The organism is Curtobacterium sp. MCLR17_051, from assembly GCF_003234395.1.
Lineage (GTDB): Bacteria > Actinomycetota > Actinomycetes > Actinomycetales > Microbacteriaceae > Curtobacterium > Curtobacterium flaccumfaciens.
In genome coordinates this window covers 1-54,456 of the sequence record NZ_QKTA01000017.1, presented here as the reverse complement: position 1 = coordinate 54,456, position 54,456 = coordinate 1, and the positions used below count along the sequence as shown (strand labels likewise).

The window sequence follows — 54,456 nt, the reverse complement described above, 5'->3', positions numbered from 1 at the left end:
CATCGGGGCGACGGCCCACTTGCCCGAGGTCGACGGCGCACCGCTCGAGATGGTGTTCGCACCCCAGACCGCGGAGACCCAGGTCCAGTCCTTGCCGCTGTCGTAGGCGTTGTTCCACTGGTCGGTGAAGCTCGGCAGGGTGTTGACGAGCTTCTTGTCGATCAGGTCCTGCCAGTAGTCGGCGACCTTCTTCGACGCGGCGTCGTCCAGGTTGACCTTCCAGTCCTGGCCCGAGTTCTCGAACCACTGGCCACCGGCCTGCGAGACGAGCCCGGCGAACTGGTTGACGTCACCCTTGGCGAAGTTGGTGATGTTGCCGCCGAGCTTCTTGATCTTCACGGCGTCCTCGGCGTACTCCTCCCACGTCTTCGGGGCGTCGAGGCCTGCCTTCTCGAACAGGTCCTTGCGGTAGTACAGCGCCATCGGACCGGAGTCCTGCGGCACCGCGTAGACCGACTTCGACTCACCGAAGGTGACCTGGTTCCACAGGCCGTCGGAGAAGTCCTTCTTCGCGTCGCTGATGCCGGCGCACGCGCCGATGTCCTCGAGGCCGCCCTGCACGCGGAACGCCGGCAGGGTGTCGTACTCGACCTGGCCGATGTCCGGCGCCTGCTTGGCCTTCAGCTGGTTGAAGAAGTTCTGGTAGGTGCCGCTGTTGCCGTTCGCGACGATCGAGACCTTGACCTGGATGTCCGGGTTGGCCTTGTTCCAGATCGCGACGACCTTGTCCATGTTCGGCACCCAGGTCGTGAAGTCGAGGGTGACCTTGCCGTCCGAGGGCTTGCAGCTCGCGGCCGCGGTGTCGGATCCACCGCCGCTGCTGCTGCCACCGGTGCTGCAGCCGGCGAGGGCCACGGTGGCGGCCACGGCGATCGCGGCGACGCTGAGGAACTTCGTTGTCTTCATGCTGTTTCCGTTCGGATGTGGTGTGGGGAGAGCTGGTGCGGGAAGGGGTGCGGGTCGAGGGGCTACTTCAGGCCGCCGGAGCCGAGGCCGGAGCGCCAGAAGCGCTGCAGGCTCAGGAAGGCGATGAGCAGCGGGATGATCGAGACGAACGACCCGATGAGCACGAGGGTGCGCAGGTCCGGGTACTGGTTCACGCTCGAGTTCCACGTGTAGAGGCCGAGGGTGACGGGGAACAGCGACGAGTCGCGGAGCATCACGAGCGGCAGGAAGAAGTTGTTCCACACGGCGACGAACTGGAACAGGAAGATCGTCACGAGCGCGGGCGACATGAGCCGCACGGCCACGGTGAAGAACGTCCGGACCTCGCCGGAGCCGTCGATGCGGGCCGCTTCGATGATCTCGTCCGGCACGCTCGACGCCGCGAACAGCCGTGACAGGTAGACGCCGAACGGGCTGACGATGCTCGGCAGGAACACCGACCAGAACGTGTCGGTCAGGTCGACCTGGCTGAAGATGAGGAACAGCGGCAGGGCCAGGGCGGTCGCCGGCACGAGCACGCCGCCGAGGAACACGTTGAACAGGACCTCGCGGCCGCGGAACCGGTACTTGGCCAGGGCGTACCCGCACATCGCGGAGAGCACGGTGCCGAGCAGGCCGGCGACCCCGGCGTAGGCGATGCTGTTCAGCAGCCAGCGCAGGTAGATGCCGTCCTGCCGCGTGAACAGCTCGACGAGGTTGCCGAAGAAGTCCTGCACCGAGGTGGCGCTGAACCACAGCGAGAACGTCGAGTTGAAGTTCGCGGCGGTCTTGGTGGACGAGACCAGCAGCCAGAAGATCGGCAGCAGGAAGTAAAGGGTGAAGACCCCCATCACGATCATCGCGGCGCTGCGCGAGATGACGCTCTCACGGGGACCGCGCGCTCCGCGCTGGTGCGGACGGGAGGCCCGGTTCGGCTCGAGCGGTCGGCCGACGTCGCGGACGAGGTCACCTTGGGACGGGGCGTTGACGGTCATTCGGCGGCCTTCCGCTGGGTCAGTCGGAGGAACCCGATCGACAGGACGAACGTGGCGACGGCGAGGACGACCGAGAACGCCGCGGCGAGGTTGAAGTTCGGCACCGACGACGTCGAGTAGACGAGCATGTTCGGCGTGAACGTCGACGAGATGGTCGAGGTGAACTGGCGGAACACGGTCGGCTCGGTCAGCAGCTGCAGCGTGCCGATGACGGAGAACACGGCGGTGAGGACGATGGCCGGCACCACGAGCGGGATCTTGATCGACAGGGCGATCCGGAGCTGGGACGCCCCGTCGAGCTTCGCCGCCTCGTACACCTCGGCGGGGATCGCGAGGAGCGACGAGTAGATGATGAGCATGTTGTAGCCGACGTAGACCCAGGTCACGACGTTGGCCACGGCCCACAGCACGGTGCTGCCGCCGAGCAGGTCGACCCGCGAGGTCACCGCGGAGAACGGCGACAGGTCGGGGGCGTAGAGGTAGCCCCACATGATCGCGGCGATGACGCCGGGCACCGCGTACGGCGCGAAGAACGCCAGGCGGAAGAACCGCTTGCCGCGCAGCAGCGGGGAGTCGAGCAGCAGGGCGAACAGGAGCGCGAGCCCGAGCATCACCGGCACCTGCACGACACCGAACAGCAGCACGCGGAGCACGGAGCTCCAGAACTCGCCGTCCTGGAACACCAGGGCGTACTGGCTCAGGCCGCCGAAGACCTGCGTCGGGGCGCCGAACGTGCCCTGCCGCTCGATCTTCTGCAGCGACTCCCACACGGCGTAGAGGATGGGGACCAGGTAGAACGCCGTGAACAGGACGGCGAACGGCAGGACGAAGATCGCGATCGCGCGGCGGTAGCGGAACCCGCCGCCCCGGCGTCGTCGGGTCGCGCTGGGCGACTGTGCGGTGGTGGTCATGAGCGGTTCCTGTCGGTGCGGATGATCTGGGTCCCGCCGGGGGCGATGGCGGTGGTCCCGGTGACGGGGCGGTCGGCGACGAGCTCGTGGCCGACCTCGTGGTGCTCGACGGTGCGGTCGGAGTGGTTCAGCAGGAAGACCCACTCGTGGGTGTCGTCCCGGCGTCGCACGACCTCGAGTCCGGGGCGGACGGCGGGGTCGGCGCGCACCCCGGCCTCGTCGAGGACGCGGTGGACGAACCCGCCCAGCGCACCGGCGTCGAGCACCGTGGACGTGTACCAGGCGGTCCCGGCGCCGTGCTCGTTGCGGGTGACGGCCGGGCGGCCGGCGAGCGAGCCCTCGGCGTAGTCGACGACGCTCGTCGCACCGCGCAGCTCGACCGGCTCCGACCAGACGCTGCCGGTCGTGCCGTCGGACAGCGCGATCGTGGCGTCGGCGGCGAGCGGGAGGAACTCGTCCACGCGCACGCCGAGCAGGTCACGGAAGGCGCCGGGGTAGCCGCCGGTGCGGACCCGGTCGCGCTCGTCGACGATGCCGCTGAAGCAGCTGACGATCGCGTGCCCGCCGCCGGCGACGTGGTCGGCGATGACGGCCGCGTGCTCGTCGCGGACCAGGTACAGCTCGGGGACGACGACGAGCGCGTACCCGTCGAGCGGTGCCCCGGGGGCCACGACGTCGACGGTCACGCCGAGGTCCCAGAGCGCGGCGTGGAAGGCGTGGACCTGCTCCAGGTAGCGGAGCGCGGTGCTGGGGTGGGCCTCCAGGTCGGCCGCCCACTGGTTCTCCCAGCTGAAGACGAGCGCCACGTCGGCGACCACGCGCGACCCGCGCAGTTCGCCGAGCCGCTCGACCAGGGCGCCGAGCGCGACCACGTCGTGCCAGGTCGTCGACTCGGTGCCGGCGTGCGGCAGCAGCGCGGAGTGGAACTTCTCGCTGCCCTGCACGGACGCGCGCCACTGGAAGAAGCAGACCCCGTCGGCGCCGCGGGCGATGTGCGCCGCGGTGTTCCGGAGCATCTCCCCCGGGGCCTTCGCGACGTTGTGCGGCTGCCAGTTGACGGCACCCGTCGAGTGCTCCATGAGCAGCCAGGGGGCGCCGCCGGCCAGGCCACGCGTGGTGTCGGCGGCGAAGGCGAGCTCGACGTGCGGCCGGGGCAGGCGGTGGTCGAGGTAGTGGTCGTTCGCGATGACGTCCATGTCGCCGGCCCACGACCAGTAGTCGAGCGCCGTGATGTGCGCGGCGACCATGAAGTTCGTCGTGACGGGCTTGTCGCTCAGCTCGCGCAGGACGGCGGCCTCGGCGCGGTGGTGGCCGAGGAGCTCGTCGGACGAGAACCGGTCGAAGTCGATGGTCTGCGCCGGGTTCGTGAACGACAGCGTCGCGCGGGGCGGCAGCACCTGCTCCCACGCCGAGTAACGCTGGCTCCAGAACGAGGTGCCCCAGGCGGCGTTGAGTGCGTCGACCGTGCCGTACCGGGCCTGCAGCCAGCCGCGGAACGCCTGGGCGGAGACGTCGCAGTAGCAGTGTGCGTTGTGGCAGCCGAGCTCGTTCGACACGTGCCAGAGCCGCACGGCGGGGTGGTCGCCGTAGCGCTCGGCGGTGGCGCGGACCAGGGCGAGGGCGTGCTCGCGGTAGATCGGCGAACTCGGGCAGAACGCCTGGCGGCCACCGGGCCAGCGGGTGGTGCCGTCGGCGACGACGGGCAGGACCTCGGGGTACCGGGTGGTGAGCCACGGCGGTGTCGAGGCGGTGCCGGTGCCCAGGTCGACCCCGATGCCCGCACCGTGCAGCAGGTCGATGACGGTGTCGAGCGCGGCGAAGTCGTACTCGCCCTGGCGGGGTTCGACGTGCGACCAGCCGAAGACGTTGATCGCGACGAGGTTCACGCCGGCCTCACGCATGAGCCGGACGTCCTCGACCCACACCTCGGGGTCCCACTGCTCGGGGTTGTAGTCGCATCCGAACGCGAGGCCCGTCGAGCCGAGGCCGAGCGCGCCGGTGGCGGTCGTCGGCAGGGTGGTGGTCGTCACGGGGATCCTCGCTGATCGGGGCGACCCCGGCCGCCTCGGTCGCGTGCGACCCCTTCGACGGCGAAGGCCACCCAGTGTTCTGGGAGCGCTCCCAGTTTGCACCGGCCGATCGGGGCCGGATGTTTCTGGGAGCGCTCCCAGATCAAACACCAGCGGCTGCACCCTGTCAACTGCGAGGCGTTCCGAGGGCTCCTCAGCGGCGGATATGGTTGCCCCATGTCCGAGGTCCGATCCGCTCGTCAGCGCGCCACGATCCAGGACGTCGCCGACGAAGCGGGGATGTCCCGCGGCACCGTCTCACGGGTGCTCAACGACGAGCCGTACGTGTCCCCGAAGGCGCGCGAGGCCGTGCAGGACGCCGTCCGACGTGTCGGCTACGTGCGCAGCGCCGCCGCCCGCAGCCTGGTCACCCGGCGGTCCGGGGCGATCGCGCTCATCGTCCACGAACCCTCGGTCGTGGTGCTCGACGACCCCAACATCGGCAACATCCTGATCGGCACGAACGCCGTGCTGTCCGACGCCGACCAGCAGCTCGTCACGATCATGGTCGACTCCGCCCGCGACAGCGAGCGCGTGGTCGAGTACCTGCGCGGCGGCTTCGTCGACGGCGCCATCGTGCTGTCCGCCCGTGACGGCGACCCGATCACCGGCGCGATCGAGGAGATCGGCATGCCCGCGTGCTTCGTCGGGCACCCGTCCGACGCCGCGAACATCTCGTACATCGGCATCGACAACCGCGCCGCCGCCGAGCAGATCACCCGACGGCTGGTCGACACCGGTCGACGCCGGATCGGGATGCTGGCGTCGGGACTCGACCGTGACTCCGGGCAGGACCGCCTGGCGGGGTTCACCGCGGCACTCGGCGAGCGCTTCGACCCCGACCTCGTCGCCCGGAACCCCCTGTTCAGCTACACCGCCGGCGCCGAGGGCATGCGCGAGCTGCTCGAGCGGGCCCCGGACATCGACGGGGTGTTCGCCGCGTCGGACGCGGTCGCCGCCGGCGCGATGGACGTCCTGCAGCGCAGCGGCCGGAGCGTGCCGGGTGACGTCGGCGTGGTCGGGTTCGACGACAGCGCCTGGGCACTGCGGTGCGACCCGCAGCTGTCGACGGTGCGGCAGCCGGCGCGCCTGCTCGGCGAGCAGGCGGCGCACCAGGTGCTCGAGCAGATCGGCGGCACGGACGACGGTCCACGCGGTCTGCTGTTGCCGACGGAGGTCGTCTGGCGCGGGTCCGCGTAGCCGGCCGCAGAACGGACTGGAGGCCCGTGGCGGCGTCGCCACGGGCCTCCAGTCCGTCCGTGGGTGCGTCCCGCACCCGCTGGGTCAGCCCTGCGGCGGCGAGTAGAGCTGCAGGTCGTTGCCCTCGCTGTCCTTGAAGGGGATGATCTTGCCCCACGGGTGCTCACTGATCTCGCCCTGGATGTCCGCACCGCGCTCCTTGAGCGCGGCGACCTCGTCCTCGATGCTGCCGTCCGGCTGGAACGACACGACGGCGCCGCCCTCGCTCGCCTGGCTGGCGGACTCGCGCCCGTTCAGGCCGATCATCAGGCCGCCGGCGTCGATCTCGCTCCAGTCGTCGGACTGGTCCTTGACGGTGAGACCGAGCGTGTCGCGGTAGAACGCGACGGCGCGCTCCATGTCGCTGACCGGGACCCAGACTGCTGCGACTCCACTTGCCATGGTGTTTCCTCTCGTCGTGGTGTGCCGTGGACGGTAGGCAGCGCTCGTGCACGCCGGTACAGGGTCGGTGTCCCCCGGGGTCGGGTCAGCCGGCCGCCGGACGCCACATGCTGATCGGGGTCGCCGCGCGGAACCCCGCGATCGGCGCGCCGTCCGTGAACCCGTGCCGTCGGTACAGCCGACGGTTCACGGGGGTGGAGGACTCCAGGTACGCGCCGTCCGCGGTCCGGTCAGCGCGCTCGAGTGCGTGGCCGAGCAGCAGTCCGCCGATGCCCCGACCACGTGCTGACGCCGACACCCCGATCTCGGCGAGGTACCAGTGCGGGGTGATCGGTCGGGCGCGCTCCATGCGGCGCAGGTGGGCCACCGCGCGGAGCGCCCCGCCGATCCCCAGGGTCCGGAGGAACGCCGGCACCTGCCGCACGAAGGCGCGGACGCCACCGGGCTGCCGACCGGGTGCCTGCCAGAAGGCGGCGCCGACCACGCGGTCACCGATCGTGGCGACGTCCACCCGCCGCGCGGGCATCGGCACCGACCGGATGAGCGCGGCGAACAGCCCGGTCAGCACGGCGGAGCGGTCCTCACCGGATCGCGGCGGCCGGAACTCGGCGAGGACCGGGTCGTCGGCGAAGGCCTCGGCGAGGACGGCCGCGGCCGCCTCGAGCTCGGCGGGTCCTGCTGCTCGGACGACGGTCTCCATGCTGACTCCTCGGGTGCTCGATGATTTGGCCGCCTGGCCGACTTCATCTTCGCGGCCGGTCCTGCACGCGCCCCGTACGCTTCCTGTGATGACCGAGGACCAGCAGTCGCGCGGGTACCGCAGCCGACAGGACCGCCGTGCGGAACTGCTCGACGCCGCCGCCCTGGTCGTGCGGGACGACGGCCTGCGCGGCCTCACCACCCGGGCCGTCGCCGCTCGCGCCGGCGTCGCCCACGGTGTCGTGCACTACGTCTTCGGTGCTCGACGCAACCTGGTCGTCGCGCTGCTCGAACGGCAGGCACGTGCGGTCCTGCCGCCGGTGCTCGCGGCCGCCGACGAGCACGACGACCTCGCCGCCGCGCTCGAGGCGGGGATCTCGGCGTACCTCGACCTGGTGCGGCGCGAGCCCGAGCGGTTCCGGGTGCTCGAAGCCCTGAGCGCGACGGCCCTCGCCCCGGACGGCGACGGGGACCTGCTCGACGCCGAACGACGGCTCTGGCGCAACGGCGTGGTCGCCGGGATCGAGCGCTGGACCGCACGGCACGGGGCGACGCCGTCCGAGCCGATGCCCGTCGTCGCCGACGCCGTGATCACCCTGGTGGACGGGCTCGCCCGCGCCGCGTGGAGCGATCCGGACGGCACCGCGACCGCCCGATCGCGGGCATTGCTGGTGCGCGGATTGACCACCGCGGTGACCGCCGCCGTGATCGCTGAGCACTGACCTGCAAACCGACCGGGGAAGCGCTCCGAATGTCATGTGTGCCGCACACTGCGGCGCGTACAGAAAAGAGGGCTGATCATGACCAGCAGCGCAGCAACCGCACGCACCACCTCCGGTTCGACGTGGACCCAGCGGGGCGCGTTCGTCTTCGGTGTCGTCTTCCTGATCGTCGGCATCGCCGGGTTCATCCCCGGACTCACCATGGACATGGGCTCGATGTCCATGGCCGGCCACGGCTCCATGGCCCTGCTCCTGGGCCTGTTCCAGGTGTCCGTCCTGCACAACATCGTGCACCTGCTCTTCGGCATCGTCGGGCTGCTCGCCGCCCGCCGTGCAGCCTCCGCACGCCTGTACCTCGTCGCCGGCGGCATCGTGTACGCGGTGCTCTTCGTCTACGGGCTCTTCACCGCGGGCATGGCCGGTGGCGCGAACTTCGTGCCGCTGAACAGCGCGGACAACGTGCTGCACGCCTTCCTGGCCGTCGCGATGATCGTGCTCGGCTTCGTCCTGCCGCGGATCGGGACGCGCACCGCGCGCTGAACCGCACCACATGACGGACGGGAGGCCCGTGGCGACACCGCCACGGGCCTCCCGTCCGTCGTCAGGGGCGTCCGTCGTCCGCGTCGACGACGCCCGGGGTCGGGGTCGTGCCCGTGAAGGCGTCGCGCATCGTGCCGACACCGCGCTGCGGGTGGGCGCGGTCCAGGTACTTCGCCCTCGACTCCTTGCGCGGTTCCGGATCGGTGCGCATCGCCTGGTTCCGGTCGTGCTGCAGCGCGCTGTCCACCTCGCCCTCGCGGTTGAAGGACCACATCAGCATCGGATCACCGATCGGCAGGTCGTGTGCGGGCTGCGAGCCCATCGGGGTGCTGTGCCAGGTGTGCCAGGTCTTGCCGTACGAGTTCACCAGGTGCCCCATCAGCTCGGTCTCGACCGCGATCGGCAGGCCCGGAGCGACGAGTTCACCGGAGAACACCTCGTGGTTGTGCGGGTGCCACGACGCCTGCTCGGCCTCGGGCAGGGAGTCGAAGAGCCGCTCGGACACGATGTACTCGATGCCGATCAGGTTCGCGTCGGCGGTGTTGCCGTCGAAGAGCACGCACTGCAGCATCTCGGCGTTCACCACCTTGCAGAAGTGGTGCGCCTCCATCTGCACGTCGGGCTCGCCCTTCACGCAGTGGAACCCGACCACGTAGACGTCGAAGCCCCGCAGCGGCGCTGAGGTCTGCAGCACGTCGGCACCGCGGTCGAGCAGGGCGAGCTCGAAGCCGCCGGGCTCTCCTGGCGGGGTGACACCGGTCTTCCGGTCGTGCACGGTGGGGTTCAGGGGCATGGGGGCGTCCTTCCGTCCGTTCGAGGTGGGCGCCATGCAACCCGGCAGCCCCTCGGAACGCTGTGCGGTTGCGGCGTACTGTCCGCTGCATGCCCGCACTCATCGACACGTTCACCCTGTCCAACGGTCTGCACATCCCGAAGATCGGCTTCGGCACCTGGCAGATCCCGTCCGGCTCCGACGCGTACGACGCCACGAAGACCGCCCTCGACCTCGGCTACCGCCACATCGACACCGCCCTGGCCTACGGCAACGAGGCGAGCGTCGGCGAGGCCGTCCGCGACAGCGGCATCCCCCGCGACGAACTCTTCATCACCACGAAGCTGCCGGCCGAGATCAAGACGGCCTCGGGCGCCCGCGACGCCTTCGAGGAGTCGAGCCGCAACCTCGACCTCGGACACGTCGACCTGTACCTGATCCACGCGCCGTGGCCCTGGAGTGACATGGGCTCCAACCACCGCGACGGCAACGTCGAGGTCTGGAAGGTCTTCGAGGAGCTCTACGACGCCGGCCGCACCAAGAGCATCGGCGTCTCGAACTTCGCCGTCACCGACCTCGAGGACCTGCTCGGCCGCACGGACGTCGTCCCGCACGCCAACCAGATCCGCTGGTTCATCGGCAACACCCAGGACGAGACGACCGCCTTCGACCGCGAGCACGACATCCTGACCGAGGGCTACTCCCCGCTCGCCACCGGAGGCCTGCTCGAGAACGAGCAGATCGCCGAGATCGCGGCGAAGTACGACAAGACCGTCGCCCAGGTCGCGATCCGCTACCTGCTCGAGAAGGACGTCCTGCCCCTGCCGAAGTCCACGACCCCGTCACGCATCGCCGAGAACGCCGACGTCGACTTCGTGCTCGCCGCCGAGGACGTGGCCGCACTCGACGCGCTCGAGGACACCGCGAGCTGACGCGGCCCCACCCCGGACGGGAGGCGCGGTGCCAGCTGGCACCGCGCCTCCGGTCGGTACACGGCCGAGTCACGGGCGAGGCTCAGCCACCGTCCGGACGCACCGTGATCTCGGCTACGGAGTTCCGGTCCTCGTGCTCGAGGTTGTCGTCGGGGGCGTCCGTGACCGTCACGGCGATGCCGGTGTCGAGAAGGATGCCGGCGCGGGTTCCTTGGCCTTCGTCGCCCGGGGTGGCGTGGAGCGTTTGGCACCCCTTCACCGGGCATTTTTGCGGGACAGGTATACGGGAATACCCCTGGTCAGACGGCAGTAGGCAACGGAAGGCGTCGAAGGTGACAACTGGGGAGTAGCTGTGATCCACCGGCTATCGGACAGCGTTTCGCCTCCTGTGCGATCCTGCGGGTATGCGCTACCGGCTGATGAATGAGTACAGCGTCGACTGGCCGCTGTGGCACGACGACGGCCTTTGCGACGCTGGCACGCCGTCGTTCTCGCCCCAACTTGAGCGCGAGATCCTCGAATGGGCTCGCGACTTCAACGAGAACTACGGCATCGAAACTGGCTGGCCGACTGAGGCGGCCGCGCGCTCCCACGAACGCCAAGGACGTCGTCTGCTGCTGCTCGTCGAACGAGAGCTGCCGGAGGAAGACGACGTGGTGCTCGGCTACTGGGAGACCAACAAGCGCAAGGGGTTCCAGACCCCAGAGCGGTCCGGTCAGGCATCGGCTAGTGGGCGCCTTCCTGCACCATTTTCGGTGGTATCCGCGTAGTTGGGGCACACGCTCGCGAATACGGGTATGGCTCCACGATCCTCAGTGATAAGCAGGCGCCAATTGACCTGTACCGTGCTTCTCTCAGTAAACAAGAGCGGAAGCGTTTCGATGCGGTCGAGTATGGCGATCGATCCAAAGTTGTGAAGGTGCGCCTCTCGAACGGTGCAGTAGCATCGAAGACCACGGGCGGGTGTGCGGGATCAGCGCTTGCTGCGATCTACGGTTCCGTGCGAGATGAACTCGAGGTAGAGGTTTTGCAGAACGAGGTGCTCACGATCGCGGCAGAGTCATCCGTGAGAAGCACAATTGAGGCACATCTGCCTGAATACCGGAAGTGCATGGCAGGTGCGGGGATTGGTGTGAGTGGACTGGATGCGGCGGCAACGGTCGAGGGTCGGTACGGTGCCTATAGGCGGCTCGGGGACCCGCCGAGCGCCGCGGAAGCACGAATTGCGGTTGCCGATGCGACGTGTCAGTCCACGGCGGGACTTGAGAAGAGCGGACTCGACGCCCTGTACCGATCCGGCGGGCAGTGGTTCAAGAAACACCGTGTGTCGATTACGAGAGTGTCCGGAACCGTTCGAGAAGCAACCGCTCGGGCGGACGCGGTCCGTGCTGGTCTTCACTAGATGAGCGACGCACGTTCCGGGGCGCTCGAGGCTGTCCACCCACAGCCTCTGAGAGCAAGCGTCGATGTCGAGTCACTGGCGGCCACGGTTCGGCGGTATGCGGCGGCCCGGTCGTGGCCGAGTGCCGGACTTGTGGGAGCTGTCGCGCCGTGTACGCCTTATTCATGCATGAGTGGATTCGCCTGTTCGGCGAGAGCGAGTTGTCGACGCGGCTGCCATCTGCGCTGGCGGTCGGCTTTGGCTGTGCTGCTGTCTTCCTGCTTGCTCGCTCCCTTGACTACGCGCGTGCTGCGTGGCCTGCTGCCGTTGTCATGCTGCTGCTTCCCCGGGTGATGAGTAACGGCGTCGAGGCGCGCTCCTACGCGATCGCGACGGCGCTGATCGCATGGTCAGCCGTCTGGGCTGTGAGCGCTGGTCGTTTCGGCCGCTGGTGGCGCTGGTCGTTCTTTTCGCTGCTGATGGCACTGTCGATCGTGGTGTTCCTGTATGCGGCATTGGTTGTTCCCGCGCTTGCGTTCCCTCTCCTCCTCCGCCGTGGCAGCAGACGTCGCGGGCTGGCTGCCTTCGCCATCGCAGCGGGGTGCGCGGGCCTCGTCGCAAGCCCGATAGCTGTGCTGGCAGCGGGTCAAGGCGGGCAAATCGCGTGGCTCGATGCCCAACCGGTGAATGTCTACACAGTCGGCGTCGAGAGCTTCTATCTCAGTTCGTGGTGGGGAGCGCTGTTTGCGGTGGCACTCCTGGTTCTTTGGTTTGCGCGGCGGCGTCGAGAGGCTCAATCCGTAGCAGCGCGGATGGCGGCTGCGTGGCTCGCCATACCAGCCCTAGCTCTCCTCGCCGCATCGGCCCTTTTCAGCCCAACCTTCACCCCTCGTTACCTCAGTATGTGTGCGCCCGCGTTTGCGCTCCTTGTCGGAATGGCGATCACCAGCTGGCGGCAGCGAACGAGTGCTGTCCTCCTTGCAGTGACGCTGCTCCTAGCTCTCCCGACCGCTGTCAGCATGCGAACGGAGGATGCGAAGCCAGGCGGGCAGAACTTTCGACAGGTAGCCAACATAATTCGGAACAACGCACGAGCGAACGATCGGTTCCTGCTGGCAAACACGGGTACCGTCACACTGCGGCCCCGTCTGGCTCTGGCGGCATATCCTGATGCATTCGATGGGCTCGATGATCTCGCCCTGTTAACGTCGTACCAGACAACGGGGACCTATTCGGATGCGCTCGTCGACTCAGTGGTGGTCGAACGCCGTGAACTCGAAAAAAGTCGTATCTGGATTGTGACTCGAAAGGATGAGGCACAGCCTGGCGGCGATTCGGAAAGCCTTCACCAGAACGGGTATGAGCGCGAGGCCGCATGGCACGTGACCGGTATGACGGTCGCACTCTGGGTGTCAAACAGTTAGCCAGCGGCAGAGGTACTCCATGCCGCGGTGACCGTCGGGGCTCTGTGTGGTGCTTTTCTGAACCTGCCGGAGCGGTCCACGACTCTCCAACCGGTGTGGTCCTCCCGGCGTCCTGGGAGCGCACCCGCTGGCATGTAAGGGGGGTGGTGAGGCCGAGCAGCCCGAGCGACCACGCCGTTGGGAGAACCACTGTCGGCGACGGATCGTTCTCCGGGCACTGATAGCGTCCCGAAATGACGCTTCCAACCCGGCCTGGTGAGAGTGCAGGTGTTTGACGGTGGTCACTCGATGCCGCTACAGGGCATGACCGCGGCGGTCCGACACCTGCTGCCGAATCCGGCGGCAGCCTGATCATGCCGTTTGTCCGGTGATCGATCCTCAACCGGGACAAGGGCCGGTAAGCCACTTTCGGTCAGGGTTCAGATCGGATCACGCTCATGCGACCGTTGTCCAAGAGCAGAGCCTGGTCATCGTTCAGTGGGGTCAGGGCGTAGGCGCCGCGGTATGTGTCGAGAGTCTTCTGGATGAGTTCCGGTGGGTACGGGGGCAGGAGGCCGTCCGCGTGTGGGATGACCGTCTGGTCAATCAGTGCGAGTCCGGAGTAGTCGGCGAGCGCGGGCCCGTCAGCGGGATCATCCATCAACGATGCTGGGGTCACGTCTGGTCCGGCGATGATCGAGCCGGCGCTCGCACCGATGTACGGCAGACCAGCCTGAACGCGCGCGACCAGCACGGCGGCGTTCCCACTCTCGCGCAGCGCTTCCAGGAGGGCAAAGGTGCTTCCGCTGGCGACGTACACGGCGTCGACGTCAGCGAGGATCTGGTCGAACCGGTGGGCCATGGTTCCTCGCGCGGTGACGGGGACGATGTGGCCTGCAAGCTCCTCGAGGGCTGCACGTTCCGCCGCGACGAACGCAGCGCCCGCGAACGATTGCTGCGCGTCGTCGATGTAGGCGATCCGGTACCCGTGGAGCGGCCCCTGCGCGCGGTTTGATCCGGTCAGGAAGGGCAGGATCGCCCCGGTGTTACGGGACAGCAGGAGGATCTTCACGCAACGTGACCCTACTGAGGCCCACCGACACCGTTGCCTGCTGCGGAAGAGGATCGCCCGTCTGCGAAGCGCCAGGTGCTGGCCGCCCCGTTTCGATAGCCGATCGGCTATAGGGCACCGAGACCAGCGCTCCTGTGTCCGTCGACGACGCCATCCACCCCGCAGTCGGCCCTGTCTCGTAACCGACCTGCAGTGAACGGCATCAGGTCCTCCGGAGCGCAGGGCGGCGAGTTCGCTTGACGACGGTCATCGGATCGACAGATCGATCGCGACGACGCCGAGCACGAAGACCAGGACGATGACCACGAGGCCGATCGCCGGCGTCAGCACCCGTCGCCGCAGCGTGGGAGCACCGGACGCCCCGATGACCCAGGTCGTGATCGCGACGACGAGTGCGACCAGCGGCACGAGGATCTGTGCGGTCTCCCCGACGGCGTACGAACACCGCATCGTCTCGTCGGAGCCACACGGGGTGTACTGCAGCTGCGCGGCGAGCATCCCCGGCAGCGAGCCGATCGCCACGAACACCTCGAGGAACACGAGGAAACAGAACGCGAGTCCGAGCAGCCACCAACCACGTGGACGGCGTTGGACCTCGTCGTGCATGGATGACCCCTTCATGTGGCCTGACCGTAGCGCAGGGGTGACACGGAGCACGGACTCGTAGGGTCGAGTCGTACCGACCGCACACCCGGGTGGGTCCGTGCCCCACAGCGGACCTGACGACGGGAACAGATCGTCCCTGTTGCCGGTTGCACCACACGGTGTCGCAGCCAGTGACACGAGAGCCCAGGAGGCCACCATGACCACCACCGAGACCGCCATCCTCGCCGGCGGATGCTTCTGGGGAGCGCAGCAGCTCCTCCGTCGTCGTCCCGGCATCGTCAGCACCCGCGTCGGCTACTCCGGCGGCGACGTGCCGAACGCCACGTACCGCAACCACGGCGACCACGCCGAGTCGGTCGAGATCGTCTTCGACCCGTCCCAGATCTCGTACCGGGACCTGCTGGAGTTCTTCTTCCAGATCCACGACCCGTCGACGAAGGACCGCCAGGGCAACGACATCGGTCGCAGCTACCGTTCGGCCATCTTCTACACCTCGGACGAGCAGAAGCAGGTCGCGCTCGACACCATCGCGGACGTCGACGCCTCGGGCATCTGGCCCGGCAAGGTCGTCACCGAGGTCACCGCGGCCGGCCCGTTCTGGGAGGCCGAGGACGAGCACCAGGACTACCTCGAGAAGAACCCGCACGGCTACACCTGCCACTTCGTGCGTCCGGGCTGGAAGCTCCCGCACCGCGACGAGGCGACCGCGGCCGTCTGACCTGACGACCGCTGCGGATCAGCGCGATCCGCCGAGCAGTTCCAACCAGTCCCCGGGAAGGCGATCCGCCGGCCCGGGGACTGCCTGCGTCACGGGGTGGCTGGTGGGGGCTGCGAGCTCGAGCCCCTCGGAGCGGGTGTCGTCGCGGTAGTCCCACGCCCAGGTCTCGCCGGGCTCGTAGCTCTGGATGACCGCGTGCCCGGTCTCCTCCCAGTGCCGCGTCGCGTGCGTGTTGAGGGAGTCGTCGCAGCAGCCGACGTGGCCGCACGCCGCGCAGCGGCGCAGGTGCACCCACCACGAACCGGTCGCGTCGCACTCGACGCACCCGTCTCCGCTCGGTGCGATCTCGGGGTGGATCATCTCGGCCTGGTCCGTCATGGCCCCATCATGCCTGTGAAGGGCCACATGCGGTCGGGAGGCACGGGGCGGGCCCGCACCGCGCCTCCAGGCCGTCATCGGGTCGCGTCCAGGGCGAGGCGTGGGGCGGTCGTGCGGGTGGTCGGGCCAGGATGGCCCTGGGGCCGACAGCCGATCGGCTCGCAGAGGGAGGACACCGTGGACACAGCGCCGTACTCGCAGCCGTTGCGGGAGTACATCGAACAGCTGCGGACCGAGGGGTACAGCGTCGCGGACGGTCAGACGGCCGACCCGGAGCTGATCGACCCGCACGGCAACCCGGTGCTCACCTGGCAGGACGATTACCCGTACTCCGAGCGCCTGCCGCGGGACGAGTACGAGTACCAGAAGTACCTGCTGCAGATCGAGCTGCTGAAGTGCCAGTACTGGCTCGAGGACACCGGCCAGAAGGTCGTGGTGCTCTTCGAGGGTCGTGACGCCGCGGGCAAGGGCGGCACGATCAAGCGGTTCACGGAGCACCTCAACCCCCGGACCTCGCGGGTCGTCGCGCTGAGCAAGCCGACCGAGCGCGAGCGCGGTGAGTGGTACTTCCAGCGGTACGTGCAGCACCTGCCGGCCGCCGGCGAGATGGTCCTGTTCGACCGCTCCTGGTACAACCGTGCCGGCGTCGAACGGGTGATGGGATTCTGCAGCGACGACGAGTACGAGTCGTTCATGACCCAGGTGCCGCAGTTCGAGCGGATGCTCGTCGACTCCGGCATCCACCTGACGAAGTTCTGGTTCTCGGTGACCCGGCGCGAGCAGCGGACCCGGTTCGCGATGCGCCAGCTCGACCCGGTGCGACGGTGGAAGCTGTCCGACATCGACCTGCTGTCGCTCGACCGGTGGGAGGACTACACCGAGGCGAAGACCGCGATGTTCACCCGGACGAGCAAGCGCTACGCACCGTGGACGATCGTGCGGTCGAACGACAAGAAGCGCGCGCGCCTCAACGCGATGCGGTACTTCCTGACGCAGTTCGACTACCCGGACAAGGCCGCCGACGTCATCGGCAAGCCGGACCCGCTCATCGTCCGCCGCGGCAAGCGGGACGTGGACGTCGAGTGACCCCCACGGGTGATCCCCCACCGGTGATCCCCCGCCGCTGATCCGCCCGCCGACTCGGAACGTTTACACGCCGGGGCCTGCCGTCACGCACTCGAAACAGACGGGCAACGGCGCCGACACAGGGCCGCAAGACACTTGTCGCACTACCTGTCACCCGACAGGTACTCCGCGAAAGGTCTGCAGTCATGCGTTCTCCGCAAGCACCGCTCCACGCACCGCGCGCCACGTCCGACGTCGACACCCAGGGGCTCGCCCGCCTCGGCTACGAGCAGGAACTCCACCGCGGGGTCGGCTCGTTCTCCTCCTTCGCGGCGGGCTTCTCCTTCGTCTCGATCCTCACCACGGTCTTCCAGCTGTTCGGACTCGGCTTCGGGCTGGGCGGTGCTGCGTTCTTCTGGGCGTGGCCGCTCGTCTTCGGCGGCCAGCTGCTCGTCGCGCTGAACTTCGCGCAGCTCGCGGCCCGCTGGCCCATCTCGGGCGCGATCTTCCAGTGGTCGAGCCGCCTGGCCGGAGCCCGGTTCGGGTGGTTCACCGGCTGGACGATGATCATCGGCCAGATCCTCACCGTCGCGGTGGCGGCCATCGCCGTGCAGGCCGTGCTCCCCGCGATCTGGGACGGGTTCCAGGTCGTCGGCGGTCCGGGCGCGGACCCGTCCGTCGCGTCGCCGACCGGTGCCGCGAACGCGGTGGTCCTCGGGCTGGTGATGCTCGCCGTGACGACGATCGTGAACATCACGAGCGTCCGGCTGATGGCCCGCGTGACGAGCTTCGGCGTGCTCATCGAGATCATCGGCGTGGTCGTGCTCATCGGCGCCCTGTTCCTGCTGCCGCACCGCAGCGCGTCCGTGGTGTTCACGACCGCCGGGTCGACGAGCACCGAGCCGTACGTGTGGGCGTTCCTGGCGTCCTCGCTGATGGCCGCGTACGTGATGGTCGGCTTCGACTCGGCCGGTGAGCTCGCGGAGGAGACCCACAACCCGCGTCGGACCACCCCGAAGACGATCGTCCGGGCGCTCACGGTCTCCGGCCTCGGCGGCGGGCTGCTCATCATCGGTGCCCTCGTCGCCGCCCCGAGCCTGACCGACGGCAAGCTCGCCACGCAGGGCCTCGCCTGGGTGATCACCTCGACCCTCGGCGACGTGTTCGGTCGCCTCCTGCTCTGCACCGTCGCCGTCGCCGTCTTCGCCTGCACCCTCGCCGTGCAGACCGCCGGCGCCCGGATGGTCTACTCGATGGCCCGCGAGAAGGCGCTGCCCTTCCACCGCACCCTGGCCCGCGTCTCGCCCCGCACCGGCACCCCGATCGCCGCGTCGATCGTCGTCGGGGTCGGCGCCGGGCTGGCCCTCGCCGTCAACATCGGGCAGTCCGCGATCTTCACCGCCCTGTCGAGCCTGTGCATCGCGATGCTCTACCTGGCCTACCTCGGCGTCACCGGGCCGCTGCTGGTCCAGCGGATCAAGCTCCGTCGCACGGGGCTGCCGACCGGGGTCGACGAGGACGGCAAGCCGCTGTTCACCCTCGGTCGCTGGGGCATCCCGCTGAACGCCCTGGCCGTGGCGTTCCAGATCGGCATGGCGATCAACCTCATCTGGCCCCGGCCGGAGATCTACGACCTGACCGGCACCTCGTGGTGGCTGCAGTACAGCGCCCTGCTCTTCATCGGCGGCGTGCTGCTCGTCGGCTGGGCGTGGTCGAGCTGGCGGCACCGCACGCACGGGCCGATCACCCTGGCCGAAGTCCCCACCACCGCGGCGGTGCCCGTCCCCGCAGCCGCGACTGCGGCGAGCCCGACCGCCGCCTCCGTCGAAGCCTGATCCGGAAGGAACCCCATGCGTGACCTCCACCAGACCGACAGCGTGCTCGCCTCCCGGTCCGACGCACGCGCCCAGGCCGGCTCGCAGTCCGAGTACATGCCGTACCTGCCGGCGTCGTCGTCACCGTTCGCCCCCGAGGGCGTCGACCCCGCTCAGCTCGTCTGGGCTGAGACGGTGGCGCCGGGCGGGTACACGCACAAGGTGCTGGCCCGCGGGTCACGGCTGCGGTTCGACGACCCGACGGGTCAGGCCTGCGCCAACGTCCTGGTGTTCAACGCGCTCGAACCGTGGGAGCGGCTCAACGTCGCCGACACCCAGAAGATCCCGTGGCAGGCGTACCTGGGCCAGGGTTCCCCCCTGCTGAGCGGGGACGGCCGGGCACTCGCGACCGTGCTCGAGGACACCTCGGGGCACCACGACGCGTTCTGCGGCACCTCGACCGACGCCTGGAACGAGCGGAAGTACGGCGACGCCGCACCCGAGGGGCGCACCCCGAGCGGTCGGTCGCTGTTCGCGAAGGCCGCCGCGAAGCACGGGCTCACCAAGCGGGACCTGCCGCCGAGCATCTCGTTCTTCCAGGGCGTGCGGATCGACGCCGAGGGGGCGATGACCTTCACCGGGTCGGCCGGCGCGGGCACCCACGTCACGCTCGTCGCCGAACTGCCGCTGCTCGTGCTGGTCGCGAACGTCGCGCACCCGATCGACCCGCGCCCGGACTACCTGGTCGGACCACTGCGGGTGCACGCCTGGCGCGGGGCCCCGACGACCGCGGCCGACGAGCGGTTCACCGCGACGCCGGAGCTCACCCGCGCCTACCTGAACTCGATCGACCACGCGGAAGCCCGAGGCCTGTGATGACCGACACGACGACCCACACCCCCACCTCCACCGTCCCGGTCGGAGCCGTCCACGACCCGGACGTCGCCCTCGACTGGAGCGAGTCCCTGGTGCCGGGCGCCGTGGTCCGCGACGACCGGGTCGCCCCGCTGGCGCCGTGGTCCGCCGTGGTCCGCGCAGGCGAGGTGCTCACCATCGTCGACGTCGGCGGCAACCAGAGCGCCGACTGCCTGCTCTACGACGCCCACGACCCCGACGAGCGGTACAGCGTGCCGGACACCCTCGCCGCACAGGGCAACGCGTACGTCCGGACCGGCACCGTGCTGATGTCGAACGAGGGCCACCCGCTGATGACCGTCGTCGCGAACGAGATCGACCGGCAGGACACCATCGGCGGCGCGTGCTCGAAGGAGTCGAACACCCTGCGGTACGGGCACCACACCCAGTACCAGCACGGCTGCCGCGAGAACTTCCTGGCCGAGGCCGGCCGCCACGGACTCGGTGCCCGCGACATCGTGTCGAACCTCAACTGGTTCATGAACGTGCCGGTCGAGGCCGACGGCGCCCTCGGGATCGTCGACGGCATGAGCGCCCCCGGCAAGCGGGTCGCGATCCGGGCCGAGCGGGACGTGCTCGTCGTCGTCTCGAACTGCCCGCAGATGAACAACCCCTGCAACGACTTCTCCTGCACACCGCTGCGCATGATCGTGGTCCAGCCGTGACCGCCGCGCCCGACCCCACCGGGACCGCCACCGTGAACCAGACCCCTGCCCTCAGCCCCGACACCGTCCTCGTCGCGAACCGCGGTGAGATCGCCCGTCGCATCATCCGGTCCGCCAAGGCGCTCGGCATGCGCACCGTCGCCGTCTACTCGGACGCCGACCGCGCGGCACCCCACGTGCGCGAGGCCGACACCGCCGTCCGGCTCGGCCCCGCACCCGCCCGCGACTCGTACCTGCGCATCGACGCGGTGGTGCAGGCTGCGAAGGACACCGGCGCCGGGCTCGTGCACCCCGGCTACGGGTTCCTGTCCGAGAACACCGACTTCGCCCAGGCCTGCGAAGACGCCGTCATCCGGTTCGTCGGGCCGACCGCCGACCAGATCGTCCGGTTCGGCGCGAAGCACACCGCCCGCGAGCTGGCCGCCGCAGCAGGGGTCCCGATGCTCGCCGGCACCGGACTGCTCGCCAGCGTCGACGACGCCGTGGCCGAGGCCGAGCGCATCGGGCTGCCCGTCATGCTCAAGGCCACCGGGGGTGGCGGCGGGATCGGCATGCAGGCGTGCTCCACCCTCGACGAGGTCCGCGAGGCCTACACGAGCGTCGTCCGCCTGGCGACCGCGAACTTCGGGTCGGCCGGCATCTTCCTCGAACGACTCGTGCGGCCGGCACGGCACGTCGAGGTCCAGCTCTTCGGCGACGGCGAAGGCCGTGTCGCGGTGATCGGCGACCGCGACTGCTCCCTGCAGCGCCGCAACCAGAAGGTCATCGAGGAGGCCCCGGCACCGGCACTCCCCGAGCACGTCCGCGCCGAGCTGCACGCGTCCGCCCGCCGCCTGGCCGAGAGCGTCGGGTACCGCAGCGCCGGCACCGTCGAGTTCGTCTACGACCCCGTACGCGAAGAGGCGTCGTTCCTCGAGGTGAACACCCGCCTGCAGGTCGAGCACCCGGTCACCGAGGAAGTGTTCGGCGTCGACCTCGTCGAGCTCATGCTCCGCCTGGCCCGCGACGGTGCCGCCGGCATCGACCCCGACGTGTTCAACCGCACCTGGACCCCGAACGGCCACGCCGTCGAGGCCCGCGTCTACGCCGAGGACCCGGCGAAGGGCTCGCTGCCCTCCAGCGGCCTCGTCACCCAGGCCGTGTTCCCGAGCGCGACCACGGCATCCGGCGAGCGCACCGGCATCCGCGTCGACGGCTGGGTCGAGACCGGCTCCGAGGTGTCCGCGTTCTACGACCCGATGCTCGCCAAGGTGATCGCCACCGGGGAGACCCGCGACGACGCCCTCGACCTGCTGCGCGACGGGCTCGCGGCCACCCGCATCGACGGCATCGTCACGAACGCCGGGCTGCTGCGTGCGCTGACCGACGACCTCGAGCTCCGCACCGCCACGCACTCCACCTCGACGCTCGACGCGACCGAGGACCCGGACCCGCGCATCGACGTCGTCGCCCCGGGCACCATGACGATGATCCAGGACCTGCCCGGCCGGGTCGGGTACTGGCAGGTGGGCGTCCCGCCGAGCGGCCCGTTCGACGCGGCGTCCTTCGCCGAGGCGAACCGGGCCGTGGGCAACCCGGACGGTGCCCCCGCGCTCGAGGTCACCGCCACCGGCCCGACGCTCCGGTTCTCGGCCGCCGCGGTGGTCGCGCTCACGGGTGCGCCGGCACCGGTCACCCTCGACGGCGAACCCGTGGCGCTGTGGGAGCCGGTCGAGGTCGGCGCCGGCCAGACCCTGGCGATCGGCACGGCTCCCGGTCCGGGCCTCCGCACCTACCTGGCGGTCCGCGGCGGCTTCGACGTGCCGACCTACCTCGGATCGACCGCGACCTTCACGCTCGGTGGCTTCGGCGGCCACGCCGGTCGGGCCCTGCTCGCCGGCGACGTCCTGCGCCCGGGATCCCCGGACTCGGACGCCCCGCACCCGGCGTTCCCGTCCGGCACCCGTCTGGGCCTGGTGGGCGGTCCGACCCCGGCCGACCGCCGCACCGCGCTGACCGACGCGTGGGAGATCGCCGTCACCGAGGGGCCGCACGCCGCACCGGACTTCTTCACCCGCGCCGACCTCGACGTCTTCTACGCCACCGACTACGCCGTGCACCACAACTCGGCACGCACCGGCATCCGGCTCATCGGGCCGCGGCCGGAGTGGGCGCGGACCGACGGCGGCGAGGCCGGTCTGCACCCGTCGAACATCCACGACACCCCCTACGCGGTCGGTGCGATCGACTTCACCGGGGACACCCCGATCATCCTCGGACCGGACGGGCCGTCGCTCGGCGGCTTCGTCTGCCCCGCCGTGGTCGCCAGCGGCGACCTGTGGAAGCTGGGCCAGCTCCGACCGGGTGACACGGTCCGGTTCGTCCCCGTCCGCGAAGCCGACGCCGCCGCGCTCGACGCGCACCGGGCCTCCAGGACGGTGCCGCGCACCGGAGGCGACGGCGACGACGGCGTGATCGCCCGCCTGGACGCGACCGACGTGCGGCCGAGCGTCGCGTACCGACGCGACGGCGACGACAACGTGCTCGTCGAGTACGGCGACATGACCCTCGACATCGCGCTGCGGATGCGCGTGCACGCGCTCATGACGAAGCTGCAGGAGCACACGCCGAAGGGGATCCTCGACATCACGCCGGGCATCCGCTCGCTGCAGGTGCACACCGACGCGTCCGTGCTCAAGGCGCGCGACGTGGCGGGGCTGCTCCGCGAGCTCGAGGACGAGATCCCGCCGACCGACCAGCTCGTCGTGCCGTCGCGCACCGTGAAGCTGCCGCTGTCGTGGGACGACCCGGCCACCCGCCTGGCGATCGAGCGGTACATGAACGGCGTCCGGAACGACGCCCCGTGGACCCCGTGGAACATCGAGTTCATCCGTCGCATCAACGGGCTCGAGAGCGTCGACGACGTCTTCCGCACCGTGTTCGACGCGAGCTACCTGGTGCTCGGCCTGGGCGACGTGTACCTCGGTGCCCCGGTCGCGACCCCGCTCGACCCCCGGCACCGCCTGGTCACGACGAAGTACAACCCGGCCCGCACCTGGACCGCCGAGAACTCCGTCGGGATCGGCGGCGCGTACCTGTGCATCTACGGCATGGAGGGTCCGGGCGGCTACCAGTTCGTCGGTCGCACCGTGCAGATCTGGAACCGGTTCCGCCGGGGCGGGCTGTTCCAGGAGAACCCGTGGGCGCTCCGGTTCTTCGACCGGATCGAGTGGTACCCGGTCGGTGCCGACGAGCTGCTCGAGCTGCGCGCCGAGACGGACGCCGGACGGGGCTCGTTCGAGACCGTCGAGGGCGAGTTCTCGATCGCGTCGTACAACCGGTTCCTGGCCGACAACGCCGGGTCCATCGCGGACTTCCGGGCGCAGCAGGCACAGGCGTTCGGCGAGGAGAAGGAGCGGTGGCGGGCATCGGGCGAGTTCGACGTCCGGGACGAACCGGCCGCCGTGGTGGCCGACGCCGTGACCGTGCCAGAGGGGTCGACCGCCGTGTACGCCCCCTTCACCTCGACCGTGTGGCAGGTGGACGTCCGCCCGGGTGACCGTGTGGACGAGGGGCAGAAGCTGCTGGCCGTGGAGGCGATGAAGATGGAGTCGATGGTGCACGCACCGGTGCCGGGCCACGTGCTCGAGGTGTACATCAAGCCGGGCGACCAGGTCGCGCCGGGCCAGGTCCTCGCGGCGATCGGAGCGGCAGCGTGAGCGGGATCGGCACGGCGAGCGCCGGCCCGACCGCCGCCACCGCGACCGCCACCACGTCCGCGGCGGCCCGCGTCCGCGACGCCTTCGCCCGCATCGACGCCGTCGACCGCCCCGAGGTCTGGATCACCCTGCGCGACCGTGCCGACGTGCTGGCCGAGGCCGAAGTCGTCGACCCGACGCTGCCCCTGGCCGGCCTGCTGTTCGCCGTGAAGGACAACATCGACGTCGCCGGCCTGCCCACCACCGCAGCCGCCCGCTCCTACGCACACGACCCCGCCGCCGACGCCACCGCCGTCGCCCGGCTCCGCGCCGCCGGCGCCGTCGTCGTCGGCAAGACGAACCTCGACCAGTTCGCAACCGGCCTGGTCGGCACCCGCTCGCCCTTCGGTGCGGTCCGGAACGCCTGGGACCCGACGCGGATCTCCGGCGGCTCGTCGAGCGGTTCCGCCACGGCGGTCGCCCTGGGCATCGTCGACTTCGCGCTCGGCACCGACACCGCCGGGTCCGGCCGGGTGCCGGCCGCGCTCGGCAACCTGGTCGGGGTGAAGCCGACGAAGGGGCTCGTGCCGAACACCGGGGTCGTCCCCGCCTGCCGCTCGCAGGACTGCGTCACGGTGTTCGCCCGGTCGCTCGACCTGGCGCGCACGGCGGCCGAGCTGATGGCCGGTCCGGACGGCGTCGACCCGCTCGCGCGGTCCGACCTCGCCCTCGCCGGCCTGCCCGCCGTCCCGCGCATCGCGGTGCCGCTGCCGTCGCAGCTCGACGGGCTCGCACCCGGTTGGGCCGAGGCGTTCGCCGCGGCCGTCGACCGGTTCCGTGCGCTCGGACACCAGGTGGTCGAGGTCGACATCGCACCCCTGCTCGACGCCGCGTCGCTGCTCTACGACGGCGCGTTCGTCGCGGAGCGGTACGCGGCCGTCGGCGCCCACATCGAGGCCCATCGCGACGAGGTCGGTGCCGACCTCGACCCGTCGGTCGCCGCGATCGTGCTCGGTGGCGCACGACCGACCGCCGCGGAGCTCTTCGCCGACCAGGAACGACTCGACGCGTTCGGGGCAGCGGGTCGCGCCGCACTCGAGGGCACCACGGCACTGCTCACCCCGACGACGACGTGGCACCCGACGCTCGAGCAGGTCGCGGCCGACCCGATCGGCGCGAACAGCCGGATGGGTCGGTACACGAACTTCGCGAACCTGCTCGACATGGCCTCGCTCGCCGTGCCCGCCGGCTTCGTCGACGGCCTGCCGTTCGGCGTCATGCTCACCGGCCCGGCGTTCAGCGACCGGCGCCTGGCGGCGTTGGCGTCCGCGTTCGCCGCCCCGACCGTCGACCTGCTGGTCGTCGGGGCGCACCTGCGCGGTCAGCCGCTGAACGGACAGCTGGTCGCGTCCGGCGGATCGTTCGTCCGGGAGGCCCGCACCGCGTCCGACTACCGGCTGTACGCCCTCGACACGGTGCCGCCCAAGCCCGGGCTGGTCCGCGTGGGTCCGGTCGCGTCCGGCGCTGCTGCGCCGGGGTCGGGCTCGGGCTCGGGCTCGGGCTCGGGCATCGTCGGGGAGGTCTGGCGCCTGCCCGCCGCCGGCTTCGGCACCTTCGTCGCGGCCCTGCCGGCACCGATGGCGATCGGCACCGTGGCACTCGACGACGGCACCGACGTCACCGGGTTCCTGGTCGAGCCGTTCGCGGTCGAGGGGGCCGAGGACATCACCCACCACGGCGGCTGGCGCGCGTACCGGGAGCAGTCGTGACGGACACCGGCTGTCAGGATGGGGGCATGTCCCCCGACGACCGGCCCGTGCGCCCCGGCCGACCGCGGGTCGTGCCGAACGCCGACTCCGCGCTGAGCCCGCGCGACCAGATCCTCGACGCCGCCGCCGCGCTGTTCGTCGAGAACGGCATCAGCGCGACCTCGACCCGGGCGATCGCCGAACGGGTCGGGATCCGGCAGGCCTCGCTGTACTACCACTTCGCCGGCAAGGACGACATGCTCGTCGAGCTGCTCACGACCTCGGTGCGCCCGAGCCTCGAGCTGGTCCGCGGCCTCGAGCAGCTCGTGCCGGAGTCCGCCTCGGCAGCCGGTGCCCTCGCCGCGCTGGTCGTCGCCGACGTGGACACCCTCGCCCGCACGCCGCACAACATCGGCACGCTGTACCTGCTGCCCGAGGTGCAGGGCGAGCGCTACGACGGGTTCCGGGCCGAGCGCGTCGAACTGCAGGAGGCCTACGGGCGCCTCGGCTCGCGCGCTGCCAGCCCGGAGGTCGCCGCCGGTGTCTCGCCGTCGCGCCTCGGTGCGGTGCTCATCCAGATCACCGAGACCGTCATCCAGCTCCGCCGGTCCGGCCCCGTGCAGGACGCCGACCGCGACGCCCTCGTCGCGACCTGCCTGCGCGCCTGCGGGCTCGACACCGCCGCCGTGGCCGAGGCCCGGCGCGACGCCGAGTCGCTGCTGGCCGCCGTCGCGGTCTGACCCTCCCTCTCCGCTCTGCAAGGAGTCACCATGACCACGATCACCCCCGCCGCACACCGTCCGCTCGCCGACGCACTGCTCCCCCGCACCGCCGTCGTCAGCACCGCCCTGGTCCTCGGCGGCGCACTGCTGACCGCCGGTGCCGCGCAGGTGTCGGTGCCGATCTGGCCCGTCCCGATCACCGGGCAGACCCTGGCCGTGCTGCTCGTCGGCAGTGCCCTCGGTGCCCGTCGCGGTGCCCTGTCGATGCTCGTCTACGCACTGCTCGGCGTCGTCGGGCTGCCGGTCTTCGCGGACGGTTCGGCCGGGGTCGGCGTGCTCGTCGGCCCCTCCGGCGGGTACATCGTCGGCTTCGTCGCCGCCGCGGCCCTGGTCGGCTGGGTCGCCGAGCGCTTCGGCGACCGCCCGCTGCGGAACGCGCTGCTGTCCTTCGCCCTCGGCACCGTCGTCACCTTCGTCGCCGGGATGGCCTGGCTCGCGGTGGCACTCGGCCTCGACCTGCAGCAGACCCTGCAGTACGGGCTGTACCCGTTCGTCCTCGGTGGCGTGGTGAAGACCCTGATCGGCGCCGGCGTGATCTCCCTCGGGTGGACCGCGGCACTCCGCTCGGCCACCCGCCGGTGAGCGCTCCGTCAGGACTCCGCCTCCGGCCGTAGGGGTTCCGTCAGGAGGCCTTCCGCGCTGCTCGAGCCCGCGAGAGCGTGTGGTCGTGACACTGACTGCGATCATGCCGACGCTCCGTGCGTCGCTCCCCGATCCGATGGACCCGTTCCTCTGGCCGGCCCACACCGTCGCGACCACCGACGACCTGCTGGTCTCGGCGATCTCGATGGTCCGGCTCGCCGACCTCACCGGCACCCCGACCGTGCACACCGCCGAGCAGTCCCCGGCCCGGTACCGCCCGCGCGGGTGGGCACCCCGCGACGTGAGCGTCGCCGTCGCGTCGGTCACCCGCGTGCGGCGACCGCGCACCGGAGTGGTGCTCCTGGAACTGGACGCGGTCCTGCCGGCCTGCGCCGTGCTCGACCAGGTGCGCCTGATCGGACGCCGGAGCACCGCTCCCCTCTCCCCGATGTACGTCGTCACCCGCTGTGACGGTCAGGCCGACGGTCCGTTCCACCGCCTCCCGGCTCCGTTGCCCGCCGACGTCCGCGAAGGCGACCTGGTCTGCTTCCCGTGCCTGGCGACCGTCCGGCACCGCGACGTCGTCGAGCCGGTCCGGGCGGAACTCGCGCCGGTCCGGGCGGAACTCGAGCCGGTCCGGGCGGAACTCGCGCCGGTGCGCACCGAACTCGCGCCGGCGGATCGATGACCGTCGCGCTGCCGGTCCGCACCCGGCTGCTCGACGGCACCCACCTGTGGGGCCGGTACACGATCCGCCCCGTCGGGCGGACGCTGTGGAGCTCGCGGACCCTCGTCGTGTTCCCGCCCGGCACGACCACCGGCGAGCGCCTGCTGCTGCGTGCCTGGCACGTCTGGCCGACCGTCGGGGCGGTCGTCGCCCTCGCCACCCTGGTGCTCGCCGTCTCGGTCCCCGCCGTCGGCACGACCACCGCGCTGCTCCTCTACGGCGGCGGCTTCGCGGTCCTCGCCCGCGCCACCCGCTCGCTGCGACCACGGGTGCGGTCCGTCACCGTGACGACGTTCCTGGGCGATGGCCGCCGCGAGGTCCACGGCGACGAGCGTCTGCTCACCGGCTCCCTGGACGCGCTGTCGATCCTGGAGCAGGCGCTCCGGGCCGACCGCATCCGCCCCGTGGACTTCGAGCTGATCTGGGCGGACGTGTGGAACGCCCTGGAGCCCCCGGACCCGGACCACCGCGTGCAGCGGTCATCCTGAAGCCGGTTCCCGCGCCGCGCGTTTGTATGGGTCCGGGAAGGAGTACGCGATGAAGCACATCCACTACGACGCCACCACGATCCTGGTCGGTGACGACGTCGCCGACGCCGTGATTGAGTACGCCGCAGCCCTCGCAGGCGGGGACCGAGCGGACACCGTCGACGTGCCCGCCGTCGCCGACGACGGGACGATGACCACCACGAAGATCCTCATCGGACCCTCGAGCGAGATCGTCATCGAGGACGCGGAGGAGGACGAACTCGAGATGGACAACGGGGAGTTCGCCGGACGGCTGCGCGCCGCCGCGAAGACCTTCGGGCACAGCGAGCCGATCCACGCGAACACGCGGTCGGACCTGGCGGACGCGGCGGAGGCTGCCGAGGAGTCCTGACGCCCGGGCGTCGCGCTTCCGCGACGAAACGGAGAGAGCCTCCTGTACTGTGGTGATTCCGGAGAGCCTCTCCGGTACTCGACACCACAGCCTGGAGGCCCGCCATGCCCGAGCAGACCGCTCCCGCCGGGCGCGCGCCGCGTGCTGACGCGCTGCGGAACCGGGACCACATCCTGCGGGTCGCGGAGCGCGCGTTCGCCGAGCACGGCGTGACCGGCTCGCTCGACGCGATCGCCAAGCAGGCCGGCGTCGGCGCCGGCACCCTGTACCGGCACTTCCCCACGCGCGAGGCCCTGCTCGCCGAGCTCCTCGCCGCGCGCGACGAGCACCTGGTGGCCCGTCGCGAAGCACTGCGCGACGGCTCCGTGGACACTGGCGACGCCCTGCACGGCTGGCTCGACGCGGTCACTGAGTGGGCCGGCACGTTCGACGGACTGCCCGAACCGCTCCGTGCCGCCGCGTCGTCCGACTCGTCGCCGCTCGCCCTGACGTGCCAGGGGTTCATCACCACCACGGACGAGTTCCTCCGCGCCGCCCAGCGTTCCGGTCGTGCGCGTACCGACGTCCGCGCGCGGGACCTGTTCCTCGCCGCCCTGGCGACCAGCTGGGTCCGGGGTGCCGCGATGGCCGACGACTCGTCCTCCGCCGCACTCTCCGCCCTGTCGCGGCGCGGCTGGGAAGCCCCGATCCTCCCTTGACGTCCACCTCCTTGAAAGGGCACACCATGAACCGCATCGGCATCATCGGCAGCGGCGCCATCGGCACCGCGATCGCACGCCTGGCCGTCGCCGCCGACCTCGACGTCCTCATCGCGAACTCGCGCGGCCCCGAGTCGCTGCAGGATCTCGTCGCCGAGCTCGGCCCGCGCGCCCAGGCCGGCACCGTGCGCCAGGCCGTCGAGTTCGGCGACGTGCCTGTCCTCGCGATCCCGCTCACCGCCTACCCGGCGCTCGCCCCCGAACTCGACGCCTTCGCCGGGCGGACAGTGCTGTCGACGGGCAACTACTACCCCGGTCGCGACGGCCGGATCGAGCAGCTCGACACCCTCGCGACGACCACGGCGGAGTACGAGCAGACGCTCCTGCCCGGCACGCGGATCGTCAAGGCGTTCAACAACATCGTCGCGCACCACATCCCGAACCTCGCCGGCTCCACGCCCCGCACCGCACTGCCGATCGCGGGCGACGACGAGCAGGCCAAGGCCGTGGTCGCCGAGCTCGTGCAGCTGCTCGGGTTCGACACCGTGGACGCCGGCACCCTGGCCGACTCGTGGCGCTTCGAGCCGGAGTCCGGGGCGTACACGGGGATCTACGCGGCGAGTGCCGAGGGATTCGCGGCGGACTACCTGGCGGATCAGGGAGCACCGTTGCCCGCGGAGCGGCTGCGGGACGTACTGGCGGTGTCGCACCGGGCGGATGTGGCGAACCGGCAGTTCTGACGATCGCAACTCTTTGGGGGACCCTTGCGACGACGAGACCATCAGCTCCTCACTGCAGCGGCGGGCGTGGTCTGCATCGCACTGCTCACCGGGTTGTCCGCATGTGCCGCCCCTGGGGGTGCCTCCGGGCCGGAGCCCGATGCGCTGAGCGCAGCGCGGGCGGAGACCATCCTCGACGCGAATGCCGACCAGGCGTGGCAGCTGGTCGCGTCACGCCATCCGGGGCTCGAGCGGCCGGTGGTCGACCGCGTCCGGACCGTCTCGCACGCCGACTGGGCCCCGACGCAGGAACGCTGCATGAGCGCCGCGGGGTTCCCGCAGGCGAAGGCGATGCCCGACGCGAGCCTCGTCTCCGGACAGGTGCCGGCGGAACAGTCCGAGCCGTTCGCGGTCGCTGAGTACACGTGCGGGGTCGAGTACCCCATGGCCGCGAAGTACCAGACCGCTTTCAACGAGTCCCAGTTGGAGTGGCTCTACCGCTACTCCACGGGCGAGCTCACGAAGTGCTTGCAGGACCACGGCATCTCGGTGGAGCGTGGCCCGAGCGAGCATGAGTTCGTCGACAGCGACGGGGCGTGGTCGCCGTACCGGTCGGTCGATCTGCCGCAGTCCCAGTACTACGAGCTCGTCACCGCCTGCCCGGAGATCCCGGACTCGATCTACGGCTGAGCGGCTCGGAGGAAGGCCCCCGAGACACCGCTCGTCCGAGCTGCCCACCCAGGGAACCGAGGAGCGCAACGATGAAGCCGACGATCTGCAGCGGCGACAGCGCCTGGCCGAGGACGACCCACCCGAGCACCGCAGCGGTCAACGGACTGAGGACGCCCAACAGCGCGATCCGCGCCGACGGCAGCGCCCGTGCGCCTCGGAACCAGACGCTGTAGGCCAGGGCACCACCGACCAGCGTGAGCCAGGCGTACGCACTCGCAGCCGACCTGACGCGCTCCGCTTCAGGCGGCGCCGTGGCCCCGGCCGTGTCCGTGCTTCGTCGCGTTGGCGTTGACGAGGTGCAGTTCGTTGCCGTGGCGCTGCAACACGGGCTTGTACCCGGCGGGCAGGCCGGCGACGCGGACCCGGCTGAAACTCGAGCCCTTCGCGATCCGGTCCGCCGTGATCAGGACCAGGTCGTTCGCCACGGCCGTGCCCTTGGCGACGTGCACCCGCAGCGTTCCGCCGAACGACGCCGTGCCCTCGACGCGCAGGGCCGGACGGGGTCCGGAGACACTCAGCGACAGGGCGGCGTGCGAGCGCTGCGTCAGGTTGCCGCCGATTCGGATCACCCTCGTGCTGGCCTCGGCGAGCGTGCCGGAGACAGTGGTCACCGACCCCTTGCCCAGGGCAGCAGCGGAGTCCGCGATCAACGTCCCACCGCGGACGACGGTGCCGCCGGTGTAGCGGTTCGAGCCGGCGAGGGTGAGGGTGCCGGTCCCCCGCTTGGTCAGTGACCCGTTCCCGCCGATGTCGTTGCGCCAGGTGTCGGCGGCGTCGAGTCCCTTCTCGGCGGCGTCCATCGAGACCGTCACCGCGCTGTCGAACGCTCCGTAGCCGGACGCTGCCGAGAAGAGGTCGAGGCGCCCCCACCCTTCCGCGTCGTCCAGCAGGGGGTAGCCCGACGGCAGCGCGGTCGTCCGGAGCACCTCTCGGATCTGGGCGTCGCTGAGGTACGGCAGGCGGGTCCGCAGGAGCGCCTCGGCACCCTTCGGCACCGTGGCCGGGATCGTCTTCGTGCCGGTCCGCGTGAACCCGTACGTCAGGCGCCCGCGGTAGTCCTTCTTGTCCGCTGCGTAGTCCGCATACCGATCGACCGCGCTGGGGCTGGCGGCGGCGAGCACCTTCTCCGCCTGCTGGTGCGCCTGCTGCTCGAGCTGCGTGTTGGCCGGGTCGTCCAGGATGGCCGCTGCCAGCGCAGTCGCCAGGACCCGCCCGCCCATGACGTCGAGCGGTGAGTGCATCCCCGCGACGATCCGACTGTTGCCGATCTCCGAGCCGTTAGCGAGGAGCTCGGTGTACTTCTCCGGGTACGCGTACGCGAACGCCAGGGAGGCCAGGTAGCCGGCGTTGGTGTGTCCACTGGGGAACCCGCCGTCGGTGGCGGGCGTCGGGGACTTCTCGGGGACGAGCTGCGGCAGCACCTTGACGTCCTGGCTCTGCCGGTACGGCCGCGCGTACTGGTAGTACTTCTTCGCGTTGCTGGCAGAGGAGTAGTCGCCCCGCAGCGTGTTCACCAGCTGGACGACGTCGCCGAGTTCCGAATCGGTGTCCGCCCACGCTCCCTTCGCGTTGCCCTGGTCGACGTACTGCTTCGTCGTGGCGTCCGCCGGGATCTCGTCGGGGATCGTGGTGCCGGCGTTCGTCGCGGTCCGCACCGCGTCGGACAGGTCACCGAAACCCGCGATGGCCGAGTAGCTCTGGTTCCGTCGGTCGATCAGGTACGCCTCGTGCCCCTGCGCATCCGTGCGGGTCTGCGTGGTCCGCGCTGCCTGCGCGATGTTCGAGTCCAGGATCCGCTGCGCTGCAGCGCTGGTGGCGACCCCGTTGTCCCACGACGACCCCGGGCGCCACAGGGTGCCGAACTGCGACAGCACCCCGGTCGCGGCGTTCGTCTCCGGCGTCGTGGCGGCAGGGGTGTTCGTCTTGTAGGTGTCCACGAAGTACCCGTAGGCCCCTGGACGCGGCGCGGTCCCCGATGTCGCCGCGGACGCTCCCGCCGGAGCGATCAAGGACACGGCGCACGCCACCGCCAGGACCCCCAGCACCGTGCGGGCCCGACGTCTGGGAACAGCGATCTGGAACCGGCGCATGGCGTTCTCTCCACTCGGGGCGTGGTCACACGACTCGGTGACACAGAGCAGCAGCGTGGCGCAGGCCCGTGAACCGGAAGTGGCACCTGCGTGAACCGCTGCCGTACTCGCTGCTGTTGCTCACCACGGACGCCTCCGGGTACGGCGACGATGGGTTCGCACTCGTGACCCCTCGACGCGTTGTACTCATGACGCTGGGGCTGCTGGTCATCATCATCGGCTTCGTGTTGATGGCCCACTCGGCCGGCAGGTTCGACCGTCTGGCGGCGATTCTCGTCATCTTCGTCGGGTTTGCTCTGCTCCTGTTCACAACAGCGCGACCGGGTCAGGCGGCGCTCGCGCGCTCCTGGAGCAGGTACGAGAGGAAGTAGCCGCGCACCCGTCACTCCTGCCGGACCGTTGAACTGTCCGTTACCGGGCGTGGAGGTCGAGGTAGTCGAGGGCCTGGCGCACCGTCTCTTCAAGCGGGCGGGTGCTGTCGATGACGAGTCGGTCGTCCGTGCGGGGCTCGTACTCGTCGGCGGCGCGCTGCACCTCGTCCCACGTCGGCAAGGTGAACCCAGGCAGGTCATTCGCACGCTGCTCCACCCGGCGACGGTGCTCGTTGACGTCCGCACACACGACCTCGATCACGCGCAGCGGAACCCCAGCGGCTTCCGCTGTCGACGCCCAACCAGCGCGAGCGGGTTCCACACCACTCACCGCGTCGGCGATGACCACCTGTCCTCGCCGCAGATTCGGTACCGCGATGGCATGCATGACCGAGTAGGCGGCGATCCCGGACTGCTCGGGCGGAATCTGGTACTTCCACATCGCACCCTCGATCGCATCAACGCGAAGCGTCAGTGAAGGTGTCAGCTCCGCGATCGCAGCAGACAGCGTCGACTTCCCTGCACCGGGAAGACCACAAACCTGAACCAGCATCGGCAACTCCTTCGTTCGCCGTAGCTCCTTGTCTATCGGCCCTGGACGCGCAGCACCAGCGAGGTGGATACCTTCGTCGACTTCCGATGACGTGTCCGAATGCCGCGCCGTGAAGCCCTCGGACGGGCGAGATCTGCACCGTCGCAGCGGCTGACGCAGGTCACGACGCGCGGGGCACGTTCGCGCGCACGTCGTCGGCCTGCGCCTCGTCGAGTACCCAGATTCCGGTGTGCTCCGGGTAACGCTCCCGCAGGTAGGCCCGCACGGCCCGCCCCGGACGAGACTCGTTCGTGTAGCCGAGCTCGGCTGCCAGCTCGCGCGGTGTGTACGTCGTCATCGGTTGCTCTCTCTCAGTCACGCCCGAGCAGCCGCCGAAGCCAGCCGGAGCGCGTAGTGGTCTCGCTACTCGCCTGGGGTGGTGACTCCCCCGCCGCCGGCACGGGCCGAGTCATGGGCGCCGGCGCGCCGATCGTGATGGTCAGCTCGCGCTCCGCAGGGTCCGGCATCGGCGTCATCGGCCAGTCCGACGGCTCGTAGTTGTCCGGAACGACGTACCCGCCGCAGTCGACGACCTCGCCGGCGGCGTTCACCGTGACGTGCTGCACGTACAGCGTCCCGTCGTCGAAGTCGTAGGGGCTGGGCCCGTCCGGTGCATACGCTGTCTGCTCGCGAAGCCCCTTCGACCAGGAGAGCCGGCCGACGGTGCCTTCGTCCGACGACGCCCACCAGTGGGTCCCTCGCCACTCGACGTGGAGCTCGTCGCCGACGCGGACTGATCCGATGTGCTCGGTGACCGTCGAGTGGTACAGGCTCGACAGCATCGGCGTTCCTCGGCCGGCGTACACACCTGCCATGAGCCCCGCGACACCGAAGCGACGATCGCCGTTCTTGTGCCTCGAGCCGAGCTGCGGATGACCATCCGCGGCCGCCGGCGGTTCTGCCGTCTGCGCCATCGCCCCTCCTCGTGCTCGCTGCTCAGGCTACGAGCCGATCAGGCCGAGAGCCACTGCGATGACCAGCCCGCCACCGACGAGCACCGCCGTGGCGCTCCCGATGATCACGGCGAGTCGTTGGTCCCTGTGCATCCCCATGCGTCGAGCCTAGGAGCCGCGGGCACTCGACCGACCACCGCCGGAGCGATCGACGTCGTCGATATCCGCAGACAGACGCAGCATCAGGTCACTTCAAAGGGTGGGACTCAAACCAACGGATAGTGCCACCTATCGCAAGTTCCGGAGCCCACGACCGCAACCGAGTCGGGTGTCACCTTCGTCGAGGAAGACGACGGCCACCGAGTAACGGCCCGGAAGTTGCGGTTGCTCACACCTTCCCGGGACAGAGCGAAAGAGCCCCAGATGCCGGTAGTCACGGGCATCTGGGGCTCTTTGCGTTGGCGGTACCGGTGGGATTTGAACCCACGGTGGAGTTGCCCCCACACATGTTTTCGAGACATGATCCTTCGGCCGCTCGGACACGGTACCGGGAAAGAGTTTACACGATCCGGGAGGCCCGTGATGACACCCCGGGCCGGGTCGCCCTCCACAAGCGGTCACCTGCAGGGCTCTCCCCACACCCACAGGTCCCCCTCGTCTCCGGCAAGACCGGCGGGCGTACCGTCCACGGCATGAGATCCCGCACGCTCATCGCACTCCTCACCTCCGTCGTCGGCAGCCTCGGCGTCGTCGGTGCCGCAGCCGTCGGTGCCCGCGCCGGCGTGAAGGGCCAACGGGCAGCGGCGCAACGGGTCGTCGACATGCTCCCGATCCACGCCGACTGGTGGCGGGAACGACAGCAGCACGAGGGGCAGCTGCTCTACGTGGCGATCGGTGACTCGGCAGCGCAGGGCGTCGGTGCGACGGCACCCGGCCGTGGCTACGTGGGGCTGCTCGCACGGCGCATCCGGCACCGTTCCCACATGTCGGTGCGGGTGGTGAACCTCAGCGTCTCCGGCTCGACCACGTGGGGCGCGAAGCGTGACCAGCTGCCGAAGCTCCGGCACTACGCGCCCGACGTCTGCACGGTGTCGATCGGGGCGAACGACATCGCCGACTTCGATCCGGACAAGTTCGAGCGGAACATCCGCGCGATCTACGGCGCGGTCCCCTCGCACGCCGTGGTGGCCGAGTTGCCGTGCATGTTCGTGCCGGACCGGGAGCGCAAGGTGGCGGTGGCAAACGAGATCGTGCACCGGGTGGCCGACGAGTTCGGGCTGACGGTGGCGCCGCTGCACACCATCACGAAGCGCGTCGGTGTCCGCCGCACCTTCTTCAACAGCTACGGCGACCTGTTCCACCCGAACGACCGCGGCTACGAGGTCTGGGCGAGCGCCTTCGAGCCGGCGGTCGACGCGCGGGTCGACACGGTGGCGGCGATCCGGCACTACCTGTCCGTGCGCGAGGCCGAGAACCTCGGTCGCGAAGCCGGGGCGGTCGCGAACGCCCGCGCCGAGCAGGACACCGACGGTGCCGAGGCACTCGACCACGCCTCGCGCCAGGGCCCGGGGCCGGTCGAGCGCCTGCGCCACCGGATGACCGGGTCGATCGCGGTGCCCGATGAACGAGACCAGTCGGACGAACCAAGCGGATCAGACGAGCCGGACGACCGCGCCGGTGATGTCGGCCGTACGGCCTAGCCTCGACGACATGGCGCGCCCGCAGTCCCTCTACCGTTGCACCGAGTGCGGCTGGACCAGCATCAAGTGGGTCGGCCGGTGCGGTGAGTGCCAGACCTGGGGCACTGTCGAAGACAGCTCGGCGGCGTCCGCGAGCACCCGCGGCACGTCGGCGGTCGCCGTCACCGGCGCCCGGGCCGCGCGACCGATCACCGAAGCCCGAGGCACCTCCGTGCAGCGCTGGCAGACCGGCATCGGCGAGTTCGACCGCGTCCTCGGCGGCGGCGTAGTGCCGGGTGCGGCGGTCCTGCTCAGCGGTGAGCCCGGAGTCGGCAAGTCGACCCTGCTGCTCGAGGTCGCCTCCCGAGCCGCAGCCTCGGGCAAGCGCGTCCTCTACGTCAGCGCCGAAGAGTCCGTCGACCAGGTCCGACTCCGCGCCGAACGCACCGGGGCGATGCACGACGACCTGTACCTGGCGAGCGAGGTCGACCTCGGCGTCATCATCGGCCAGATCGACCAGGTCCAGCCCGACCTGCTCATCGCCGACTCCGTGCAGACCATCTCGTCGAGCTCGATCGACGGCATCGCGGGTGGCACGTCCCAGGTGCGCGAGGTCGCCTCGACCCTGATCCGGATCGCGAAGGACCGCGCCCTGCCCGTCCTCATCGTCGGCCACGTCACGAAGGACGGCACGATCGCAGGCCCGCGGCTCCTGGAGCACCTGGTCGACGTCGTCTGCCACTTCGAGGGCGACCGGCAGACCGCGCTGCGCTTCGTCCGGGCGCTCAAGAACCGCTTCGGGCCCACCGACGAGGTCGGGTGCTTCGACATGGGTGGCGACGGCATCCACGAGGTCCCCGACCCGAGCGGCCTCTTCATGTCGAAGAACGCCACCCCGGTGTCCGGCACCTGCGTCACCGTCGCACTCGAGGGGCGTCGCGCGCTGCCGGTCGAGGTGCAGGCCCTCATCGTCCCGAGCTCGGCGCCGCAGCCACGCCGGGTCGTGAACGGTGTCGATGCCTCCCGTGTCGCGATGCTGCTCGCGGTGCTCGAACGCCGCGCCGGCCTCAAGCTCTCCGACGCCGACGTCTACGTGTCCACGGTGGGCGGCATGAAGCTCACGGAGCCCGGCGCCGACCTGGCGATCGCACTGGCCCTCGCGAGCGCCGCACGAGACCGTCCGTACCCGCACACGCTCGCGGCCGTCGGCGAGATCAGCCTCGCCGGCGAGATCCGTCCGGCCACGGGCACGAAGCAGCGCGTGAACGAGGCCACCCGCCTCGGGTTCACGACCGTGCTCGGCTCGGACTCCGGGCACCTGCGCGAAGCCCTGCGTGTGGCGTTCTCGATGACGCAGTCCCCGCGCGAACGCGAGCTCGACCGCGCGTTCTGAGCGGCTACGCGCGCAAAGCGGCCAGCAGGTCCGCCGGCGCGGCCTGCATGGTGTGCGGACCGGCGATGTCGAAGAACACGCCCTCGAGCATGTCGAGGTGGGCGGCCAGGAACTCCTCGAGCCGCGGCCCGTCGTAGACCATGACCTGCCGGATCTTCTCGTCCGGCACCATCGCCGTGTAGGCGTCCGCCGACGAGAACAGCAGCAGGATGCGCTTGTCCGACCCCTCACGGCCGAACACCCGCACCTGCATGTCCTTCTTGCCGGTGACGAGTCGGGGGACGATCACGATGTCGTGGCGGAGCGCGAACGCCACCGCAGCGACGTCCTGCTTCGCGAGGGCTTCCTCGAGCTGTTCGCTCCGGAAGCGCTGTTCCTTGTCTGCCATCAGCTCAATTCCACCAGATTTTCGTCGTTCCGTGACGCACGGGTAGCCAGTCGGCCCAGAGCACGCTAGCCTGATGGAACCGCTTCGGCGGCGCTCAACGTCCGGGCGAGGTGGTTTGCCCCTCAACCCGGGCCCCAGGGTCACTGGCCGACAGGCCTGGCCCCGAACCCGTCCCGCCGGCACCTGCCCGCGTGGCGCATTACCCCCGTCGACGTACGTCGGGGTCTCCGTCGGTGCATCTGCACCTTGGCGGAAGCAAGAAAGCTAAGGAAACGCCATCATGGCATCTACCGGTACCGTCAAGTGGTTCAACAACGAAAAGGGCTTCGGCTTCATCGCCCCGGACGACGGCAGCGCTGACGTCTTCGCGCACTTCTCTGCGATTGCTGGCAACGGCTACAAGTCGCTCGAGGAGAACCAGAAGGTGGAGTTCGACATCACCGAGGGCCGCAAGGGCCCGCAGGCGGAGAACATCACCGTCCTCGGCTGATCACATCAGCTTGAACAGGCCCCGTCGTCTTCGGACGACGGGGCCTGTTGCTGTTCCCCAGCACCTCTGCTCGGCACAGCCCAGCCGGAACGGATCGGAACCGCGCACCGCGCACCGCGCACCCGCCGCCTACTGCAGGATGAACTGCACCGAGGTCTTCGACTCGAGGTTCCCGACGGCGACCTGCAGGTGGTAGCTCGCGCCTCCCGCGGTGACCGCCGGCCGTGACGAGTCACACGTCGACGTGGACGAGCGGGTGCGGTCCCAGGCGATCGCCGGGGTCGTGAGCGTCTGACCGGACTTGATCGTGACGTCCTGGTTCGTGCCGCCGGTCTGGCAGTCCTTCGACGACCAGTACTGCTCCTGGCCGGAGCTGATCGTCAGCACCTGCTGCGCCGATCCGAGGTCCAGGTGGCAGGAGTTCGTGCCGGAGTTCTTGATCGACATCGCGATCTTCGGGTCCTCGGTGGGGCCGTAGGCCGACTTGTCGAGCACCGGGGTCAGGACGATCTGGTCCTTCGTGCAGGTCGACCCGTCGGCAGCAGCGGGCTTCGACGCAGAAGCCGAGGCAGATGCCGACGGCTTCGGCGCAGCAGACCGCGAGGACCCGGAACCGGCCGCAGACCCGTCCGACGATGCGCCGGCAGCAGACCCGGCACCAGCAGAGGCCGACGCACTCGGCGCCGCCGAGGTGGCCCCGCTCCCCCGCCCGACGACGATGAGCACCACGACCAGGACGACGACCAGCAGCGCCCCGAGCACGAGCGCCCGGCGGCGCCAGTAGACGACCGGCTTCTCGGGCCCGACGGGGTGACGCAACGACGACATGCGCACAGGGTAGACAACGGCGCGGGCCGTACCCGGCCACCCCGCCGGGCGGCACGAGAAAGCGTCAGAGGTTCTTCAGCATGCGGGTGTTGCCGAGGGTGTTCGGCTTGACCCGGGCGAGGTCGAGGAACTCCGCGACCCCTTCGTCCGACGAGCGGACCAGTTCGGCGTAGACGTCCGGTGACACGACGCTCTCGCCGATCTCCAGGTACCCGTGCTTCGCGAAGAAGTCGACCTCGAAGGTCAGGCAGAAGATCCGGGCGACGCCGAGTTCGCGGGCGTCGTGCTCGAGCGCTTCGAGCATCCGGTGCCCGACGCGCTTGTGGATCCACTGCTCGTCGAGGGCGAGCGTGCGCACCTCGGCGATGTCGTCCCAGAACACCGCGAGCGCGCCGCACCCGATCGGGGTGCCGTCGGGCCCTTCAGCGATCCGGAACTGCTGGATCGAGCCGTACAGGGCGACGTTCTCCTTGCCGAGCAGGATGCGCCGGTCGACGTAGGGGGCGATGAGCCGCTGGATGTGCGGGACGTCCGAGGCGAGCGCCGGACGCACGAGGATCCCGTGGTCGTCACGCTCGTGGAAAGCGTGCTTGCCGTGCTCTGTCATCCGCCTCACACTACCGGGGTCGCAGGGGGACAGCGCTGCTGAGTGCCGCCCAGGTCGATCGGCCTACCGTCCGGTGCATGCCTCAGATCATCGAAACCGTCGACGTCAACGTCCCCGTCCGCCAGGCCTACGACCAGTGGACCCGTTTCGAGGAGTTCCCGCACTTCCTCGACGAGGTCGAGAAGATCGTCCAGGTGGACGACAAGACCACCGACTGGACCGTGAAGATCGCCGGCCAGGAGCGCGAGTTCCGAGCCCTCATCACGGAGCAGCACCCCGACGAGCGTGTCGCCTGGACCGTGAAGGACGGCGAGACCGACCACGCCGGTGTCGTCACCTTCCACAAGCTCTCCGACGCCGAGACCCGTGTCACCGTGCAGATCGACTGGGAGCCCTCCGGCATCCTCGAAAAGCTCGGCTCCGCCGTGGGCGTCGGTGGCCACGCCGTCAAGAAGGACCTGCAGAACTACAAGGAGCGCGTCGAGAACGCACCGACCCAGCCGGGCTGGCGCGGCGACGTGCAGGCGTAGTCCACACGACGGACGGGAGGCGCGGTGCCAGCTGGCACCGCGCCTCCCGTTCGTTCGTCCCCCGTTCGGCATCCCCCCATCGAAATGCCGACCTGACGAGCGAGCGCGAGCCTGGCAGAGTGGTGACACCGGCCGACGCGCTGGATCAGTTTTATCATGTCTGAGACAGATGTGAGAGTGGGGACACGTGATCGAGTACAACGACGACGACGCACACCGTCGGGAACTGTCGCGCAAACTGCAGCTCCTGATGGACGTCGTCGAGGCCAACTCGGGCCAGCGACCCCCGTACAAGGAGATCGCCGCCGAGATCGAGGCGCAGGGCGCGTCGATGAGCCGACCGCGCTGGGGCTACATGCTCGGCGGCAACGGGCCGGCCGTCCGCGACCAGCGACTCCTGGCGGCCCTGGCGACCTACTTCGGCGTCCCGGCGGAGTACCTGACCGACGCGGCCGGCAACACGGACGTGCCGGAGCGGGTGCAGGCGCAGCTGGAGCTCGTGCTCGAACTCCGCAAGCGCGAAGTCGTCGCGTTCGCCACCCGGCGTCTGGGCGAGTTCGCCTCGGCGGACGAGATCCGCGACTTCACCGACCACCTGCGTCGCCTGGACGAATCGGGCGGCACCCCGTGAGCGGGTACCGCGACCGCTTCGACGCCCTGCGTCGGCAGACCGAGGCCCGTCGCCGCGTGCAGCGCCTCGGGCTCCCCCGTCGGCTGTCCCTGCCGGAGCTGACCGCCCGTGCCGAGGCGGCGCTCGGCAAGCCGATCCTCGTGCGCACCACGGAGCTGCCGGGCGACCTGTCCGCGCGGCTCATCCAGCGCACCGACCACGCCCTGCTCGAGACCCGCCCCGGGCTGTCCGAGCGCTCCCGGGTGGCCTGCGTGCTGCACGAGCTCGCCCACGTGTTCATGGACGACACCGGCTGCGACCACCAGGCGTACACGGGGCTGCTCAGCGGCCGGACGGCGTTCACCCGCTCGCTGGACACCCCGCACGAACAGGCCGTCGAGCTCGTCGCCGACCAGCTCGCGCTGCGGATCGGGCTGCTCGACCCCGAGGGCCAGCCCGGGATCTTCCGGTGACGCGGTGACGCTGCACGTCTGGGGGTCGATCCCGGTCTGGCTGATCCTGGCGGTGCTGGTCGCCCGGCTGCTCCTGGTGCGCACCCAGTCGGCCAGCGTCACCTGGCTGATGGTCTGCTGCAGCTGCGTCGCCGTCGGGCTCACGATCAACCAGCCCGACGTCACGACGTTCCTCGCCGGCGTGACGCACGTGCCGAACATCGCCGACCTGATCGGCCGCTGCCTGATGGTGTGCGGCATGTTCGCCCTCGCGCAGTCGGTCGAGGCCGCAGCACGCTCCGCCAAGCTCCTGCGCGCCAGCCGCATCATCGGCTGCGTGCTCGTGCTCGTCGCCCTGGTCGTGCTGTTCAGCCTCATCGACGCGCCGACCCCCACGGCGCAGTTCATGGTGGCCTACGGCGACCAGCTGCCGACCGCGCTCTACTCGGCGGTCGAGATGACCTACATCGCCATCGTGATCGCCCGGTCGGCCGTCGCCGTGCTGCGCGGGTTCCGGAGCGGCGACGGGCTCGGCCGCCTGTACTGGCTCTTCGTCGTCGGCGCCGCCGGCCTCGTGCTGCTCGCCGGCATCGCGATCGCCCTCGACGCCGTGCACGTCGCCGGCGCCGACGGTGCGGTCGGGGTCCTGTCGACGCTCTACACCCCGGTGTTCCTCGGCTCGATGGTCCTGCTCGCCATCGGCGCGGCCGGCGGCGTCCTGCCCGACGCCGCACGGGAGTTCCGCGACTGGCGGGCCGCCCGACGCCGGTTCCGCGTGCTCGAACCGGAGCTCCGGCGGCTCGAGACGGCATCGGGCAACACCGGGCTCTACTTCACGATCGTGTGGCAGCGTCGCCAGTGGCGGAGTCGGCAGCACCGACTGTCCGTCGAGATCGAAGACCGCGCGCGCGAGGCCGGGCAGGACGTCCCGGCCGCTGCGACGCTCACCACGGCACGACTCAGGGAGATCACATGACCGGCGCACGCATCACGGCACTCGGCACCGCGGCAGGGGCGGTCGGCACGCTCGGACTCGGCGCCTTCGTCGCACGACGGTTGCTGTTCCCGACGCCGTACACGGCGACCGCGACGGTCCGCAGCGCCACGGACACCGAGGTCGAGCTGACCGCCACCCGCGACACCCGCCTGCCGGGCACCTACGACCTGCAGCGCGACGACACCCGGGTGCAGGTCGGCGCGATCACCACCGCGAGCACGGCGACCCGAGCCAGCAGGGACGGCGACACCGTCCGCCGCAGCGTCACCGTCCCCGTGGCGACCGGTGCGTGGGGCTGGGACGCCCTGCGGTACGACGGACCGGACGACGTGCCCGGTACCGAGCCCGAGGCCGCCACGACCCACGTGGTCCACGTGCACGGCCAGTCCCTGGGCCCGCGCCAGGTCCTGCGCGGTGTCGGCGTCTGGCGTGCGCTCGGCGCCTCGTCCGAGGTCCTCGACACCACCGACCTGCCGCTCCGCTCCCTCGACGCCGGGGCAGCGGACCGCATCGTCGCCGCCGTCCGCGCCGCCCGGGCCCGTGGTGCTCAGCGCGTCGTGCTGCAGGGCTGGTCCGCCGGCGCGCTCGCCTGCTCCGTCGCCGCCGCACGCGTCGACGTCGACGGACTCGTGGCCGTGTCACCCCTGCTCGACGTCGCCTCGGCACTCCGCGGGGCTGTCCGCGGCGCGCACCTGCCCGCGTTCGTCGGCACCGTCGCCGCCCGCATCGCGACCACGAACGTGCTGTCGCGGCTCGCCGGGGCCCCGACTCCCGTCACGACGACCACGTGGCAGGACTCGTCGACGCCGACGCTGCTGATCCACTCCGAGGCCGACGCCCTGGTCGCGGCCGACGACGTCGCCGCGCGGCAGGGCGCCACCACGGTCACGTTCCGCACGGCACCGCACACGCTCGAGTGGAACGAGGACCCGGAGCGTTGGGAGCGCGCCGTCCGCGACTTCGCCGCACAGCTGCCTGCCGCCGTCTGACACGGCGGACGTCCGCCCGCACGGCCGGCCGGCACCAGCCTGGACGTGCAACGGCCCCGGTCTGCAAACAGACCGGGGCCGGCTGCGTCTCGATCCGTTGGGGGGAACCGATCGAGCGCGACGCGCGAGGAGTTGGGGGGAACGTCTCGCGCGTTGTCATCACAGTACCCCCGGACGGGGGTCCGTGGCTGCAAGGACGCGCAGATCGGCGATGCGGGATCTGAACGCGACCCGAGAACGGACAGGAGGCCCGGTGCCAGCTGGCACCGAGCCTCCTGTCCGTGGGGTGTCAGGTCCTAGGACTCGATCTCGCCCTGGGGCGTGTCGGTCGCGGCCTCGACCGCGGCTGCACCGGCGAGGACCTCTTCGCGGCCCGGCTGACGCCCGGTCTCGAAGTGGAACGCACCGTCGACGAAGTCGACCTTCACGTGGTCGCCGGCGTTGAGCTCACCCTGCAGGATGTGCTCGGACAGCTGGTCCTCGACCTCGTGCTGCATTGCGCGACGCAGGGGCCGAGCACCGAGGGACGGGTCGAACCCGACCTTGATGAGCTGCTCCTTGGCCGGCAGCGTGAGCTCGACGGTCATGTCGCGGTCGAGCAGGCGGTCGGCCAGACGCTTCACGAACAGGTCCACGATCTGCAGCAGCTCGGGCTGCGACAGCTGCGGGAACACGATCGTGTCATCGACGCGGTTCAGGAACTCGGGCTTGAAGTGCTTCTTGAGCTCCTCGTTGACCTTGCCGCGCATGCGGTCGTAGCCGACGGCCGAGTCACCCTCGACCTGGAAGCCCACCGGGCCACCGGCGATGCCCTGCGAACCGAGGTTCGTGGTCATGATGATGACGGTGTTCTTGAAGTCGACCACGCGGCCCTGACCGTCGGTGAGACGGCCTTCCTCGAGCACCTGCAGCAGCGAGTTGAAGATGTCCGGGTGGGCCTTCTCGATCTCGTCGAACAGGACCACGGAGAACGGCTTGCGGCGCACCTTCTCGGTGAGCTGGCCGCCCTCCTCGAACCCGACGAACCCGGGAGGGGCGCCGAACAGGCGGGACACCGTGTGCTTCTCACCGAACTCCGACATGTCGAGGGAGATCAGCGCACCCTCGTCGTCGAACAGGAACTCGGCGAGGGCCTTGGCGAGCTCGGTCTTCCCGACGCCCGTGGGGCCGGCGAAGATGAACGAGCCGGAGGGACGGTTCGGGTCCTTCAGGCCGGCACGGGTACGGCGGATGGTCTTGGACAGGGCCGAGATGGCCTCTTCCTGACCGATGACGCGCTCGTGCAGTGCCTTCTCCATGAAGACGAGACGCGAGGTCTCCTCTTCGGTGAGCTTGAACACCGGGATGCCCGTGGCCTGGGCCAGGACCTCGGCGATGATGCCCTCGTCGACGGTGCCGGACGCGGCGACGTCACCCGCACGCCACTGCTTCTCGAGGCGGAGACGCTCGCCGAGGAGCTTCTTCTCCTCGTCGCGCAGGCTCGCGGCCTTCTCGAAGTCCTGCTCCTCGATGGCGGCTTCCTTCGACCCGCGGACCGTCGAGATCTTCTCGTCGAACTCGCGGAGCTCCGGCGGTGCCGACAGGATCGACAGACGCAGGCGAGCGCCGGCCTCGTCGATCAGGTCGATGGCCTTGTCCGGCAGGAAGCGGTCCTGCACGTAGCGGTCCGCCAGGTTCGCCGCGGCGACGATCGCGCCGTCGGTGATGGACACCTTGTGGAACGCCTCGTACTTGTCGCGCAGACCCTTGAGGATGTTGATCGCGTGGGGCAGCGACGGCTCGTTGACCTGCACCGGCTGGAAGCGACGCTCGAGTGCGGCGTCCTTCTCGAAGTGCTTGCGGTACTCGTCGAGCGTGGTGGCACCGATGGTCTGGAGCTCACCGCGGGCGAGGAGCGGCTTGAGGATGGAGGCTGCGTCGATCGCGCCCTCGGCTGCACCGGCACCCACGAGCGTGTGGATCTCGTCGATGAAGACGATGATGTCGCCGCGGGTGCGGATCTCCTTCGTGACCTTCTTCAGGCGCTCCTCGAAGTCACCGCGGTAGCGGGACCCGGCGATGAGCGATCCGAGGTCGAGCGAGTAGAGCTGCTTGTCCTTCAGCGTCTCGGGCACGTCGCCCTTGACGATCGCCTGGGCGAGGCCCTCGACGACGGCGGTCTTGCCGACGCCGGGCTCACCGATCAGGACGGGGTTGTTCTTGGAGCGGCGGGAGAGGATCTGCATGACCCGCTCCATCTCCTTCTCGCGCCCGATGACGGGGTCGAGCTTGCCGTCGCGCGCGGCCTGGGTGAGGTTCCGACCGAACTGGTCGAGGACCTGCGAACCCTGCTGCGCGTTCTGCTGCTGCTCGCCGCCGACGGCGACCGCTTCCTTGCCCTGGTAGCCGGACAGGAGCTGGATGACCTGCTGGCGCACCCGGTTCAGGTCGGCGCCGAGCTTCACGAGGACCTGGGCTGCGACACCCTCGCCCTCGCGGATCAGGCCGAGCAGGATGTGCTCCGTGCCGATGTAGTTGTGGCCGAGCTGCAGCGCCTCGCGCAGGGACAGCTCGAGCACCTTCTTGGCGCGCGGCGTGAACGGGATGTGCCCGGTCGGCTGCTGCTGGCCCTGCCCGATGATGTCCTGGACCTGCTCGCGCACGGCGTCGAGCGAGATGCCCAGCGACTCCAGCGCCTTGGCGGCGACGCCCTCGCCCTCGTGGATGAGGCCGAGGAGGATGTGCTCGGTGCCGATGTAGTTGTGGTTGAGCATCTTCGCTTCTTCTTGAGCGAGGACGACAACACGACGGGCCCGGTCGGTGAATCTCTCGAACATGTGCTCTCCCTTGGCCCCTGATGAGCGGAGCCGACGCTGTGCCGGTCTCGTGTGAGTCCGGCCAAGTACTTCGAGAGTAACCAGCGCTCCCCCCGGGGGCTGCCCCTGTTCGCCGTGGGCGTGACCAGGGTGCGTCTTGTGCGCAGTGAGCGAACGACGAGACGGACTGGAGGCCCGTGGCGGGGTCGCCACGGGCCTCCAGTCCGCTTGTGGGTCGCGCTGGGTCAGGCGCGCCGCACCGCGCGACGCAGGTCGCGTCGGAAGCGGCGCGCGTCGACGCCCAGGGCGTCGAGGACGTCGTGCGCCGATCCGGCGAGCGGATCGTCGACCGAGTCGAGCACGGCGAGGACGACGTGCGGCGGTCGGATGCGCTCCGAACGGCCGGCGATCGTCGCGGCGCGGGCGAGCACGCGCATCGCGGCGGGCGTGCACGCGACCCGATCGTGTTCGCCCGGGCAGGTGGTGTGGGCGCCGACGAAGGCGCGGATGCCGGAGCGGACGGTGTCCGGGGTGATCCGGTGGGCGTCGAGGACGGGGCGGAAGCGGGGCATGCCGGCGCAGAGCGTGACGGCGGCCAGCAGCAGGTGTTCGGCGTCGACGAAGCCGAAGCCGGACTCGTGGGATTCGAGGTCGGCGAGCAGCACGATCTCGCGGCCGTGCCGGACGGAAGGGAGGGCGACGGAGAGCTGAGCGGTCTGCATGTATTCAGAATATCGCATGCCTCTGCGAAGGGACAGCCCGCATCGGAGGTCCGCTCGGTACGATCCGGTCATGGAGCAGCCCGTCGTCGGCCTCGTCGTCCACCCGACCAAGAACGTGCAGGAGTCCGTGACGACCCTGCAGCGCTGGAACGCGTCCGGCCAGGGCGAGCTGCTCGCCCGGCGTGCGGACGCCCAGCGCATCGGTGGCGGGGTCGACGTGGTGGACGACGACGACTTCACCGACCGCGTCGACCTGGTCGTGGCCCTCGGCGGCGACGGCACCATGCTCGGCGCGATGCGGCTCGTGGCGAAGCGCCCGGTGCCCGTCCTCGGCGTGAACTACGGCAACGTCGGGTTCCTGGTCGAGATCGAGCCGCCCGAGCTCGAGAGCGCCCTCGAACGGCTGTCCGCCGGCGAGTACCAGCTCGAACCGCACCACGCGCTCGAGGCCCGGTTGTCCTGGGGTGGTGCCCGCACCGACTACCTGGCGTTCAACGACCTGACCATCGTGCGACGGCCGGGCTCCGGGCAGGTGTCGGCCGACCTCAGCGTCGGGGGCCTCGGGTACGGGTACTACCGGGCCGACGCCATCGTGGCAGCGACCCCGGCCGGCTCCACCGCGTACAACTACGCCGCCGGTGGGCCGGTGCTCTCCCCCGCGCTGTCCGGCTCCGTGGTGACGCCGGTCGCGCCGATGGCCGGGATCGACCGCTCGGTGGTGCTCGCCGCACGGGAGCGCTACCGGTTCGACATCGCCGAGGGCACCAGGAGCGCGGCGCTCGAGGTCGACGGGCTCGTGGTCGGCGAGGTGGCCACCGGGGCGCAGATCGACATGCGGCTCCGGAAGGACGCCGGCAGCGTGGTGCGCCTCGACGCCGAGCGGCACGGGCGCACCGGACGCGTGAAGCTCAGCCTGCTCGACCTGCCGGTGCGTCCCGACCAGCTGGTCGAGCTCATCCCGAGCGACCTGCGGCAGAAGCTCCGGCGCGAGATCGACGACTGACGCCGCGCAGGGGCTGGCCCTGGCTCCGGCGCTGGGCCGGCCCTGGCCCCAGCCCCGGCCCGGGAACGTGAATGGCCCGCTCGAGCAGTGCTCGAGCGGGCCGTCCCATCACCCCACCGGATCGTCTTCCCACAGAACGACCCGGTTTCCCCGCGCCGGCACGGGTGAACGTGCCGGCCGAAGTCCACTGACCTAGTCGGTCAGGTACAGCTGCATGTCCTGCGAGACCGCCTTGGCGAACAGGCGCAGCTTGGCGCGCGACTCCACCCGGCTGACGGCCTGGCGGGTCGTGTGCACGATCTTCGAGATCTCGTCGAGGGTCATCGGCTTGTCGTCGTCCAGGCCGTAGCGCATGCGGATGACGTTCGCCTCGTCGCTGGGCAGCTCGGCGACGATGGAGCGGATGTCGCGGTGCAGCAGCGTCGTCTCGGTGAGCTCGTTCGGGCTCGCGGCGTCCTCGTCCTCGATGAAGTCACCGAGTTCGCTGTCGTCGGAGTCACCGACTACGGTGTGGATCGACACCGGCTCGTGCGAGCGGCCCTTGAGGTCGACGAGTTCCTCGACACTCATGCTCAGCTCGGCGGCGACCTCGTCCGGCATCGGCGCACGGCCGAGGTCGACGGTCAGGTCACGCTCGGTGCGCGAGATCTTGTTGATGAGCTCGACGGTGTGCACCGGGATGCGGATCGTGCGTGCCTTGTCGGCGAGACCACGCGAGATGGCCTGGCGGATCCACCAGGTGGCGTAGGTCGAGAACTTGTAGCCCTGCGTGAAGTCGAACTTCTCGACCGCACGGACCAGGCCGAGGTTGCCCTCCTGGATGACGTCCATGAAGGGCAGGCCGCGCTGCGAGTACCGCTTGGCGATGCTCACGACGAGGCGGAGGTTCGAGGTGATCATGCGCTCCTTGGCGCGCTCACCGTCGCGGACGAGCCAGCGGAGTTCACGCTGCAGGGTCTTCGCGAGACCCTTCTCGGTGGCGAGCTTCTCTTCGGCGAAGAGCCCGACCTCGATGCGGCGTGCGATCTGCGCTTCTTCCTCGGCGGTGAGGAGCGAGAGACGGCCGATGTGACGGAGGTAGTCGCCGACCTGGTCGACCGAGGCGCCGCGGACACCGGCGAGCTGCTCGTCGGCCTCGACCTCGGTGTCGAGGGAGGTGGTGGCGGACTCGGCGGTCGCGGTCTTCGATGCCGATGCCTTCTTGGTGGCGGTGCGGCGGGTGGTGCTGGGTGCAGCCGTTGCGATCGTCATGGTGTTTCTCCCTGCGTTCGACGGTGATGGCTTCGTGGGGCGTTGCCGGGGGGTGCTGATGAGTAAAGCGGCCCGGAGGTGTACCCCACAAATCGTTCGGAGCGATTCTCAGGGTTCTCCGTGCTTCATCATCGAAAGCGTCCCCCGCGGGGTACAGCCCACCGCCAGTCTGGTCCCCCAATCGGCCCTGGATCAAGCGGATAACGCCGTGTTTCCGGCGTTGCAGGCGTGTTTCACCAGCGTTTCCGATCGTGTACCCCAGGCGACTGCGTACTCCGGACATGCAAAAGGGGTACGTCCGACCGGATCAGTGCGATCTGGTCGTCGTACCCCGAATACCGAATGGGTGGGGGTCACCAGGAGGGTTCGAGCCACCCGTCCCGGCGCTTGGAGACCTCGAGGTCTGCGTCTCGGTCGAACTCGTCGTACTCGCTCTCGATGTCACCGACGAGGCTGCGGCCCGTGAAGGGATGTGCGGTGGTTGCCATGCGGACGATGCTCACCCCGGCACGCGTCGGCGAGGTGAACGGTGCGTGACGGTCCGTCGGCGCTCAGACGTCGAGGTCGTCGACGTCACCCTCGTCGTCGAGGGGTCCGTCGTCGCTGCCGACGGGCGAGACGGACGCTCCGGACACCGGGTGCCCGAAGGCGTCCTCCACGTCGAGGTCGTCGAGGTCATCGACGCCGGCGGCGGACTCCGGGATGGTGGGCATGCGCGACAGGATCACACCGCGCGGTGAACACGGGGTGAAGTGGATCGTGCGCGGGCGGCTACTCGGCCGACGTCGGAGCCGGCGCGGGGCGACCGTGCTCACGCTCGAAGCGGGCGCGCTCCTCGGCCTCGACCTTGGCGTACGCGGCACGCTCGGTCCGGTCGGCACGCATGATCGCGCGCATCACGAACCAGAAGATCAGGCCGACGACGATGGTCGGCGTCAGGGCGAAGACGATCCCGCTTACGACTCCTTCAGGCACCCGAGCATCGTACCCCGGCGGACCGGGAGCTACTTGACCAGCGGGAACAGGATCGTCTCGCGGATGCCCAGGCCCGTGATGGCCATGAGCAGGCGGTCGATCCCCATGCCCATGCCGCCCGACGGGGGCATCGCGTGCTCCAGTGCCCGCAGGAAGTCCTCGTCGACGCGCATCGCCTCGAGGTCACCGCCGGCCGCGAGCTTCGCCTGCTCGACGAACCGCTCCCGCTGCACGACCGGGTCGACGAGCTCCGAGTACGCCGTGCCGAGCTCGAAGCCGCGGACGTACAGGTCCCACTTCTCGACGACGCCCGGACGGGTGCGGTGCTGCCGGGTGAGCGGCGAGGTGTCGACCGGGAAGTTCATCACGAAGGTCGGGCGGTCGAGCGAGTCGATGACGAAGTGCTCCCAGAGCTCCTCGACGTACTTGCCGTGCGTGGCGTGGGCGACCTCGACGCCCTCGGCCTCGGCGAGCGCCTGCAGCTCGGACAGCGGGGTCTCCGGGCTGATCTCGCGCCCCGCGGCCTCGGACAGCGAGCCGTACATGTCGATCCGGGGCCACTCGCCACCCAGGTCGTAGGTGCTGCCGTCGGGCAGGGTGACCTCGAGCGCACCACCGGTGACCGCGCGGGTCGCGTTCTGCACGAGCTCCTGCGTCAGGTCGGCCATCTGCTCGTAGCTGCCGTACGCCTGGTACGCCTCGACCATCGCGAACTCGGGCGAGTGCGACGAGTCGGCGCCCTCGTTCCGGAAGTTGCGGTTGATCTCGAACACCCGGTCGATGCCACCGACGACGGCGCGCTTCAGGAACAGCTCGGGTGCGATGCGCAGGAACAGCTCGGTGTCGAAGGCGTTCGAGTGCGTCACGAACGGTCGGGCCGAGGCGCCGCCGTGCTGGGTCTGCAGCATCGGGGTCTCGACCTCGAGGTACTCGTGCGCGGTGAAGGTCTGACGGAGCGAGGCCATCACGGCAGCGCGGGCACGCACGGTGGCGCGGGCCTCGTCGCGGACGATGAGGTCGAGGTAGCGCTGGCGAACCCGCGTCTCCTCGTTGAGCTCGTTGTGCAGGTTCGGCAGCGGCAGGATCGCCTTCGCCGCGATCGCCCAGTCGTCGACCATGATCGACAGCTCGCCGCGGCGCGAGGAGATCACGCGGCCGTGCACGAACACGTGGTCGCCGAGGTCGACGAACTCCTTCCAGCGGGCGAGGGACTCGTCCCCCACCTCGGCCAGGGAGACCATCGCCTGGATGCGCGAGCCGTCGCCCGACTGCAGGGACGCGAAGCAGAGCTTGCCGGTGTTGCGCGAGAACACCACACGACCCGCGATGCCCACGACGTCCTGGGTCTCCTCGCCGGTCTCCAGGTGCGCGTACTGCTCGCGCACGGCCGGGATCGTCGTGGTGATGGGGAGCTCGGCGGGGTACGCCTCGATGCCCGCCTCCAGCAGCTTCGCCCGCTTGTCGAGCCGGACCTGTCGCTGCTCGCTGGTCTCCTGCTCGGCCAGTGCGGCGGCGTCGGCGATCGCGGTGTCGGGGGTGACGGTCTCGTCGGTCATGCGGGTGCGGCTCCGATGGTCGTGGGGGTCGGGGGAAATGCTACCCGCGCCGCGGTCCCGCCCCCGAACCGCTAGAGCGCCGACTGCCCGTCGGCGGCGGTCAACGCGTTGTCGACGGCGGAGCGGACGAGCGCACCGAGGACACGACCCGGATGTTCGACGCCGATGCCGGACAGGGTGCCCGCCGACTGGTCCACGATCGCGGTCGAGAAGCTCACGGCGGCCCGCACCGCGTCGGCGTAGGCGGGCCGGTCGCCCTCGGCCACGACGAACGGTTCGGCGCCCATCTCGACCACGAGCGCCTGCGCGATCGGCAGCACGGGCGCCGGGGCGGTCACCGCGCAGTACGCGTCGCGCAGCCGGGACAGGTCGACGCTCGTGCCCGTGAAGGCCATCGCGGGGTGGATCGCCAACGGGATGGCACCGGCCGCCATCGCCGGGGCGAGGATGCCGACGCCGTGGTCGGGGCTGGTGTGCACGACGAGCTGCCCCGGCTGCCAGATCCCGGCGTCCGCCAGCCCCTGCACGAGCGAGGCGAGCTGGTCGTCCGGCACCGCGAGCAGCACGAGTTCGCTCCGCTCCACCAGGTCCGGCGTCGCGAGCACCGGGGCGCCGGGCAGCATCGCCTCGGCGCGGTCACGGCCCTCGTCGGACACGGCGGTCACCCCGACGACAGCGTGCTCCGCGTTCGCCAGGGCTGCTCCGAGGACGGGTCCGACCCGTCCGGCGCCGACGATGCCGACCCCGAGACGCCCGGCCCTCATCGTGCGGCTCCGGTCGGTGGGACGTCGTCCCAGCCGGCGGGGACGGCGCCGGACCGGCGGTCCGCCGTCGGTCCGGCAGGGGCTCCGGACCCGGGCACGGTGTCGGCCGCAGCGTGTGTGGCGGCCGCGGGACGGGCCTCCCGTTCGCGCCAGCGGTGGGTCGTGTCGACCGCGGCCGCCTCGACGGCACGCTGCGTCGTCTCCGACCACAGGCGCTGCGCGTCCCGCGCGTCGAGCGCGCCGACGCGGGCCGAGACCGGCCCGGCCACGGTGTGGACGTGGACGGCTGCGAGCCGCAGGGCACGCTCGAGCGGACCCTGCTCGACCTTGACGCTCTGCACCCGGGGCAGCGGCACGATGACGAGCGAGCGCCACACGGCACCGAGCCGCAGCAGCACCGCGCCCTGCACGAACCGGTAGCCGTTGCGGCGGAACGCGAACGGACGGAGCCAGGCGCCACGGCGTGGGGAGTGCACGAAGCCGCCACGGTCGCCCGAGGTGGTGAGGCTGTCGTCGACGACGTCCACGGCTTCGGCCGCGCCCTCGCGCAGGGCTTCCTGCGACGCCTCGGGGCCGGCGACGACGGTGCCGACGAGCCCGGGCAGGATGATGTCGAGGACCTCGCGGACGTCCGCCGTCGTGCCCACGGGCAGCACGATCGAGGACACCTGCTGGTTGCTCGACGCCCCGTTGCCGGCGCTCGTCGCACGGTTGATGCGGATGTCCCACCAGCCGAACGGACGCCACAGCAGCGGCTGCGCGACGCTGACGGCGTGGATGCGCCCCGGCGGCAGCGTCTCGTTCGACGTCGAGACCAGCCCGAAGCCGATCCGGATGCCGTCGCGGGTCTCGGCGATCGTGTACTGCAGCGAACGGGAGAACTTGCGGACGTAGTAGCCGCCGGCACCGAGCACGGCGGGGAACAGCCCGAACAGCACCGCGAACTCGCCGGTGAGGGCGACGCTGACGATCATGCCGGCGATGACGAGCAGCAGGAACAGCGTCGTGCCGGACAGCAGCATCGACGCGATGAGGCGACCCGGGCGCACCTTGACGATGCGGGTCGCGTGCACGGCTGCCGGATCGAGCTCGGGCGAGAACATCTCGTCGACGCGGTCCTGCAGTGCCCCGTGCGACTGCCGCGACGGGCCACCGTGGCCGTCGTCGTCCTTCGCGCCGGACGCCAACACCAGGATCCGCTGCCGCAGGTCGTCGGCGGCGCGGGCCCCGAGGTAGGCGAGCTGCACGTTGGCGTCGTTGCCGGCCTGCGCGATCTCGAGCTTGGCGGTGCCGAACACCCGGGGCACGAGCGGCCGCTGGATGTTGATGCCCTGGATCCGGTCGAGCCGGGCCTTGCGGTGGTTCCGGAACAGCACGCCCGAGCGCACCTCGACGATCTCACCGGTGACGCGGAACTCGTGCATGCGCCAGGACAGGTAGAACAGGCCGATCAGCACCAGGAGCAGCACCACGATGCCGAGCAGGACCCAGCCGACGACGCCGTGCTCGTACACGTACCGGACGGGGTCACCGTCCTCCTGCTGCTCGCCCGGGATGAAGAACTCGACGAGCTGGTCCCGCAGGCTGTTCAGCACGTAGCCGAGGATGACGATGAGGAAGATCCCGCCCTTGAGCAGCGGGGTCAGCGGGTGCAGGCGGTGCCACTCACCGTCGGTCAGGGGTGCCGCGGCGGCCGCGTTGCCCCGGGTGGGCGG

Annotated in this window: 59 protein-coding genes, 1 tRNA gene and 1 pseudogene (1 of these 61 only partly in view); 32 read left to right on the top strand and 29 right to left on the bottom strand. The window is 70.3% G+C overall.

Going from position 1 to position 54,456, the window contains the following annotated elements; translation table 11 throughout:
- From DEJ06_RS13965 to DEJ06_RS13950, 4 genes are all read right to left on the bottom strand, one after another.
- Nucleotides 1–906, bottom strand: partial view of an ABC transporter substrate-binding protein gene (locus tag DEJ06_RS13965; RefSeq protein WP_111028690.1) — the 5' portion only. It extends 432 nt beyond the left edge of the window; the window shows 906 of its 1,338 coding nt (coding positions 1–906); its start codon is at nt 904–906; its stop codon lies off the left edge, out of view.
- Between the two features lie 62 nt (nt 907–968).
- A complete protein-coding gene (locus tag DEJ06_RS13960) occupies nt 969–1,919 on the bottom strand; it encodes a carbohydrate ABC transporter permease (protein ID WP_228516621.1) in 951 nt (316 codons plus the stop codon).
- Nucleotides 1,916–2,830, bottom strand: coding sequence for a carbohydrate ABC transporter permease (locus tag DEJ06_RS13955; RefSeq protein ID WP_027467229.1), 915 nt, complete (start codon nt 2,828–2,830; stop codon nt 1,916–1,918). Before DEJ06_RS13955 ends, DEJ06_RS13960 begins: the two co-directional genes overlap by 4 nt.
- The gene (locus tag DEJ06_RS13950) at nt 2,827–4,860 is read right to left on the bottom strand and encodes a beta-galactosidase (RefSeq protein WP_111039701.1); all 2,034 of its coding nucleotides are present in this window, start codon (nt 4,858–4,860) and stop codon (nt 2,827–2,829) included. The genes DEJ06_RS13955 and DEJ06_RS13950 overlap by 4 nt, the downstream gene beginning before the upstream one ends.
- 216 nt (nt 4,861–5,076) lie before the next feature.
- On the opposite strand from DEJ06_RS13950, the gene DEJ06_RS13945 reads away from it, so the two are divergent.
- Nucleotides 5,077–6,099: a LacI family DNA-binding transcriptional regulator gene (locus DEJ06_RS13945; RefSeq protein WP_071245173.1), complete on the top strand. Its 1,023-nt coding sequence runs from the start codon at nt 5,077–5,079 to the stop codon at nt 6,097–6,099.
- An 84-nt stretch (nt 6,100–6,183) separates the two neighbouring features.
- Here DEJ06_RS13945 and DEJ06_RS13940 read toward each other — a convergent pair whose 3' ends face one another.
- Both DEJ06_RS13940 and DEJ06_RS13935 read right to left on the bottom strand, forming a co-directional pair.
- Entirely contained in the window at nt 6,184–6,540 is a 357-nt protein-coding gene (locus tag DEJ06_RS13940) for a VOC family protein (RefSeq protein ID WP_110863529.1), read from the bottom strand.
- A gap of 85 nt (nt 6,541–6,625) precedes the next feature.
- Complete coding sequence (locus DEJ06_RS13935; protein WP_111039700.1) at nt 6,626–7,240, bottom strand: GNAT family N-acetyltransferase; 615 nt, start codon at nt 7,238–7,240, stop codon at nt 6,626–6,628.
- Nucleotides 7,241–7,328: 88 nt separating this feature from the next.
- Here DEJ06_RS13935 and DEJ06_RS13930 point away from each other — a divergent pair, with 88 nt between their 5' ends.
- A complete protein-coding gene (locus tag DEJ06_RS13930) occupies nt 7,329–7,961 on the top strand; it encodes a TetR family transcriptional regulator (protein ID WP_181436821.1) in 633 nt (210 codons plus the stop codon).
- 78 nt (nt 7,962–8,039) lie between these two features.
- Nucleotides 8,040–8,501 carry a DUF4383 domain-containing protein gene (locus tag DEJ06_RS13925; protein WP_027467234.1) on the top strand — a complete coding sequence of 154 codons (462 nt, stop codon included), beginning with the start codon at nt 8,040–8,042 and terminating at the stop codon, nt 8,499–8,501.
- 61 nt (nt 8,502–8,562) lie between these two features.
- Here the strand turns inward: DEJ06_RS13925 and DEJ06_RS13920 are convergent, their stop codons facing one another.
- Entirely contained in the window at nt 8,563–9,294 is a 732-nt protein-coding gene (locus DEJ06_RS13920) for an OBAP family protein (RefSeq protein WP_111039698.1), read from the bottom strand.
- 89 nt (nt 9,295–9,383) lie between these two features.
- Here DEJ06_RS13920 and DEJ06_RS13915 point away from each other — a divergent pair, with 89 nt between their 5' ends.
- Entirely contained in the window at nt 9,384–10,205 is an 822-nt protein-coding gene (locus DEJ06_RS13915; protein ID WP_111039697.1) for an aldo/keto reductase, read from the top strand.
- An 82-nt stretch (nt 10,206–10,287) separates the two neighbouring features.
- On the opposite strand, the gene DEJ06_RS18365 is transcribed toward DEJ06_RS13915, so the two are convergent.
- On the bottom strand, nt 10,288–10,464 hold the full coding sequence (locus DEJ06_RS18365; RefSeq protein ID WP_181436820.1) for a hypothetical protein: 177 nt from the start codon (nt 10,462–10,464) through the stop codon (nt 10,288–10,290).
- A 145-nt stretch (nt 10,465–10,609) separates the two neighbouring features.
- On the opposite strand from DEJ06_RS18365, the gene DEJ06_RS13910 reads away from it, so the two are divergent.
- The 3 genes from DEJ06_RS13910 (at nt 10,610) to DEJ06_RS13905 (ending at nt 13,010) form a co-directional block, all read left to right on the top strand.
- On the top strand, nt 10,610–10,975 hold the full coding sequence (locus DEJ06_RS13910) for a hypothetical protein (RefSeq protein ID WP_111039696.1): 366 nt from the start codon (nt 10,610–10,612) through the stop codon (nt 10,973–10,975).
- A gap of 149 nt (nt 10,976–11,124) precedes the next feature.
- Nucleotides 11,125–11,607 (top strand): hypothetical protein, encoded by a 483-nt coding sequence (locus DEJ06_RS18090; RefSeq protein ID WP_146245873.1) that lies wholly within the window; start codon nt 11,125–11,127, stop codon nt 11,605–11,607.
- Nucleotides 11,511–13,010: a glycosyltransferase family 39 protein gene (locus DEJ06_RS13905; RefSeq protein ID WP_309146905.1), complete on the top strand. Its 1,500-nt coding sequence runs from the start codon at nt 11,511–11,513 to the stop codon at nt 13,008–13,010. The genes DEJ06_RS18090 and DEJ06_RS13905 overlap by 97 nt, the downstream gene beginning before the upstream one ends.
- A 412-nt stretch (nt 13,011–13,422) precedes the next feature.
- Here the strand turns inward: DEJ06_RS13905 and DEJ06_RS13900 are convergent, their stop codons facing one another.
- On the bottom strand, nt 13,423–14,061 hold the full coding sequence (locus tag DEJ06_RS13900) for a Type 1 glutamine amidotransferase-like domain-containing protein (RefSeq protein WP_181436819.1): 639 nt from the start codon (nt 14,059–14,061) through the stop codon (nt 13,423–13,425).
- Between the two features lie 246 nt (nt 14,062–14,307).
- Nucleotides 14,308–14,682: a hypothetical protein gene (locus DEJ06_RS13895; RefSeq protein ID WP_111039693.1), complete on the bottom strand. Its 375-nt coding sequence runs from the start codon at nt 14,680–14,682 to the stop codon at nt 14,308–14,310.
- A gap of 181 nt (nt 14,683–14,863) precedes the next feature.
- Here DEJ06_RS13895 and msrA point away from each other — a divergent pair, with 181 nt between their 5' ends.
- Nucleotides 14,864–15,385 (top strand): peptide-methionine (S)-S-oxide reductase MsrA, encoded by a 522-nt coding sequence (gene msrA / locus DEJ06_RS13890; protein ID WP_071245202.1) that lies wholly within the window; start codon nt 14,864–14,866, stop codon nt 15,383–15,385.
- Between the two features lie 18 nt (nt 15,386–15,403).
- Here the strand turns inward: msrA and DEJ06_RS13885 are convergent, their stop codons facing one another.
- Entirely contained in the window at nt 15,404–15,763 is a 360-nt protein-coding gene (locus DEJ06_RS13885; RefSeq protein WP_071404761.1) for a UBP-type zinc finger domain-containing protein, read from the bottom strand.
- 177 nt (nt 15,764–15,940) lie between these two features.
- Between DEJ06_RS13885 and ppk2 the strand changes: the two genes are divergently transcribed.
- The 14 genes from ppk2 to DEJ06_RS13815 all read left to right on the top strand — a co-directional run bounded on the left by ppk2 (nt 15,941) and on the right by DEJ06_RS13815 (nt 30,724).
- A complete protein-coding gene (ppk2, locus tag DEJ06_RS13880) occupies nt 15,941–16,849 on the top strand; it encodes a polyphosphate kinase 2 (protein WP_027467245.1) in 909 nt (302 codons plus the stop codon).
- Nucleotides 16,850–17,034: 185 nt separating this feature from the next.
- Complete coding sequence (locus DEJ06_RS13875) at nt 17,035–18,663, top strand: APC family permease (protein ID WP_110863544.1); 1,629 nt, start codon at nt 17,035–17,037, stop codon at nt 18,661–18,663.
- Nucleotides 18,664–18,678: 15 nt separating this feature from the next.
- Complete coding sequence (locus DEJ06_RS13870) at nt 18,679–19,518, top strand: urea amidolyase associated protein UAAP1 (protein WP_111032603.1); 840 nt, start codon at nt 18,679–18,681, stop codon at nt 19,516–19,518.
- Nucleotides 19,518–20,222, top strand: a complete 705-nt coding sequence (locus DEJ06_RS13865; RefSeq protein WP_111039692.1) for an urea amidolyase associated protein UAAP2 — start codon at nt 19,518–19,520, stop codon at nt 20,220–20,222. Before DEJ06_RS13870 ends, DEJ06_RS13865 begins: the two co-directional genes overlap by 1 nt.
- Entirely contained in the window at nt 20,219–23,920 is a 3,702-nt protein-coding gene (gene uca / locus DEJ06_RS13860; RefSeq protein ID WP_375537725.1) for an urea carboxylase, read from the top strand. The genes DEJ06_RS13865 and uca overlap by 4 nt, the downstream gene beginning before the upstream one ends.
- Complete coding sequence (gene atzF / locus DEJ06_RS13855) at nt 23,917–25,668, top strand: allophanate hydrolase (RefSeq protein ID WP_258372472.1); 1,752 nt, start codon at nt 23,917–23,919, stop codon at nt 25,666–25,668. The genes uca and atzF overlap by 4 nt, the downstream gene beginning before the upstream one ends.
- A gap of 26 nt (nt 25,669–25,694) precedes the next feature.
- Complete coding sequence (locus DEJ06_RS13850) at nt 25,695–26,387, top strand: TetR/AcrR family transcriptional regulator (RefSeq protein WP_111028703.1); 693 nt, start codon at nt 25,695–25,697, stop codon at nt 26,385–26,387.
- 30 nt (nt 26,388–26,417) lie between these two features.
- Nucleotides 26,418–27,011: a biotin transporter BioY gene (locus tag DEJ06_RS13845; protein WP_071245214.1), complete on the top strand. Its 594-nt coding sequence runs from the start codon at nt 26,418–26,420 to the stop codon at nt 27,009–27,011.
- Nucleotides 27,012–27,096: 85 nt separating this feature from the next.
- A complete protein-coding gene (locus DEJ06_RS13840; RefSeq protein ID WP_146245871.1) occupies nt 27,097–27,699 on the top strand; it encodes a hypothetical protein in 603 nt (200 codons plus the stop codon).
- Nucleotides 27,696–28,226 (top strand): DUF6611 family protein, encoded by a 531-nt coding sequence (locus DEJ06_RS13835; protein WP_111039690.1) that lies wholly within the window; start codon nt 27,696–27,698, stop codon nt 28,224–28,226. The genes DEJ06_RS13840 and DEJ06_RS13835 overlap by 4 nt, the downstream gene beginning before the upstream one ends.
- Before the next feature lie 49 nt (nt 28,227–28,275).
- A complete protein-coding gene (locus DEJ06_RS13830) occupies nt 28,276–28,617 on the top strand; it encodes a hypothetical protein (RefSeq protein ID WP_111039689.1) in 342 nt (113 codons plus the stop codon).
- A 104-nt stretch (nt 28,618–28,721) separates the two neighbouring features.
- Entirely contained in the window at nt 28,722–29,315 is a 594-nt protein-coding gene (locus DEJ06_RS13825) for a TetR/AcrR family transcriptional regulator (protein WP_111039688.1), read from the top strand.
- Nucleotides 29,316–29,341: 26 nt separating this feature from the next.
- Complete coding sequence (locus tag DEJ06_RS13820; RefSeq protein WP_111039687.1) at nt 29,342–30,055, top strand: NADPH-dependent F420 reductase; 714 nt, start codon at nt 29,342–29,344, stop codon at nt 30,053–30,055.
- A gap of 66 nt (nt 30,056–30,121) precedes the next feature.
- Entirely contained in the window at nt 30,122–30,724 is a 603-nt protein-coding gene (locus DEJ06_RS13815; RefSeq protein ID WP_111039686.1) for a hypothetical protein, read from the top strand.
- On the opposite strand, the pseudogene DEJ06_RS13810 reads toward DEJ06_RS13815, so the two are convergent.
- Nucleotides 30,684–30,965 (bottom strand): annotated as a pseudogene (locus tag DEJ06_RS13810) (EamA family transporter); the annotation flags it as partial. The gene DEJ06_RS13815 and the pseudogene DEJ06_RS13810 sit on opposite strands and share 41 nt — an antisense overlap.
- Before the next feature lie 40 nt (nt 30,966–31,005).
- Nucleotides 31,006–32,703: a phosphatase PAP2 family protein gene (locus tag DEJ06_RS13805; RefSeq protein WP_111039685.1), complete on the bottom strand. Its 1,698-nt coding sequence runs from the start codon at nt 32,701–32,703 to the stop codon at nt 31,006–31,008.
- A 221-nt stretch (nt 32,704–32,924) separates the two neighbouring features.
- Here DEJ06_RS13805 and DEJ06_RS13800 point away from each other — a divergent pair, with 221 nt between their 5' ends.
- Nucleotides 32,925–33,227, top strand: coding sequence for a hypothetical protein (locus DEJ06_RS13800; protein WP_111039684.1), 303 nt, complete (start codon nt 32,925–32,927; stop codon nt 33,225–33,227).
- Between the two features lie 40 nt (nt 33,228–33,267).
- Here DEJ06_RS13800 and DEJ06_RS13795 read toward each other — a convergent pair whose 3' ends face one another.
- The 4 genes from DEJ06_RS13795 to DEJ06_RS13785 all read right to left on the bottom strand — a co-directional run bounded on the left by DEJ06_RS13795 (nt 33,268) and on the right by DEJ06_RS13785 (nt 35,261).
- Nucleotides 33,268–33,780, bottom strand: coding sequence for an ATP-binding protein (locus tag DEJ06_RS13795; protein ID WP_111039683.1), 513 nt, complete (start codon nt 33,778–33,780; stop codon nt 33,268–33,270).
- Nucleotides 33,781–33,940: 160 nt separating this feature from the next.
- Nucleotides 33,941–34,117, bottom strand: coding sequence for a hypothetical protein (locus DEJ06_RS18360; RefSeq protein ID WP_181436818.1), 177 nt, complete (start codon nt 34,115–34,117; stop codon nt 33,941–33,943).
- Between the two features lie 13 nt (nt 34,118–34,130).
- Nucleotides 34,131–34,601: a hypothetical protein gene (locus DEJ06_RS13790; protein WP_111039682.1), complete on the bottom strand. Its 471-nt coding sequence runs from the start codon at nt 34,599–34,601 to the stop codon at nt 34,131–34,133.
- A gap of 570 nt (nt 34,602–35,171) precedes the next feature.
- Nucleotides 35,172–35,261, bottom strand: a tRNA-Ser gene (locus DEJ06_RS13785).
- Between the two features lie 143 nt (nt 35,262–35,404).
- Between DEJ06_RS13785 and DEJ06_RS13780 the strand changes: the two genes are divergently transcribed.
- Together DEJ06_RS13780 and radA are read left to right on the top strand one after the other, a co-directional pair.
- The gene (locus DEJ06_RS13780; RefSeq protein WP_111039681.1) at nt 35,405–36,412 is read left to right on the top strand and encodes an SGNH/GDSL hydrolase family protein; all 1,008 of its coding nucleotides are present in this window, start codon (nt 35,405–35,407) and stop codon (nt 36,410–36,412) included.
- A gap of 10 nt (nt 36,413–36,422) precedes the next feature.
- Nucleotides 36,423–37,784 carry a DNA repair protein RadA gene (gene radA / locus DEJ06_RS13775; protein ID WP_027467076.1) on the top strand — a complete coding sequence of 454 codons (1,362 nt, stop codon included), beginning with the start codon at nt 36,423–36,425 and terminating at the stop codon, nt 37,782–37,784.
- Between the two features lie 4 nt (nt 37,785–37,788).
- Here the strand turns inward: radA and DEJ06_RS13770 are convergent, their stop codons facing one another.
- Complete coding sequence (locus DEJ06_RS13770) at nt 37,789–38,172, bottom strand: SseB family protein (protein ID WP_017887661.1); 384 nt, start codon at nt 38,170–38,172, stop codon at nt 37,789–37,791.
- A 280-nt stretch (nt 38,173–38,452) separates the two neighbouring features.
- On the opposite strand from DEJ06_RS13770, the gene DEJ06_RS13765 reads away from it, so the two are divergent.
- Complete coding sequence (locus DEJ06_RS13765) at nt 38,453–38,662, top strand: cold-shock protein (protein ID WP_017887662.1); 210 nt, start codon at nt 38,453–38,455, stop codon at nt 38,660–38,662.
- A gap of 129 nt (nt 38,663–38,791) precedes the next feature.
- Here the strand turns inward: DEJ06_RS13765 and DEJ06_RS13760 are convergent, their stop codons facing one another.
- Together DEJ06_RS13760 and DEJ06_RS13755 are read right to left on the bottom strand one after the other, a co-directional pair.
- Nucleotides 38,792–39,490, bottom strand: a complete 699-nt coding sequence (locus tag DEJ06_RS13760) for a hypothetical protein (RefSeq protein WP_111039680.1) — start codon at nt 39,488–39,490, stop codon at nt 38,792–38,794.
- 64 nt (nt 39,491–39,554) lie between these two features.
- Nucleotides 39,555–40,097, bottom strand: coding sequence for an amino-acid N-acetyltransferase (locus DEJ06_RS13755; protein WP_071245253.1), 543 nt, complete (start codon nt 40,095–40,097; stop codon nt 39,555–39,557).
- Nucleotides 40,098–40,174: 77 nt separating this feature from the next.
- On the opposite strand from DEJ06_RS13755, the gene DEJ06_RS13750 reads away from it, so the two are divergent.
- From DEJ06_RS13750 to DEJ06_RS13730, 5 genes are all read left to right on the top strand, one after another.
- Nucleotides 40,175–40,627 (top strand): SRPBCC family protein, encoded by a 453-nt coding sequence (locus DEJ06_RS13750; protein ID WP_027467072.1) that lies wholly within the window; start codon nt 40,175–40,177, stop codon nt 40,625–40,627.
- Nucleotides 40,628–40,814: 187 nt separating this feature from the next.
- On the top strand, nt 40,815–41,258 hold the full coding sequence (locus DEJ06_RS13745; protein ID WP_035809351.1) for a hypothetical protein: 444 nt from the start codon (nt 40,815–40,817) through the stop codon (nt 41,256–41,258).
- On the top strand, nt 41,255–41,710 hold the full coding sequence (locus DEJ06_RS13740; RefSeq protein ID WP_071404519.1) for a hypothetical protein: 456 nt from the start codon (nt 41,255–41,257) through the stop codon (nt 41,708–41,710). The genes DEJ06_RS13745 and DEJ06_RS13740 overlap by 4 nt, the downstream gene beginning before the upstream one ends.
- A gap of 4 nt (nt 41,711–41,714) precedes the next feature.
- Nucleotides 41,715–42,665, top strand: a complete 951-nt coding sequence (locus tag DEJ06_RS13735; protein WP_111024019.1) for a hypothetical protein — start codon at nt 41,715–41,717, stop codon at nt 42,663–42,665.
- The gene (locus DEJ06_RS13730; RefSeq protein ID WP_111039679.1) at nt 42,662–43,675 is read left to right on the top strand and encodes a hypothetical protein; all 1,014 of its coding nucleotides are present in this window, start codon (nt 42,662–42,664) and stop codon (nt 43,673–43,675) included. Before DEJ06_RS13735 ends, DEJ06_RS13730 begins: the two co-directional genes overlap by 4 nt.
- A 296-nt stretch (nt 43,676–43,971) precedes the next feature.
- Here DEJ06_RS13730 and DEJ06_RS13725 read toward each other — a convergent pair whose 3' ends face one another.
- Together DEJ06_RS13725 and DEJ06_RS13720 are read right to left on the bottom strand one after the other, a co-directional pair.
- The gene (locus tag DEJ06_RS13725; protein WP_027467068.1) at nt 43,972–46,491 is read right to left on the bottom strand and encodes an ATP-dependent Clp protease ATP-binding subunit; all 2,520 of its coding nucleotides are present in this window, start codon (nt 46,489–46,491) and stop codon (nt 43,972–43,974) included.
- A gap of 224 nt (nt 46,492–46,715) precedes the next feature.
- On the bottom strand, nt 46,716–47,192 hold the full coding sequence (locus DEJ06_RS13720) for a Clp protease N-terminal domain-containing protein (protein WP_181422596.1): 477 nt from the start codon (nt 47,190–47,192) through the stop codon (nt 46,716–46,718).
- 70 nt (nt 47,193–47,262) lie between these two features.
- Here DEJ06_RS13720 and DEJ06_RS13715 point away from each other — a divergent pair, with 70 nt between their 5' ends.
- On the top strand, nt 47,263–48,195 hold the full coding sequence (locus tag DEJ06_RS13715) for an NAD(+)/NADH kinase (protein ID WP_071404515.1): 933 nt from the start codon (nt 47,263–47,265) through the stop codon (nt 48,193–48,195).
- A 192-nt stretch (nt 48,196–48,387) separates the two neighbouring features.
- On the opposite strand, the gene DEJ06_RS13710 is transcribed toward DEJ06_RS13715, so the two are convergent.
- The 7 genes from DEJ06_RS13710 to DEJ06_RS13690 all read right to left on the bottom strand — a co-directional run.
- Nucleotides 48,388–49,446 (bottom strand): sigma-70 family RNA polymerase sigma factor, encoded by a 1,059-nt coding sequence (locus DEJ06_RS13710; RefSeq protein WP_111028721.1) that lies wholly within the window; start codon nt 49,444–49,446, stop codon nt 48,388–48,390.
- Between the two features lie 353 nt (nt 49,447–49,799).
- The gene (locus DEJ06_RS18640; protein ID WP_258320880.1) at nt 49,800–49,934 is read right to left on the bottom strand and encodes a hypothetical protein; all 135 of its coding nucleotides are present in this window, start codon (nt 49,932–49,934) and stop codon (nt 49,800–49,802) included.
- Nucleotides 49,935–49,997: 63 nt separating this feature from the next.
- Nucleotides 49,998–50,159, bottom strand: a complete 162-nt coding sequence (locus DEJ06_RS18355; RefSeq protein ID WP_181436817.1) for a hypothetical protein — start codon at nt 50,157–50,159, stop codon at nt 49,998–50,000.
- 58 nt (nt 50,160–50,217) lie between these two features.
- Nucleotides 50,218–50,421, bottom strand: coding sequence for a hypothetical protein (locus DEJ06_RS13705; RefSeq protein ID WP_071245264.1), 204 nt, complete (start codon nt 50,419–50,421; stop codon nt 50,218–50,220).
- Between the two features lie 29 nt (nt 50,422–50,450).
- On the bottom strand, nt 50,451–51,977 hold the full coding sequence (lysS, locus tag DEJ06_RS13700) for a lysine--tRNA ligase (protein WP_111039677.1): 1,527 nt from the start codon (nt 51,975–51,977) through the stop codon (nt 50,451–50,453).
- Nucleotides 51,978–52,048: 71 nt separating this feature from the next.
- Nucleotides 52,049–52,741: a Rossmann-like and DUF2520 domain-containing protein gene (locus DEJ06_RS13695; RefSeq protein WP_181436816.1), complete on the bottom strand. Its 693-nt coding sequence runs from the start codon at nt 52,739–52,741 to the stop codon at nt 52,049–52,051.
- Nucleotides 52,738–54,456 (bottom strand): PH domain-containing protein (locus DEJ06_RS13690; protein WP_111039676.1); only part of this gene is annotated, 1,719 nt, incomplete at its 5' end. The genes DEJ06_RS13690 and DEJ06_RS13695, both read right to left, overlap by 4 nt.

Coding starts and splice junctions, on each gene's coding strand:
- DEJ06_RS13925 (WP_027467234.1), top strand. CDS start 8,040: ATGACCAGCAGCGCAGCAACCGCACGCACCACCTCCGGTTCGACGTGG.
- DEJ06_RS13780 (WP_111039681.1), top strand. CDS start 35,405: ATGAGATCCCGCACGCTCATCGCACTCCTCACCTCCGTCGTCGGCAGC.
- lysS (WP_111039677.1), bottom strand. CDS start 51,977: ATGACCGACGAGACCGTCACCCCCGACACCGCGATCGCCGACGCCGCC.
- DEJ06_RS13755 (WP_071245253.1), bottom strand. CDS start 40,097: ATGACAGAGCACGGCAAGCACGCTTTCCACGAGCGTGACGACCACGGG.
- DEJ06_RS13830 (WP_111039689.1), top strand. CDS start 28,276: ATGAAGCACATCCACTACGACGCCACCACGATCCTGGTCGGTGACGAC.
- DEJ06_RS13955 (WP_027467229.1), bottom strand. CDS start 2,830: ATGACCACCACCGCACAGTCGCCCAGCGCGACCCGACGACGCCGGGGC.
- msrA (WP_071245202.1), top strand. CDS start 14,864: ATGACCACCACCGAGACCGCCATCCTCGCCGGCGGATGCTTCTGGGGA.
- DEJ06_RS13790 (WP_111039682.1), bottom strand. CDS start 34,601: ATGCTGTCGAGCCTGTACCACTCGACGGTCACCGAGCACATCGGATCA.
- DEJ06_RS13765 (WP_017887662.1), top strand. CDS start 38,453: ATGGCATCTACCGGTACCGTCAAGTGGTTCAACAACGAAAAGGGCTTC.
- DEJ06_RS13820 (WP_111039687.1), top strand. CDS start 29,342: ATGAACCGCATCGGCATCATCGGCAGCGGCGCCATCGGCACCGCGATC.
- DEJ06_RS13960 (WP_228516621.1), bottom strand. CDS start 1,919: ATGACCGTCAACGCCCCGTCCCAAGGTGACCTCGTCCGCGACGTCGGC.
- DEJ06_RS13850 (WP_111028703.1), top strand. CDS start 25,695: ATGTCCCCCGACGACCGGCCCGTGCGCCCCGGCCGACCGCGGGTCGTG.
- DEJ06_RS13770 (WP_017887661.1), bottom strand. CDS start 38,172: ATGGCAGACAAGGAACAGCGCTTCCGGAGCGAACAGCTCGAGGAAGCC.
- DEJ06_RS13845 (WP_071245214.1), top strand. CDS start 26,418: ATGACCACGATCACCCCCGCCGCACACCGTCCGCTCGCCGACGCACTG.
- DEJ06_RS13725 (WP_027467068.1), bottom strand. CDS start 46,491: ATGTTCGAGAGATTCACCGACCGGGCCCGTCGTGTTGTCGTCCTCGCT.
- DEJ06_RS13720 (WP_181422596.1), bottom strand. CDS start 47,192: ATGCAGACCGCTCAGCTCTCCGTCGCCCTCCCTTCCGTCCGGCACGGC.
- DEJ06_RS13935 (WP_111039700.1), bottom strand. CDS start 7,240: ATGGAGACCGTCGTCCGAGCAGCAGGACCCGCCGAGCTCGAGGCGGCC.
- DEJ06_RS18355 (WP_181436817.1), bottom strand. CDS start 50,159: ATGCCCACCATCCCGGAGTCCGCCGCCGGCGTCGATGACCTCGACGAC.
- DEJ06_RS13710 (WP_111028721.1), bottom strand. CDS start 49,446: ATGACGATCGCAACGGCTGCACCCAGCACCACCCGCCGCACCGCCACC.
- DEJ06_RS13695 (WP_181436816.1), bottom strand. CDS start 52,741: ATGAGGGCCGGGCGTCTCGGGGTCGGCATCGTCGGCGCCGGACGGGTC.
- DEJ06_RS13865 (WP_111039692.1), top strand. CDS start 19,518: ATGACCGACACGACGACCCACACCCCCACCTCCACCGTCCCGGTCGGA.
- DEJ06_RS13885 (WP_071404761.1), bottom strand. CDS start 15,763: ATGACGGACCAGGCCGAGATGATCCACCCCGAGATCGCACCGAGCGGA.
- DEJ06_RS13915 (WP_111039697.1), top strand. CDS start 9,384: ATGCCCGCACTCATCGACACGTTCACCCTGTCCAACGGTCTGCACATC.
- DEJ06_RS13940 (WP_110863529.1), bottom strand. CDS start 6,540: ATGGCAAGTGGAGTCGCAGCAGTCTGGGTCCCGGTCAGCGACATGGAG.
- DEJ06_RS13795 (WP_111039683.1), bottom strand. CDS start 33,780: ATGCTGGTTCAGGTTTGTGGTCTTCCCGGTGCAGGGAAGTCGACGCTG.
- DEJ06_RS13895 (WP_111039693.1), bottom strand. CDS start 14,682: ATGAAGGGGTCATCCATGCACGACGAGGTCCAACGCCGTCCACGTGGT.
- DEJ06_RS13945 (WP_071245173.1), top strand. CDS start 5,077: ATGTCCGAGGTCCGATCCGCTCGTCAGCGCGCCACGATCCAGGACGTC.
- DEJ06_RS18360 (WP_181436818.1), bottom strand. CDS start 34,117: ATGACGACGTACACACCGCGCGAGCTGGCAGCCGAGCTCGGCTACACG.
- DEJ06_RS13715 (WP_071404515.1), top strand. CDS start 47,263: ATGGAGCAGCCCGTCGTCGGCCTCGTCGTCCACCCGACCAAGAACGTG.
- DEJ06_RS13875 (WP_110863544.1), top strand. CDS start 17,035: ATGCGTTCTCCGCAAGCACCGCTCCACGCACCGCGCGCCACGTCCGAC.
- radA (WP_027467076.1), top strand. CDS start 36,423: ATGGCGCGCCCGCAGTCCCTCTACCGTTGCACCGAGTGCGGCTGGACC.
- DEJ06_RS18640 (WP_258320880.1), bottom strand. CDS start 49,934: ATGGCAACCACCGCACATCCCTTCACGGGCCGCAGCCTCGTCGGTGAC.
- DEJ06_RS13930 (WP_181436821.1), top strand. CDS start 7,329: ATGACCGAGGACCAGCAGTCGCGCGGGTACCGCAGCCGACAGGACCGC.
- DEJ06_RS13835 (WP_111039690.1), top strand. CDS start 27,696: ATGACCGTCGCGCTGCCGGTCCGCACCCGGCTGCTCGACGGCACCCAC.
- DEJ06_RS13920 (WP_111039698.1), bottom strand. CDS start 9,294: ATGCCCCTGAACCCCACCGTGCACGACCGGAAGACCGGTGTCACCCCG.
- DEJ06_RS13730 (WP_111039679.1), top strand. CDS start 42,662: ATGACCGGCGCACGCATCACGGCACTCGGCACCGCGGCAGGGGCGGTC.
- DEJ06_RS13870 (WP_111032603.1), top strand. CDS start 18,679: ATGCGTGACCTCCACCAGACCGACAGCGTGCTCGCCTCCCGGTCCGAC.
- DEJ06_RS13760 (WP_111039680.1), bottom strand. CDS start 39,490: ATGTCGTCGTTGCGTCACCCCGTCGGGCCCGAGAAGCCGGTCGTCTAC.
- DEJ06_RS13910 (WP_111039696.1), top strand. CDS start 10,610: ATGCGCTACCGGCTGATGAATGAGTACAGCGTCGACTGGCCGCTGTGG.
- DEJ06_RS13750 (WP_027467072.1), top strand. CDS start 40,175: ATGCCTCAGATCATCGAAACCGTCGACGTCAACGTCCCCGTCCGCCAG.
- DEJ06_RS13825 (WP_111039688.1), top strand. CDS start 28,722: ATGCCCGAGCAGACCGCTCCCGCCGGGCGCGCGCCGCGTGCTGACGCG.